The following is a 51,705-nucleotide window of genomic DNA, read 5'->3' as shown; positions in this document are numbered from 1 at the left end:
TATCAAGATCAAAAACTTGATGTTGGCCGACTCTGCCCATGAGGCGTAACCACGCAGGCGATCAGGAAGCTTCTTAAGAAGGTTTGACTTGCCCTGGAAATCGCGTAGTTCGAAATCTTGTCCACGAACTAATCCGGGCTGAATAATAGGCATGAGGATGTCTAGAGCAACTTCAGCGCTAGGCTCCTCTAGGAGGATTTCCAGCACGTGATCGCCTACCTAATCGGCGGAATAGAGGGGCCACCTAGACCGAAGTAGCCTTCCATCCACAAATCACCCAAAAGCGCTCCGTTGGCCGTTAGGGGATGCACTTGCGGAATTTCGGAAGCTTGTATTGCCTGACTATAGCCATCAAGCCCTCGATAAAGGATCCGAAGTTCAGTGGAGCGTACGCCGTTAACAAAAAAAGGTGAATGCGTTGACACGAATAGCTGACTCCGACCGGATGCATTCCTGCACTCCTCGGCCAACTCGATAAGTAGTCTTGGGTGTAGCTGGTTTTCGGGCTCTTCGATACCGATCAAGGCAGGTGGTTCGGGATCATACAACACTGTGAGATAGGCAAGCATCTTCAACGTGCCATCAGAGACCCATCGGGCCTGAACCGGATCGTTGAATGGGGAGTCTTTTAGTCGCAGCAAAAGCCGACCATCATCCAATGGTCTAGCCTCGACTTTTTCGAGATGCGGCACCCGCGTAGCGAGGACTTTGAGTATTTGGTCGAGCCTATTCTCGTGCTGCTCGCCGAGATACTGCATAACATTAGGAAGGTTATCCCCTGTCTTCGACAGCCTCTCTTGAGGACCTGCTTCAGGGATTCCCCTACTATCCTCAACTGATATATATGAGAGATACCAACCAGTGATAAACCTGCGCAATGCACTCACGCGAGGATGCTTTGCAAGCTGGCCGAGAGTATTTACGGCAAGCAGATCGGGTGACTCTAGACGCTCCGTAATCCGGGTATCGCGCTCATCTGGTAGTTCGCCTGAAATAACACTGCCTTCGCCATTGTGAAAGTCTAGAAACGCGAAAGGTCGTCCATGCTGGCCGCGGCGCCATTTTAAGGACTCCGCTACTACAATTGGCCCTCGCGGTCCCTCGTCGATCGTTAGATGATAGGTAACAAGACTAAGGCCTGGCTCACGGTACTTAAGCTCAATCTCGATAGGGCCATCAGATCCGCGCGACCGCAACTCTTTGCCGCGCCCCCGCCTGTCCCAGGCACGTCTTAGGCCATCAACAAAACATTCAGAAAGAAATGCGAAAACGTCGAATAATGTCGACTTTCCGCTTCCGTTTGGACCCAAAAGAACCGTCAATGGTGTTATGTCGTGAAGGGCGAAGTCACGCAAAACGCGATAGTTCTTGACGTGCAAACTCTCGATGCGAGGCAGTTTACGCCCGGGCTGCTCACGGCTCATGAAATCACCCTATCGACTTACCCATAACTTACAGTGACCCGGTAAGTAGGACTCTACGGCAGTTGCCTAGTTGTCCGCCATGCTAGCGGCGAAGCGAACACCAGAGGATGATCAGCGGTGACGACACGAACCTTGCCGGATTCTCAGCGTTGCCAGGAGGGGGTGAGGGCGTGCCGGGGGTTCGCCCCGAAGTATGGGCACCGGTCATCATGCAGCAAGCAGCACCTTATCGATGGTTTGCTGCTCGTATTCGATCGGGCTGAGGTAACCGAGAGCGGAATGCCTCCTGCGGGTGTTGTAGCGGGTGATCCATTTGAAGACGGTCAGGCGGGCCTCACCTGTCGAGGACCAGCGCTTGACGCCCTGCAGCGTCTCGCGTTCGAGACTGGCGTTGAAGGTCTCCGCGGCGGCGTTGTCGGCGCTGAACCCGACGGCTCCCATGGACTGGCGCACGCCCAGCTCGGCGCAGACGGCGGTGGACTCAGCCAAAATGTCTGCCTGGGTTCAAGTGGTCGTCGCACCGCCACGCTGCTCAGGGAGCCGTCTTCGGCCCGGTGCGGCCGATCAGCCGGGTCCTTCCTGTGAAGGGTGAGGTGGCTTCGAGACTCGCGGTGGTCGGCCTTGGGGCAGGCCGGCTGTGGGGTGAGTCCCGGGGCCACAGGAAGTGGCGGACCTGGATGATCGGCCGCTCGGGGTGTGACCGACCGGTCGCCGTGGGGCTGGGTCCGCCACAGGTCGAGGTTCACCTGTTGCATCAGGTCCCACAGTTCGCCGGCGCTGTCGGCGTGGATGATGCGGCAGCGGGTCGGGTCGGTACACTCCCACGCCTCGAAGCGCTGGTGGCGTGGGCTCCAGATGACCAGCCAGGTCGGCGCGTGCCGCTGTAGTTGCTCGGCGGCTCGGGCCGTGAGGGCGTCATCGCGGGACGACATGGTCGGCCATCAGGACGTCGGCCAGTAGCGGTAGCTCACAGCCCAGCACGTCGGTGAGCGGGCGGGCGCGCAGGATCCGGTAGTCGTGGACGAGCCGCTCGGCGGCGGCGGCCGTCGTCGTCTCCGTGGCGGGTGCCGGCCTGCCCCGGCGCGAAGGCTTGGGGGAGGTCCAGTGGATCTCCTGGCCGTCGGTGTAGGCGATCAGTCCGTAGTAGATCGATATCGCGGCGCGGCCGGAGGCGAGCTCGTGGACGTCGGTCGGGATGTCGTGACGGGCCAGCGCGGCGGCCAGCTCCTCGGCGCGGCGTAGGGCGGCGGGGCGGTGCGCCGCTTCCTGCGTGGTGGCGGTGGTCGACGGCGCGGCGGCGTGCGCATGGGAAGGAAGTCCGTCGCCGCGCCTGCTTATGGGGGTCTCGCCTTGCGGCGGGGCCGCTTTCATGCCGCGACCTCCTGCCACCGGGAGAGCTCATACCGTCGGGGCAGGGTGGTGTCCGGGGGGTGGTTGCGGCCGAGGGCGACGGCGAGCCCCGGCCGGAGGGTCTGATGCCACTGCTCGGGTGAGAGCGGAGACGAGGGTGGGGATGGCAGGGTGAGCGGTGGCCGGTCGAGTGTCTCCCCGGGGCGCGGGGGCGGGATGCTGGCGCCGGCCGGGTGGAGGGCGTGGGCCGCGGCGCGGGCTCGTCGCCGGGTGAGGGGGTCGCGGGCGAGGGCCAGGCGGAGCGCGCGGTCGGCGCGCGTCTCGACCTGCCGATGCGGGCGGGCGCCGCCGGGCGCCGCCGGCCGCCGGAGGTCGGTGCGTCCGGCGGGCCGGGTACGCGACGGCGTCGGCTCGGCCTGGCGGGGCGCGGGTACGGGCGTCGGCCACGTGGTGACCGGGCGGGCGGGTTCGAACGTCGGCAGGGTCTGGCCGAGACCGAGCCGGTGGCGCACGTCGAGGCGCTGGGCCACCAGCTCGGCGGACGGCTGGAGGTACTCGTGGTCAGCTGCCTGGCCGGGGCAGCCGTGCGCGTAGGGAGCGTGCCCGCAGGCGGCACACCCCATCGGCAGGGGTGGGACGTCGGCGAAGCAGTGGCAACCGGCCACGGTGGGCCGGTCGAGAACCGGAGCACTAGGGTTGTTCACAGGTCAGGAGAGCCTTCCTGATCAAGGGGCCCGTCCCGGTGTCAGCTACCGGTGGCGGGCTCCGTCTTTTCATGGAGCTTCCATGAGAACGCTGCGTAACCGCTTTGCAACAGGGGATACTTTGGATGGGGCGGATATCCCCCCGTATCCCTGTGCCTTTGAGGTGCGCGCATGAATGATCTCCCCGGGTGGGCTGCCAGGTTGCGCGAAGAGCGGCAGTCACATGAATGGTCCGTGAGGGACGTAGCCAGGCAGTTGATCGATACGGCGAGTGGTCGCACGCGGGCACACATGCCGACCCACGAGTCGTTGACCCGCATGGTCCGCACGTGGGAGGCCGGTCAACACCAGCCGAGCGAGCCCTACCCGCAGTTGCTTGCGCAGATCTTCGACGTCGCCGAGGGGGAGCTGTTCGCCGATCCATCGGACGGCACCGAATTGGCGAAATCGTCTGAGGGTAGTCTCATCCGCAAGGCGCCAGATGGAGACGACGACATGGAACGCCGACGACTTTTGCAGCTTGCCGCCGCCAGTGCCGGGATTGGGATGGTCGGCGTTTCTGGCGAGCCGGTTCGCCAACTCCTCGACCTGTTCCTCGATCAGGACTTCCGAAGCGGCGAGGAGTGGGAGATGTCCGCCGCCGACCACTTGTACGCGCTTCGTACTCGGCCTCCTGCGCAGGTGGCGGCCGATCTCGTCGTTGACCTGCTCACGGTACGGCGGCAGATGGAGGCGTCGTCTCCCGCCGAGGTGACAGAGCTGCAGCGGACCCTGGCGATGTTGGCTAGTATTCACGCCAACGCGTTGACCCGCCTGGGAGACCACGGGGCCGCCGTCCGCTGGTGGCGTACCGGCCGGAGTGCGGCCGACGCCTCCGGGGACCGGGAGGTGCGCCTTATGGTCCGCTCCGAGGAGGCGGGGCACGGGCTCTACGGGCAGCGTGCCCCGGAGACGGTCATGCGCCTCGTCGGCAACGCGGAACAGATCGCCGGCCCTTCCGTCGACTTGCTGACCACCCGGGCGAAGGCCCTCTCTCTGCTCGGCAAACATGCCGAGGCGTGTGAGACGTTGGATGCCCTTGTCGAGCTGACGGAGAAGGGAGCTCACGGGGATTCGCTCGGTTTCTGGAAGGAAAACCAGATCTACTTCGCGCAGAGCTGGGTGTACGCGGGTGCGGGTGACGAGGTCAGGGCGGGGACAGCCCGGGAGAACGTGCTCAGGCAGACCGGTGACTACCAGTACCGGGCCAATGTCGCCCTCCATGAGGCGCTCTGCACGGTTGTCCAGGGTGCCGTCGACGAGGGGGTCCGCCAGGCGGCGGCGGTGATAGATCCTCTCCCCGCCGCTTACCGCAGCAACCACATCATCGAGACCGGGCGTATGCTGCTGCGCAGCGTCCCGCTCGATCAGCAGGAACGCCCGGCCATCGGCGAGTTTCGTGAAGTGCTGGCGATCGGGGCGTGATCCCGGCCCACAGGAGTGCAACGTGCCGTCCACCAACTGGTGGACGGGCCGTTGTTTCTTCCGGCGGATACGATCACGCAATGGAGCCGGTCCTCTCGTCGTCACGGTGTCGTCGCGCTGTTGCCGTCCACCCGGGAACGGGTGACGGCGAGCGGGCGGTGACGCCCATCCTGGACTGGAAGCACCCCCGGGTGTTGAGGTTGGCGAGTGAGGCCCGGAGTGAGAACACCGGGACGGACCGGGGTCTTCTGGTCACCGCTCACCGGCTCATCGCCGCACGGGTGCGTCCGGTGTACGCCATGAACGACACGCAGCCGGTCTCCAGGACGCTTCTCCTGGGACGCGGATCGTGCAGCCAGCGGCTGGCGGTCCTGGAAGCGGCGGGGCGGGCCGGCGGGATCGCCGACCGGGTCAGGGGACTGCTGGTGGACGGGCGTTTCTGGCATCCGCGATTTCCCCGGTTGCGGCCGTTGATCCCGCGTCGGGTAGTGCTCGCCTGGCCGGAGTTCCTGCTCGACGACCGGTGGGTGACCGTCTCCGAGCTCTACGGTGATCTCGGTACGTTGCGGGAGGGGGGCGGGTTCACCAACACCAGTGGTGAGACGCTCTTCGACGCGGTGGCCCGTACCGCCGTGGACTGGGACGGGGTGACCTGCTCGTCGTGCGACCTGTCCGGCCACGTCCTGTCCGATCTGGGGTATTTCAGCTCCCGTGACGCGCTGTTCCGGACGCATGGTCAGACGTTGTGCATGCCGGTTCGTCTCGTCGCGGACCCCGTCATGAGTCGCCGGGCGGCCTGAGTACCGCCTGCACCGGCAGGATCACTGAAGGGACCTCGTTATCGCTCGGGGTCCCTTCGTCTCCGCTTACGCCGCCAACGCATCCTCCACTGGTCGACCGGTGACCGGAGGGCGACCGTCCGGTGGCTCCCGGAAAGGCGCTCAGTGGTCAGGGCCGCCGCTCATGCCGTAGCGGGCGTGGCGCGTACCCGTGGTGAACGCCCAGTAGCGGTCGCCGTAGGACCAGTGCCACCACTCGGTGGGATAGTTGACGAACCCGGCGGACGCCATGGCGGCCCCGAGGATGTCGCGGTTGCTCCGGGCCTCGGGAGAGAGATCGGGAAAAGCGGTGTGACAGGCCTCGTCGCTCTCCGGCGGGGTGGCGTTGACTCGCGTGCCCATCGGGATCTCCACGCCGGAGACGGTGCACAGGGTCAGGTCCACCGCGCCTCCGGTGACGTGCGGGGCCACCTCGGGCGGGGAGACGTACCTGCTGGCCTCGACGTGGGCCCGCCGCTCGTCCCAGCCGGGGTTGGCCTCCCGGTGGGCGGCCACGGACTCGGCGAAGTAGCGGTGCTGCAGCGCCGCCGGGCGGAACCCCTCCACGACCAGCAGGCGCAGCCTGCGGGGCAACCGGGTCTGTGCGGCGATCAGGCGGTCGGCCACGCTCAACCGCACGTGCGCGTACGCGCCCTCGGGGTCGGCGAGGTGCCCGTCGATCCGGATGGCCTCCACGGTGCGGAGGTCCGTCAACGGCTCGCCGCACTCCCTCACCGGCACCTCGGCGATCCGGGGATCCGACAGAAGCACGATCTCCCGCATGCAAGCCTCCATGATGTCTCACCTTCAACGGCGCTCCGCATGGGACGCCGACGCAGATGATGCACCACGACACTTCAAGAACGCTGTAATCACCCCCGCGAGGCCCTCAGCCGACGAGCTCGTGCGACTCGCGGGCCTCGTGCAACCGGAAGATCTCCACCGCCTCGGCCAGGGCGGTCCCGGCGGAGACGTCGTCGCCGAGCGCGTCGTACACCTGGGCCAGGTCGCGCAGGGTACGGGCCCGGAACAGGGTGGCGCGCAGCGTCTCCCACAGGGCCAGCGACTCCTCCAGGCGGCTCCTGGCCTGGTAGAGCCGCCCCTCGGCCAGGTCGAGCTCGCCGAGCGTGCGCAGGGTGCACGCCTCGCCCCAGCGGTCGTTGAGGGTACGGGTCGTGGCGAGTGCCTCCTCCACGGTCCGGCGCGCCGGGTCGAACCGGCCGAGCCGCATCCAGGTCTTGGCCAGGGAACGCATGCAGTACGCCTCCATCAGCCGGTCGCCCAGCTCACGGAAGATCGGCAACGCCTCCTCGCACAGTCTCTCCGACCGCTCCAGCTCGCCCCGGGCACGGTGGTACAGGGACATGCTCCGCAAGGTCAGGCCCTCACCGCGGCGGTTGCCCGCCTCCCGGTACAGGGACAGGGCGGCGGTGAGGTCGTCCCAGGTCGCCGGGTAGTCCCCGCGCTCCAGGTGCACGCTGCCGGACAGCCGTTTGACGTGTGCCAGTGCCGAGGGGTCGGCGAGGCCGCTCCACTGCCGGCTCGCCCGGTCCAGGAAGTGCAGCGCCTCGGGCAGGTAGCCCTGTTCGCGGCAGGCGGCGCCGAGGGCGGCGAGCGTGGCGGCCTCGCCCCGGGCGTCGCCCGTGGTGCGGAACAGGGAGAGGGCCTGGCTGAGATACTCGCGGGACTCGGCGTAGTGGTCGCGCTCGTAGTACAGGTGGCCGAGGCCGGCGAGCAGGGTCGCCTCGCCCAGGGCGTTGTCCGTCCGCCGCGCCACCGCCAGCGCGGCCTCGTGCGTGCGGTGCCAGGCCGCGAACGGGTTGTCGAAGACGTACTGGCTGCCCTCGAAGGCCACCGAGGACAGCGCGGAGGCCAGTTGCACGGCGATGTCGTCGAGGTCCATCGCCGCCGCCAGCTCCACCGCGAGGATCAGCGCCTCCTCCTCGCCGCGGAACCAGCCGTGCGGGTCGGCGAGCGCCGTGCGCGCCACCTCCGGATCCACCGGCCGCGCCAGGCCGAGGGCCGCGCGCATCGGGATCGCGCCGGTGGGTACGGCCTCGCTGAGCTGTTCGACCAGCCACAGCCACCCGCCGAGCACCCTGCGCACCACCGCGACGCGCTGGGGCTCTGATTCCTCTGTATACGCCCGTTCCCGGGCGAACAGCCGGACCAGGTCGTGCAGCCGGTAGCGGGCCCGGCCGGTCGCGTCGGTGTCTGTCACGTTCGCCAGGGAGGTGTCCACCAGGTGATCCAGCACCCGCTCCGCCTCGTCCAGGCCGGTGCCCATGGCCGCCGCCACCACCCACACCGGGAAGTACGGCAGGCCCAGCAGGCCCAGGCGGCGCAGCGCCGTCCTGGCCTCGGAGGGCAGCAGGGCGTAGCTGAGGGCGATGCCGGCCCGTACCTCCTGGTCCCCGACGGCCAGCTCGTCCAGCCTGCGCTGCTCGTCGGCGAGCCGGTCGGCCAGCCGGGCCACCGACCATTGACGGCGCGAGGCCAGCCTCGCCCCGGCGATCCGCAGCGCGAGGGGCAGACCACCGCACTGTCGTACGATGCGCTCCGCGGCTTCTGGATCCGAGGCGATGCGCTCCGTGCCGGCGACCTGCCCGAGGAAGCGCAGGGCGGCCTGGTCGGGCAACAGGCCCAGGTCGAGCACGGTCGCGCCGGCCAGACCGGCCAGGCGGTTGCGGGAGGTGACGACGGCCCCGCAGCCAGGGGCGCCGGGCAGCAGCGGCCGGACCTGTCGCTCGGTGGCGGCGTCCTCCAGCATGATGAGCTTGCGTTTGTCGGCCAGCAGCGTGCGGTATCGGGCGGCGCGCTCCTCCAGCGTGTCGGGTGGCGACGTCCCCGGTTCCAGATCGCGCAGCAGCCGGCCGAGGAGCTCCTGCGGGGTGGCGGGCGCCTCCGAGGTGCCGCGCAACTCGACGTGCAGCTGGCCGTCGGGGTAGAGGTGCGCGATCTCGTGCGCGGCGCGCAGCGCCAGGGTCGACTTGCCCACACCGCCCGGCCCGAAGATCACACAGATCGGCATGGCGTCCGGCCTGGTGAGGCGGTCGCGTAACTCCTCGATCTCCTCCTCGCGCGCGGTGAAGTCGGACGGCGGGGAGGGCAGCTGCCGGGGCGGGGCGGCCTTCGCCGCGCCCAGCAGCGCGGGATCGGAACGCAGGACGGATTCGTGCGCCTGCCGCAACTCCGGCCCGGGCTCGATGCCCAGTTCCTCGTTCAGCACCCGTCTGCCGTGCCGGTAGACGTCGAGCGCGTCCGCCTGCCGGCCGATCCGGTAGAGCGCCACCATGAGGTCGCGGCGCAGCCGCTCGCGCACCGGATGCGTCGCGACGAGTTCGTTGAGCTCGTCGATCAGGCCGTCCTCCCGGCCCGCCGCCAGGTCGGCCGCGACCCGCTCCTCGATCGCCGTCAGCCGCAGTTCCTCCAGCCTGGCCGCCTCCGCGCGCAGGTGGGTGTCGCCGATCCCGCTCAGGGCCGGGCCCCGCCACAGCGCCAGGGCCGTCCGGAACAGGTCCGCCGCCTCCGGGTGGCTTCCGTCGCGCGCCGCCTGCCGCCCCTGGCCGGTGAGCCGCTCGAAGACGGTCTTGTCCAGGCTGTCCGGCGGGATCTCGGCGGAGTAGCCCACCCGGTGCGAGACGATGACCTCCGGCAGGCCGGCGTCGGTGAACGCCCGGCGCAGCGAGGCGACATAGGTCTGCAGGACCCCCCGCGCGCTCTGCGGCGGCCTGTCCTGCCAGATCGCCTCCATCAGCCGTTCGACGGTGACCACCCGGCCGGAGGCCAGAAGCAGGGTGGCGAGCAGAACCCGCGGCTTGCCTCCCCCCAGAGGAACCTGCCGCCCGCCGTTCAGCACCTCGACCGGACCCAAAAGCCGTAATTCCACTTGAACCTCCCCAAGGCTCAATTAACCATCCCAAACCTAAACGTCCGTCGACGCTTTCGGTCTCCAGGAGGGCAGGAGAATCCAGCGGGGATCCTGCGGGACGCGCCACGAAGGACCCCGGACACATCCGGGGTCCTTCGTGGTACGTCGTGCTGTCCGTCGGTGTCAGTTGACGGTGCCGGGCTGGGCGGAGAGGAGGGTTTGGGTCCAGCCGCCGGTGCTGATGGTGCCGTGGTTGGTGAGGTCGTCGGCGTTGCCGTCGTGGGGGTCGGTGTCGGTGTAGCGGTAGAGGTTGTCGTTGGTGTGGTGGGCGAGGTAGACGCCGCCTCCGGGGGAGATGAGGTGGTCGAAGACCTGCCAGGTGCTGTCGCGCAGGGGGTAGCGGGTGTAGTCGCTGCCGTCGCCGGTGATGCGGTAGGAGATGAGGGCGCCGCTGTCGGTGGTGCCGAGGATCCAGTTGGAGGCGGTGGCGGTGAGGGTTTTGAGGGTGAAGCCGGTGCCTTGGTTGGGGCCGATCTTGGTGCCGGTGGAGATGTTGGCGGCGGTGGGTTTGGTGGCGTTGATGGTGTAGCGCTGCAGGACGCCGTTGGCGATGCCGAACAGGTGGGTGTTGCCGTCGTAGGCGAGGAGGTTGTGGGTGTAGCCGGTGGCGAGGTGGATGGGGGGGTTGAAGGCGAGGTTGCCGTTGTTGTCTTGGACGTCGATGCGGTAGAGCTTGCCGTCGGGGCCGTCTTCGGTGATCAGGAGGGTGTTGAAGTTGAGGGTGGCCATGGCTTTGGGGGTGAAGCCGAGGGTGGCGGTGGAGGTGACGACGGTGAAGGCTCCGGTGGCGGCGTCGATGGTGTTGTAGGTGAGGCGTCCATCGGCCAGCACCCCGTACACCGAAGCCTTACCGACAGGACCGCTGACGTGGGGCAGGATGGTGTTGACCATGATCTGCGCGTCTCCGGCCTCGACCTGGTAGCGGTCCGGGTACGCCGACACCTGCACCTTCTGGCACACCTGGCCGATGGGTGCGGTCTTCCAGCTGTTGTTGGGATAGACGCTGACCATCTTGTTGAGGAAGGCGTTGGTGGCCCAGGTCGGGTTGAGGCGCTGGGCGCTGCTTCCCCAGGAGGCGCGCTGCTGGAACAGTCCGAGGCTGTCGTGGTCGACCTCCTCGCTGATGTTCTGGACGCTGGTCTCCACGATGACCGTGGCTATGGCGATCGTGGCCGCCCGCGCGTCCAGCCCGCGGTCGTGGACGGCTTTGATCACCATTCGCGCGCAGGACACGCGGTAGGCGTTCATGTAGCCGCGCATCTTGGACGTGAGGGTGCTGTTGAGCTGGGTGGCCAGGGCCGCGTCGGCCGACGTGGTGCCGTTGGGGTCGCAGGCGGCGAGCTGGTAGGCGGCCCTGATGTCCGAGGCCGCGGTGGGCCCGGAGGTGGGCGTCGGGGCGGGCAGCGGCTCGGCCAGCGCGGGGTACGCGGTGGCCGACACACCCATGGCGGTGACAACGGCTGCCGTCACGACGAGGGCACGGTGAACGAGAGGTTTGAGCATGGGGGAGTCCTTCACGGAGCCCGGTCGCTGCGGTGACCGGGCTCAGGTTCGTGGGTGTCAGTTGACGGTGCCGGGCTGGGCGGAGAGGAGGGTTTGGGTCCAGCCGCCGGTGCTGATGGTGCCGTGGTTGGTGAGGTCGTCGGCGTTGCCGTCGTGGGGGTCGGTGTCGGTGTAGCGGTAGAGGTTGTCGTTGGTGTGGTGGGCGAGGTAGACGCCGCCTCCGGGGGAGATGAGGTGGTCGAAGACCTGCCAGGTGCTGTCGCGCAGGGGGTAGCGGGTGTAGTCGCTGCCGTCGCCGGTGATGCGGTAGGAGATGAGGGCGCCGCTGTCGGTGGTGCCGAGGATCCAGTTGGAGGCGGTGGCGGTGAGGGTTTTGAGGGTGAAGCCGGTGCCTTGGTTGGGGCCGATCTTGGTGCCGGTGGAGATGTTGGCGGCGGTGGGTTTGGTGGCGTTGATGGTGTAGCGCTGCAGGACGCCGTTGGCGATGCCGAACAGGTGGGTGTTGCCGTCGTAGGCGAGGAGGTTGTGGGTGTAGCCGGTGGCGAGGTGGATGGGGGGGTTGAAGGCGAGGTTGCCGTTGTTGTCTTGGACGTCGATGCGGTAGAGCTTGCCGTCGGGGCCGTCTTCGGTGATCAGGAGGGTGTTGAAGTTGAGGGTGGCCATGGCTTTGGGGGTGAAGCCGAGGGTGGCGGTGGAGGTGACGACGGTGAAGGCTCCGGTGGCGGCGTCGATGGTGTTGTAGGTGAGGCGTCCATCGGCCAGCACCCCGTACACCGAAGCCTTACCACCGACCTGTGCCGCTCCGACCGGAGCGGAGTAGCCGACGATGTCGACGTTGGAGCGGGCGTAGGAATTGGCCTTGATCCGGTCGCCGCTGTTGCCCTCGATCGTGTAGACCGTGCCGGCGTTCGACGAGCTCACGATGCCGACGTGGTCGATGTCACCGCTCTGGTCCCAGTCGAAGACGACGGCGTCACCGGGCTGAGGCGTGTAGCCGCTGGCGCGGGTGTGCCACGTGCCGTGCTGGACGCCGTAGTCCTTGAAGGACGAGGCCCAGCCGGTGAGAATGCCACCGCTGGTCTCCGGCACGTCGGCGTGCGGAACGCCGGCGTTCCGCCAGACGTACTTGGAGAAGTCGGCGCACCAGTCGCTGTCGCGCCACTGGACGCCGTCCTTGGACGGGCACCCCGCGGAGGGTTTCCAACTGCGGAAGTGTCCGGTGTAGTAGTTGCAACCGCTGCCCAGCGGGGACTCGGCGTTACGCGCCGCGTTGTCGAGCTGGCCCTGGGCCACGGAGACGATGGTCGAACGACTGACCGCCGTCGCCGTTGTTGCTGTCGCGGGTGTCGTGGAGATCATCGCGCTGCCCAGAGCGGCGATGGTCACCGCGAGGACGGGGCGCAGGAAGCGGGACAGGTGCGAGGCGGAGCCCTTGAGAAGTTCCATGGCCGAAAGTGTCCGCCGGGCCTCTCCAAAACCCCTTCAAAACCGCTCCAACCTCCGGACCGGGCATCTCGTACGTGGTGGGCGGCCGGGCGACAGGAATTCTCGCCGCGTCGCCATGGTTTCCGCCTACCGCCCCCGCCGCCGGGAAACGGCCGGGAGGCGCTGGAAGATCGTTGGGAAAGAGGGGAAACGATGTCCGTATCGCCGGAGTTCGCGATCGACACGTTCGGGGACGTCAACGTCGACGCGGACGGGAACCGGCTGTCGTACGCGCAGGTGATCCGTAACGTCGTCGAAGAGGCTGTGCTCGCCGACAGCGTGGGGATCGACGCGATCGGCATCGGGGAGCACCATCGGGACGACTTCGCCGTCTCGGCACCGGAGATCGTGCTGGCGGCGATCGCCGGCCGTACCGAGCGCATCCGTCTCGGCACCGCGGTGACCGTGCTCAGCTCGGACGACCCGGTGCGCGTGTTCGAGAAGTTCGCCACCCTGGACGCTGTGTCCCAGGGGCGCGCGGAGATCATTCTCGGTCGCGGCTCGTTCACGGAGTCGTTTCCGCTGTTCGGTTTCGACCTGGGGCAGTACGAGGAACTGTTCGAGGAGAAACTCGACCTGCTCTCCCACCTCCTGGAGGAGGGGCCGGTCACCTGGCAGGGCCGTCTTCGTCCCGGGCTGAAGGACCAGCACGTGTATCCGAAGACGGAGTCCGGCCGGCTGCGCACCTGGATCGGCGTCGGCGGCAGTCCCGAGTCCGTGGTGCGCGCGGCGCGCTACCGGATGCCGCTCATGCTCGCGATCATCGGTGGTCCGCCGGAGCGTTTCGCGCCGTACGTCGACCTTTACCGTCGTGCCCTCGAACAGTTGAAGGTCGAGCGGTTGCCGGTCGGCGTGCACTCGCCGGGTCACATCGCCGAGACCGACAGCCAGGCCCGTGAAGAACTCTGGCCGCACTATCGGGCGATGCACGACCGCATCGGCCGCGAGCGCGGCTGGGGCCCCACGACCCGCGGCCGCTTCGAGTCGGAGGCCGACGAGGGTTCGCTCTATGTCGGGTCGCCGGAGACGGTGGCCACGAAGATCGCGAGCACCGTCGGTACGCTCGGCGTCGACCGCTTCGAGCTCAAGTACAGCTCCGGGACGCTCGCGCACGAGAAGCTGATGAACACGATCCGCCTCTACGGAGAGGAGGTCGTGCCGCGGGTGAGGGGGCTGCTGGCCCGGACCTCGGCCGCGGCGCCGGCCGGATGATCCGCTTCACACGGTGAGTGCGGAGAGGTGGCGCGGACAGGTTCGGGTGCGATGTTCCATCGAGCAGGACCGTGCGGCGCCGGCCCGGCTGATCGAGTACGACCACGATCCGTTCGGGACCGAGCTGTGGGAAAGCGCCTCCAGTCCTCGGAACCGGTTGATCGGCAGAGCCGAGAGGTCATGGCCGGCCAGTACGACCGTCGCCTACGCCGGCTGCCGGTCGCGGTCCTGGTCCGGTCGCGTCGGCCGGTCGATCCGGTACACGTAGTGGGCGCGGTCGTCGATCGGGTTGTCGGGTTTCAGCTCGCCTTCCGCGACGCGGCGCAGCCCGGCCTTCTCCAGGGCTCTCCAGGACGCGCGGTTGGCGGCCGACACGGGAACCAGAACGCAGGTGGAGGCCGGAACCTCCGCCCAGGTCCGCTCGACGACGGTGGCGATCATTCTCGGCCCGAGGCCGCGACCGACCTGCTGCGGGTCGCCGATCAGGTAGTCGACGGTCATCGCGCCCTCGGGAACGGCGACGATGGGTGTCAGCTCGGCCACGTACTCGGGGTAGTCGGCCAGCATCGTCCGCTGGACCAGGCCGAGCGGCCGGCCGTCGAGAAAGACGAGCAGATCCTCGGACGGCTCCTCCCCCCTGACGACGGGGCCGAAGTCGCGCTCGATCGCCTCCGCCGAGGTCTCGTGGTTCCACCACCGGGCCACGTGCGGCTGCTCCAGCCACTCCGTCAGCAGCGGGAAGTCCCGCTCGTCGAGCCGACGCCATGTGATCATCAGGACGCTCCAGCGGTGAGGTGACGACGGTAGTACCGGGCCTGCCGATCCCTGTGGCCACACGAGGGGTGGCACCAGCGGCGGCGCGGGTGACTCTTCACGAAGAACATCGAGCAGCCGGGGCCCTGGCATCGCCGCACTCTCCCCGCTTCGGGCCCGGCCAGCAGCTCGATGCAGCAGGTGGCGATCCGGCCGAGCACGGCGGTGCTGCCGGTGGTGGTGTCGCGCCACCGCGAGACCGGGCCCTGGGCGCCGGTCCAGTCCAGTCGCAGATGTGTCGGCGCCGAAGCCGCGAAGTCGTTGACCCGTTCGACCGACGCCTCGTCGGGTGTCCGCCCGTCGACGGCCGCGGAGAGCAGGGAGTGCACGCAGTCGCGCAGCGTCCGGACGCGCCCGGCGTCACGTCCCATCGCGGCCGGGGCCGTCACCCCGTGCTCCGTGGAGACCGACGCGAACCACTCGTCGATCCACCGAGCGGTCCGCAGGAAGTCGATCCGTTCGTTCCCGCTGCCGTAGAGCGTGTTGGCCAGCTCCACCGCGAGGGGTTCCGTCCCGAGAATCGGGAAATCCGGGTTGGACATGAGGCTGACGGTAACACTGCCCTGTATCCGTCAGCATCTGATTTTCACGGGCATCTCGGCACCTGCTCATGCCGCGTGGCGGCGGTTCCCGTCCTGAGCCGGGAGAAGGAAGGCACGACTCGCCGGGCCGGTGCGGGGAACGGCGCCGATGTCGTGCGGCACGGCGGTCACCTCGGTGTGACCGGCTTCGTTGAGGGTGAGACCACCCTCCATGACGCTCGGCGGCTTGACCGCCCTGACAGGTCTGAACATGAGCTCGATGTGGAGAACCGTGTGGTCGTAACACGCTCGAAGAACGAGTTCGCTGTGCGAGACCGGGTAACTCCAGATCTGAAAGCGGCGCCCTGGCCCTGGGACGGCGAGAGCAGCGAGAACGCACTGATCGTGCCAGGCGCCGGCCCTGGCCGCCTCGATCGGTTCCAGGCCGTCGTACGCGGGAGGGGCGGACGATCTCCCGGCCCCGCCCTGCTCGGCACGCAGGACCATCACGAGGCCGGGCGCCGGTGATGCCGGGTGCCGACGGGGGGCACGGTGCTCGCCGCCGGGGACCGCGGTGCCCGCCGTCAGGGGGCGTGGGGCAGGTCCAGCACCCCGACCGTCTCGCCGTCGCTCTTCTCCCCGGTGAGCCGGAACCCGAGCCTGCGGTAGAAGCCCTCGGGGCCGTCCTCCGCCGGCTCCCAGGTGACGTACATCCGCGTGCCGCCGCGCCGCTCGATCTCGGCGGCCACCGACTCGACGGCGAAGCGGCCGACGCCGCGCCCCTGCGCGTCGGACGCCACGTTGAGGCGCCACAGACCGGAGCGGAAGTCCACCCCCTTGCCGTCCCAGTCGATGTCCAGGAAGGCCATGAGGAAGCCCACGGGGCGGTCGCCGTCGAGGATGAGGCGCGGCCAGGCCGTCGTGGGGTGGACGTAGGCCTCCGCCAGCGACTTCACCACCGGCGCGACGAAGCGCTCCTGGCCGGGGTGGACCCTCACCGCGACGGCCGCCTCGATGGTGTCGGGGGTGACGGGGGCCAGCCGGAGATTCTGCGTCATGCCAGAACCCTAGGAGCCGCCCGCGGCCTGCGCGATCGACTTTTCCGCCCTCCGACGCGAGCGGCGTCTCACGGCAGGGGCGCAGAGGTGGCCCGTCCACTCGGTCGTGCTCCGGCCCGTCCGGAACTTTGTGTCCGTCATGATCGTCGTTCCGTGAAAAGGGGGAACAGACGGTGCCGATCGATCATGTGCCGGCTTCGTACCGGCTGAAGCGTGGCGTGTTTTGATCGACCTGGCCCCGCGCGTCCGGGCACTCGCCGGACGGGCCACGACGCTCGTCTCCTACGGCCACCCGGCGGGGGAGAACAGGACGGCGTACGGCGTGGCCGTCCTGGATCGGGATGAGCTGGTCCTGTTCCAGTCCCCGGGGGCCAGACCCTGGCACGAGCTGGAGGAGTTCGCCGCCGACCACGGGCTGGGCGTCGAGTTCCGGCGGTACGGCACCGCCGCGGAGGCGAGGGTCGCCCTGGCCCGTCGCGCCTCGGGCTGGCACGGACTCCCGCCCACCGGCCCGCCGGCTCCCCGGGAGAGTCCGCGCCTTCACCCGGTCGAGGTGGCGAACGAGCTCCGCTACCTCGAAATGATCGCCAGAACATGGCGTGACATGCGGGCCGGCCGTGCCCATGCCCGGTTGAACCGGCCCCGGAGATCGGGCGGCCGCGAGCTCGCGCGCCTGGACGGCCGGGCCTGCCGCCTCCTTTCCGGGCGCGGCCGCACGGAACTGGAGTCGGAGGACGGCCCACGCCCGGTCCCCGAGGCCGATCTCCTGCTGTGCTACGCGACCGAGCCGGACATCCGCGGCCTGATCGTGTTCGGCACGCCCGGCCGGCCCGTGGTCCACCTGCCCGGCCGGTGGGACCCGGAGGACGCGCGGCGCTTCGCCGAGCGGAACGTCCTGGGCTTCGAGGCGCGGGGGGTGCCGTACGAGGAGTACGTGACCCTGACGGGCCGAGTCCGGGACGCGGTTCCGTGACGATCAGCCGTTCGTGGTCGCCGGGACGTTCACCTCGCGAGAACGCCGGACGGCGACTACCCGAGCGGCCAGGATCACCGCACCGACGAGCAGGGTCACCAGTCCCGAAAGCCCGGCGAAAGCCGCCATCACGCGCTCGCCGTCCAGATCACCGGCTCCGGAGAGCCACCCTCCGAACCGGCGTGACAGGGTCATCGCCTGGGTCAGGACCACGGCGCCGAACGCGAAGGTGATCCCTCCCAGGACGAGGCCGGGAGGCGCCGGCCGAGGCCGCCTGCTCCAGAAGCTGACCCTCCAGGCCCCGGCCGCCAGCATGATCGCGATCATGACGAACTGGACGGAGATCAGGCCCATGAGCGCGACCAGGCGCAGGTACTCGGACTCGTCGCCTCGCTGGAACCACAGGAAGGGAAGCATCACGGCTCCGCTGAGAAGCCCCATGGCGAGAAAACGGAGGAACACCATGGCGGACATGGTCCCGGTTGACGGGGGGAGAAGGTCAAGAGCCGGTGCCGCCGACGGGAACGGGCGGCCTCGGCGTTACCCCCGCCCGGGCTTCGCGTTCGGCGAGTGGTCTCCCGTGTGCGGTGCGCGATCCTTCCGTGCGGCGGTTCTGTGTTCGATGAACGCGGCCACGCCGTCGAGGTACAGGTTCAGTGCGAACGCCATCTCTGCCTCCTCGTCGTAGAGGACCTCGCCCTCGAAGACGCCGGCGTCGATCGCCCTGCTCAGCGCGGGGAACCGCCGCGCGTCCACCACCTGGGAGAGCGTCGTGCCGTACTGGCGGCCGAAGGCCTCGGGGTTCTCCGCGTAGCCCGCGGACAGGTCCAGGCTCAGCCGGAGTTCGCCGTGCACGAAGGTCAGCAGGCCCATCACGACCCCGACCTTGTCCTCCTCCTCGAGGTCGGTGCCGGCGAGCGCGTGCAGCGCGCGGTCGAACCACCAGAGGTTGTTGGGGCCCATCGGCGGTCCGCTGATCGGGATCTGCGCGGTCCAGGGGTGCCGTCGCAGCACCGTCAGCACGCCCTGGACCCACACCGCCAGCCCGGTCCGCCAGTCCACGTCGTCCGGCAGGTCTGCCGGCCCGTCCAGGGCCGCGTCCGCCATCAGCACGAGCAGCTCGTCCTTGCTCTTCACGTAGCGGTACAGGGCCATCGTGGCGTTGCCGAGCTCGGCGGCGATCCTGGACATCGACACCGCGGCCAGCCCTTCCGCGTCCGCCACCTCGACCGCGGCCCGGGTGATGTCGGCGACCGTGAGGGACGGCTTGCGTCCTCGCCGCACCGTCTCGCGCAACCCCCAGAGCAGGGTCACCTCGGCGGGCAACTGGTTCTCGTCGGTCATCCGGTCCCTCTCGTCACGAGCACGAGGACAGTCTAGGAACACCCTTCCGCTCTCCGATGCGTATCAGATACGCTTTTAGGCGTATCACCTACGCATCAATGTGGCCGTACGCGAGGGCGAAGGAGCAAGAGTGATCGTCGAGGTGACCGGCCTGTACAAGGCCTTCGGATCCACCAGGGTTCTGGAGGGGGTGGACCTGCACGTCGAGGAGGGCACGGTCCTCGCGCTGCTGGGCCCGAACGGCGCGGGGAAGACCACCGCCGTCCGCATCCTGACCACCCTGTCGCGGCCCGATCGCGGCAGCGTGCGGATCGCCGGGTACGACGTCGTGCGCGAGCCGGCCAGGGTACGCGGCGTCATCAGCCTGACCGGCCAGTCCGTCGCGGTCGACGACCAGCAGACCGGCCGGGAGAACCTGGTCATGATCGGCCGTCTGATGCACCTGGGCATCCCCGCGGCCCGCCGCCGCGCCACGGAGCTCCTGGAGCGGTTCGGCCTGGTGGACGCCATGAACCGGCGGGTGAGGACCTACTCGGGAGGCATGCGCCGGAGGCTGGACCTGGCGATGAGCCTGGTCTCGCAGCCGAGGGTGATCTTCCTGGACGAGCCGACCACGGGTCTCGACCCGGCCAGCCGGACGACGATGTGGGACGCCGTCAGGGACCTGGTCTCGGCGGGGACGACGATCGTCCTCACCACGCAGTACCTGGAGGAGGCCGACCGGCTGGCCGACCGGATCGTGCTGATCGACGGCGGCAGGGTCGCCGCCTCCGGTACGGCCGACGCGCTGAAGTCCCAGGTGGGCGGGGACCGCCTCGTCCTGCGGTTCGCGGCCGAGGCCGACACGGCCCGCGCCGCCGCGCTGTTCGGCGTGCCGCGCGGCACCGACCCGCTCGCGCTGGGCGTCCCGTCCGACGGCGGCGCCGGGCACCTGCACCGGGTGCTGGACGACCTGCGGGCCGCGGGCGTGCCGCCCGTCACGGTGTCGTCGCACCGGCCGACGCTGGACGACGTGTTCCTCTCCCTGACCGCCACCACCGCCGACGCGACCACCGCGACCACCGACGCGGGCCGTAGTCCGGCCCAGGTCTGACCGGCTCCCGAAAGGACCACCACCATGACCTCCCTCGCCGTGCACGGCGGCGTCCGCGACGCCGTGAGCGACTCCCTGACCATGATCGGCCGCAGCGTCCGGCTCAGCCGCCGCAACGCCGACACGCTGGTCATGTCCATCGTCCTGCCACTGCTGATGATGACGCTGTTCGTCAACGTCTTCGGCGGGGCCATCGAGACCGGCACCGAGTACATCACCTACGTCGTGCCCGGCATCATCCTGCTGTGCACCGGCTACGGTGCCGCCTCCACCGCGATGTCCGTCGCGCACGACATGACCAGCGGCATGATCGACCGACTGCGCTCGCTGCCGATCCACGGCTTCGCCGTCCTGAACGGCCACGTCGTCGCCAGCGTCGCCCGGAACCTGCTGTCCACCACCGTCGTCGTCGGCGCCGCCGTCGCGATGGGCTTCCGTCCCGACGCGACGGTCACCGACTGGGCACTGGCGGCCGGACTGCTCCTGCTGTACGTGCTCGCGCTGTCCTGGCTGGCGGCGGGGCTCGGCGTGATCGCCAAGTCCGTCGAGTCGGCCAGCACGCTGAGCTTTCTCATGCTGTTCCTGCCCTACCTCAGCAGCGCGTTCGTGCCGACGCACACCATGCCGTCGTTCCTGCACGCGGTGAGCGAGAACCAGCCGATCACCCCGGTGATCGAGACCGTCAGGGGCCTGCTGACCGGGACCCCGATCGACGGCGCGGGCCGGCTCGCGCTCGCCTGGTGCGCCGGCCTGCTGGTCCTCTCGTTCACCCTGGCCTCCTGGCTGTTCCGCCGCCGTGCCCGCGGCTGAGGAGGAACGGCTGACCCGACGTCACGAGAATTTCACAGGCAAGTCATGGCTTGCCTCTTGTTAGGCAAGTGGTGACTTGCCTATGCTCGGGGTGTGGCGGAAGACCTCTTCAAGGCACTGTCCGACCCGACCCGCCGGCGCATCCTCGACGAGCTGGTGGAACGGGACGGGCAGACCCTCTTCGAGCTCTGCACGCGGCTGATGACCAAGCACGACCTGGGCCTGTCCCGCCAGGCGATCAGTCAGCATCTGGCCGTGCTGGAATCGGCGGGTCTCGTCCGTTCGCGGCGCCAGGGCCGCTACAAGTTCCACGATCTGAACACCGAACCGCTTGAGCACATCGTGAACCGGTGGCTCAGGCCCGGTACACCGGAGGACACCCCATGAGGATCCACCTTTCCAGCGTCTTCGTCGACGACCAGGAGAAGGCGCTGCGCTTCTACACCGACGTGCTGGGCTTCGTGAAGAAGACCGAGGTCCCGCTGGGCGAGCACCGGTGGCTGACCGTCGTCTCACCGGACGACCTCGACGGGACCGAGCTGGTGCTGGAGCCCGACGAGCACCCGGCGGTGAAGCCGTACAAGACGGCACTGGTCGAGGACGGCATCCCGGCCACGGCCTTCGCCGTGGACGACGTGCACGCGGAGTTCAAGCGGCTGCGCGGGCTCGGGGTGCATTTCACCCAGGAGCCGTTGGAGATGGGCCCGGTCACCACCGCGGTCCTGGACGACACCTGCGGCAACCTCATCCAGATCGCGCACTACACGTAGGAACCGCTCCCGGGTCGTCCTGCCACCGGTGCGGGCGGAGGGGCGCGGCCTCGCGCGCGGTGGGGTGAGGCGGTACGGACCGGCGGGCCGGTCAAGGGATTCGTCGCGGCCCCGCGCGGTGGGGCTCGCGCGGTGGGGTGAGCGGACAAGCCGGGCATCGGGACCGGCCGCGGGAAAAAGGTTGGGCTCCAGGTCTTCCGGCCGGTGGGAGGAGATGGGGGCTACCGGCACCGGCGGCCGGATCGCCCGTACCCTCCGAGGCCGGGCCGGTTCCTCCCCGGCGAGGCGGCCCGAACGGGGACGCGTGTTCGATACATAGCGGAAGCCCTCTCCCCTCCCGGCTCACGCCGGACAGGTGCGGGAGTGTCCGAACTCCGGCGGCTGTCCAGATGTGACCTCGAGTTGAACAGTGTCGCTCCAGGTAGTCGGATGAGTGCCCACAGCAAGGGGAAGCGGTCCGCAGTGGGCGGGCCGCCCTCGTCCAAGGAGAAGACCGCGATGAACCGCACCACGATCGCCGCCGGGCTGATCACTCTCGGCGCCGTCCTGGCCGCGCCTGTACTGGCCGCCGGTCCGGCTCACGCAACGGCCACCCCCTCCGACCCCTGGGACGGGCTCGGGATCGGACTCGGGAACGGAACCGGGAGCGGGATGTTCCTCGACTACGGCAACATCGGCATTTTCTAGGAGACACCACACAGGTCTGTACACGCGGGCGGCCCCGCCTCCCTCCAGGGCGAGGCCGCCACCGCGAGACGGGATCGTGAGACGGCGCCGTGGGGCGGCACCGCCGCACGCACGCCTACGGCGTCTCGCCCGCGTCCGGCGACGCGGCGTCCGGCACGGCCGATCGAGCGGCCGAGGACGGCGACGGCCGCTGGGCCATCCCGCGAGGCAGCAGCAGGAACACCTTGGGCGACAGGCGGTCCATGTCCCCGCCCCTGCCGAACACCAGGCCGGCGGCGAAGTCGACGAACTGCGTGGCCTCACCGTCCGGTAGCCCGGTGAGGTCCATCACCACGGGCGTGCCGGTGCGGAAGTAGTGCCCGACGTGGAGCACCTCGTTGTAGTCCCGGGGACACAGCGTCTTGAACACCGCATCAGTCTCCACCGTCCACGCCGTTCGTCAAGACCTCCTCGCCGCGACGTCCTCCGCGTGTCCCCAAACCCCCGCGCCTCTCCCGAGACGGGGCCGTACGAGTTCCGTCCCCTTCGCGAAGACCCGTGGCCGTCGGGGTTTCCGCGCCCTACAGTGATCGTGGGGAAGGGGTGAGGGACCTGGAGACCTCGCGAGGGCGGCGAGCCGGTGTCGTGGTCGATCCCGCGCTCCCCGCGGAGGTCGCCGACATCCTCCGCGTGAACCCGACGGTGCTCGCGCACGTGCGAGCCGGTCACGGTCCACCGGAGAGCCCGGAAAAAGAACACGCCCCCGTCGGCCTCCTGGTCTTCGGCGGCGTACTCGCCGCTGTGAGCCTGCTGATCGTGCTCTGGCTCGGGGGAGGCCTTCCGGCCGCGATCGTGCCGGCCGGCGCGCTCGGCTGGTTCCTGATCGCCGCGATCAGGGCGGCGGGGGACGCGGACGAGGAAACGACCCCGGAGTGGGAGCTGTACGACCTCGCGTACCGGTACCGGGACCACTGCCTTCTCCCCGAGGAGCTCGACGACCTCGACGGCGGTGCGCGACGCCTGCTCGACCGGACGCGACAGGCCGTCGGCTCGGTTCTGCGGTCGCGCGTCAACACCGACGGACTGCTCGACGACGTACGGAACACCGTCATGCTGCCCCACCAGGAGTGGGAGATCGCGCGCCTGCTCGCCAAGCTGTCCACCCTGCGGAAGGAACACCGCCATCTCGTGCACGACGGGGTCACGCCGGAGGTGGCGGCCGTTGTGAGACCGCTGGAGCGGGCGCTCGCCGGCAGCCAGAGCGCCGTCACCGCACGGGTGGAGGCACTCGAACGCTACGCGGCCCACGTCGCCGACGCCGAACGCGCCTACCGGGCCCGTACGCAGATCGAGGCGTTCGTGGAGCGGCTGCCCCGCTACGAGGAACTGCTCGCGGAGTCGGGCGCCGACGCCCTGTCGATCCCCGAGCTCGGGCATCTGGCGGGCGAGGCGGACGAACTGGAGCGCGCGCTGCGCGCCAGTATCGGATCGGCGCACGAGATCTTCGGCCACCTCGACGGCCCGGAGGCGCCGGACGGCCCACAGGATCCCGGCGGTCAGCCGAGCAGGCAGTAGGCGGCCGTCGCGTCGTCGTGGATCTTCGTCCGGGGCCAGCGGGACCCCTGGGGGTCGGTGCGCTCCGCCTCGCGGACGCGGCGGACCAGCTCAACGGGACCGGCGCCCTCCATGATGTCGAGGACCTCGCGCCAGGTGGCCAGGCCGAACCGGTCCGCCAGCCGGGAGGCGCCGTCGCTCAGCAGGGCGATCGCGCGTACCCGGTCGGCGGGGAACGTGCCGGTGAGCGATCGTTCGGCGGTGAGCGGGTCGACGGCGGCGACCCAGAAGCCGCCCTCGCGGTTGCGGTGGCCCCGCATGGTCTCCACGTACTCGCGGTGCGCGGCGTGGTGCTCGGGACTTCCGTTGGCGAGCGTGTCCATGACCGAGCGGTGCGTCCTGCCGACCAGCGCCTCCCGGTCGTCGCAGACGACCGTCGGCTCGCTCTCGCCGACCAGGTCCAGGAGGAGGACGGAATCGGCCAGGACGAGGAACTCCAGGTCGTCGGTGGTACGGCGGACCATGACCACCGTGGCGGACGGTGAGCCGGGATGGGTGAGGTCGCAGACGAAGTCGTGGAGGGAGGCGACGGCCTTGATGCCGTTCCCCAGGACCTCCGTGAGCGTCCCGTCGTCCTGGACCATGTTCGCCAGAAGGGTCGAGCCGAGGGAGCGGACGTACCAGTCGACACCGTGGATGCACCCCGACCCCGACCCGTCCGGGGTGCCGGCACCGTCGAGAAGGACGAGCACCTCCGGGGTGGCGCCGACGAAGTCCTCGTTCCGCCTGCCTGGGGCGGCCTCGGTGGCGAAGGTGATGCGCATCGGGTGGTGCTCCTCGTGCTGGGCGGGCCGCGTTCCGGGGAGGTGGGGGTGATCGCGGGTCTCTCCCCCAGATTCCCCCGCTGGAGCGGCGTACTCCCGGCGTGCTCCCACGTGCTCCGGGTGCGCTCGGGTGCACTCCTGTTCGGCGGGCTCGCGCCCATCCGGCCGGGGGCGTGGCGGGACGCGCCCGGTGCCGGTCCGGCGTGACGGGGACGTGCGCTCAGTACGAGGGGTCGGAGATGGCCTCGGCCCGGTAGACGTCCATCGGCTCGTCGCCTTCCTCGTCCACCCCTGCCTTTCTGAGCCGCAGGGTCCGGCTGCCGATCTTCAATGAGCGTTCGCCGTTGATCTCCGTGGACGTGAAGACGGTGACGATATGGCCGTGCATATCGCGTACCTGGTCGTATTCCGGCCCATCGGGAATGTCTAGCTTGATCCGTATCGTCTGGAAAGTCACTCTTCCAGTGTGAAAGCCGCGAGGCCGAAAATCGATCGCCCGGGCGATGCTGTTCGGCGTCGTTTCCCGGGGGGCGTCGCGATCACCGCCCCGGGACGCGGGGAGCGGCGGCCGGGCACGGCCGGCGGCCGGGGCGTCGGGGGGGCGGACGGGACGTCAGGGCAGCGGGTCGATCTCGATGTGCCGGTCGTACTGGAGGAGTTCCTCCCCGCGGTCGGTGAGGATGGGCCATCGGGTGGTCCGGGCGCACCAGACCACGTGTCCGGCCGTGACGTCGCGCGATCCGTCGAGGATCTCCGCGATGTCCCCGACCTTCCCGTGGGTGAAGTCGTCGATCGTCACGCCGGGGGTGGTGACGAGTTCGAACAGCTCGACCTGGGTCGAGATGGGGGAGATGGACAGCACGGCCGCGAGGCCGGTCGCCGGAACGCATATCCCGCCGCCGCGGAAGAGACACATGGCGGCGACGCTCCTGGAGTACTCGGTCTTCGCCACCGCGATGTCGACCAGCGCGCTCACGTCGAGCACTCGACCGGGAAGCATGGTTCAGCGCCTCCGCAGGCCGCGGATGCCGATCTGGCCCCACTCCCTCTCGGAGAGGGGGTCGACCCCGAGGGAGCCGGCCGCCCTGTCGAGATCCTCGCGGTGCAGGTTCCATCGGTGCATCAGGGTGATCACGTGGGGTTTGTTGCCGATCTCCCGCTGGACGGCCGCGTGGATCAGGTCGGAGACCCGGTTTCCGGTCAGCCGTGCCGTGCGGGACAGCGCCTCATAATCGGCTTTGTCCAGCTCAATGGTGATAGAGGTGTCGGAGGCCGTCGGGCCGCTCGCCTTCTGTTCCTCCCCGAACCGAAGGTGGGCCAGCCAGAGCGGAACCGGGCCGGGCTCCTGCCCGCTCGTCGCGCGGTCGTCCGCCGGTGGTCTTTCCGGTCCTGCGTCGTCTCGCCAGGCCGGTACGGAGTGGGCCATGCGTTCGACAGTAGCCGCCAATCGCCGATCATGACAGCGCTTCCGCACGACTCCGGCGGCGTGTGCGGGAGGGTTCTCCGCCATTCCGCGCCGGCCTTTCCGGAGCCGGTACGCCACCGCGACACCCGCCTTTTCCCTGCCCGGCCCGTGGCCCGATTCCGGCGTCGGCCGCGCGCGACCGGGAACCGGCACCGCGCTTCCCATGATCCTCCCTGTGCTTCACGGATATTTGTACTCGTATATCAACTCACATATGGGTGAAACCGGTATTCCATGAACTCCGGAGGACTGCCGGGAACGCCGGGGCCCGGGTCGAGCGGGGGCGGGGACGTGGCCGGGTCCGTGGAACCCGGAGGCGCGTTCGGGTCCGTGGAGGCCGGGGACGGGGGCGCGTTCGGGTCCGTGGAGCCCGGAGGCGGCGCGTTCGGGTCGGTGGAGCCCGGGGGCGGGGATGCGTTCGGGTCGGTGGGACCCGGGGCGGCCGTTCCGCAGAATCCGGCGGCCCGCCGCTCGGTGGCGAGCTGGTCGACCGGTTTCCCGTACTCCGCGCGTTCCTCCAGCGACGGTTCGTACGACCACGCCTCCTTCTGGAAGACGAAGCCGAACTCCGTGGTGGCGCCCGCCCTGTCGGCCCGCACCACGGCGGTGTCACCGCTGATCGCCACGGACGCGATGGTGAACGGGGAGTCGGCCACGATCGGCGGGCAGAGTGTGAACAGCCTCACGTACTCCTCGCGGGAGATCAGTTCCTGTGCCCCGGTGGTCCACAGGTCCCAGAAGTCGCCGTAGGAGCCGCTGCCGTAGGCGTCGAGCGCGGGCTGCACGGCCTGGCGGACCGAGGTCTCCGAGTGTTCGGCGTCCCGCGCCGAGGCCGGGGCCGAGGCCGGGGGGTTGAGCACCATGACCATGGTGACGACGGCCCCGATGGCCACGCCGACGGCGAGAACGAGTATCACGGCCAGCCCTCGCCTCGTCTCGCCCCGGGAGGGCTTGCCGTACTGCGGCGAATAGCCCACGTGCGGTCTCCGGGGGCCGGTAAGAGCGGATAGCGGATATAAGTGATCATAACGCCCGAGGTTCGGAAGTGGCGCGGTGCCAACCGGTCACGAGGCACGATACCCGGACCCCGGGCCGGGGCGGCCGGTCACCGGCTCGGGGGACATAATGCGCCCGTGATCCAAACGATCGGCACGGCCGTCGCCGTCTTCGCGGGTACCAACGTGGACGACCTCGTCATCCTGACGGTGCTCTTCCTGGCGTACCGGGCGGGCGGCGTCCCCCGCCCCGGGCAGATCGTCGCCGGTCAGTACGCGGGCATCGCGACCCTGGTGGCCGTCTCGGCCGCGGTCGCGCTCGGGCTTGCCGCCGTGCCGGACCGCTGGGTGGGACTGCTCGGCCTGGTGCCGTTCGGCCTGGGGCTGCGCGGGCTGGTCGGGGCCGCGCGGAGCGACACCGGCGAGGCGCCTCCGGTCGCCTCCGGGGTGATCTCGATCGCGGGGGTGACCATCGCCAACGGGGCCGACAACATCTCCGTCTACACCCCGCTGTTCCGCACGATCGGCGCCGTGCCGAGCGGTGTCACGATCGCCGTGTTCGCGGTGCTCGTCGCGGTCTGGTGCGCGGCGGCCTCCTGGCTCGGGTCGCACCGGAAGGTCATCGCGCTGGTGGAGAGGTGGGGCAGGTGGCTGGTGCCCGTGGTGTTCATGGTCATCGGCGCGGTCATCGTCCTGGAGTCGATATTTAGATAAACATGGACAATTCACCCGAATCAGGGATATATGGATCGGGGAATTACCCCTCATGCGAGAGCATTTACGCTTCTACCGTCATCGATGGTTCACGGCGTGGATCGCCATGATCGCTCTCTCCTTCTCGCTCATCGCCGTGATGCAGGCGGCCGGGAACGAGGCGTTGCTGCCCGCGGCGTTCTTCTACGGGGCGGCGGCCGGGCCCATCGCCCTCCTGCTCGCCACCCACGACCGCACCGGGATCGGCGTCAGCGTGCCCGCCATGACCCTGATGGGGATGTTCCTGTTCGGCGGTGGCGTCGCCCTCCTGCTGGGCGGCTGCCTGGACTCCCTCCTCGTCTCGCCCAAGGACGACATCTCGATCCTGAGGGTCGGGTGGATCGAGGAGTCCGCCAAGTTCGTCCCGCCCCTGGCGGTCGCCCTCACCGGCCGCCACCTGACCAAGGCCGCCGGGGTCGCCCTCGGGCTGTCCTGCGCGACCGGATTCGCGATCATGGAGTCGATGGCGTACGCCTGGAAGAACGTCGCGGGCGAGGGCGGCGTGGTCGGCGCGGGCACGATCCTCTTCCTGCGGGGCCTCACCACCCCGTTCAGCCACCTCGTCTGGACCGGCCTGATCTGCGCGGTGGCGTTCGACGCCTGGCAGATCCGCGGGCGCGTCGCGGTGACCCTCCCCATCGTCACCGCGTTCGTGACGGCGGCGGTGCTGCACTCGCTCAGCGACGGCCTGCTCGTCCTGGACATCCCCCGCCCCGCCCGGCTGCTCTTCCTCGCCGTCGCCGCGGTGAGCTACTGGCTCTTCCACCTGGCCACCCGCGACCTGAGACCGCGGGAGGCCGCCGACCGGCTCCCCTCCCTCGCCTGACCGCCCGTACGTTCCGGGACCGCCTCGCTACACCGCCCGCACGTTCCGGGACCGCCCGGCGCGTGGCCGCGCGGGACGACCCGGACGATCTACTCGTACGGCTCGTCGGGGGCCTTCACCACGGCGAGGCTCTCCCCGGTCATCTGCGGGTACACGACACCGTTGGGCATCTTCCCGAACGTCTGCGGGATCCAGGTGCCCGTGACCTCGACCCAGGTGTCGGCCGGTGGCGCGTCCAGCCCCTTGACCGCGACCTTCAGCGGGAAGGCGTCCGCGGCGCAGCAGGCGATCTGCATCCGGGTGACGTACCACTGCCCCTTCTTCCTGGCAGGGGAGACGAAGCCGGTCAGCCTGACCGTGCGGCCGGTGAGGGACTTCTTGTCGTCGTCCCAGGCCCGGCCGATGAACTCCCCGACGGTCATGGTCACGGCGCCGGTGCCGGTCAGCGGGGTGAAGGAGCTCAGGCTCTGGTCGCGGGGCGGCGGCGTGTCGTCGCGGGAGGCGGCGAACGAGCCGAGCGCGGGCGGGGCGATCAGGAAGATCGCGAACACGGGCAGGCACATCAGCCAGGCGACGCGAGGCCCGCCCCCCGCGTGATCGTGCCCCCCGTGCGAGCCGTCCTGGCCGTGCGGGACATCCAGGTCGTCCGGGCCGTGTGAGCCGTCCGAGCCGGGAACGTGGCCGTGTCCGGACGACGTGCCCGGCGTCTCGTCGTGATCGCGCGGGGAACGGCCGTGCCCGCCGGTCGCGGCCCTTCCGGCGGACAGGTCTCCCGCCCGGGACACCTGGAGCAGCCCGACGACCCCGAGGATCACCAGCACCGCTCCGGCACCGATGAGAAACGGCTGGAAGCCCGGCTTGACGTAGTTGAGGTAGGTGGGGGAGAACGCCGAGATTCGCAGGACGGCGCAGCCCAGCAGGGTCAGGACCAGGTTCTGTGTCACACGGTTCATCGGAAGCCGCGGGCTCCTTCCGCCCCGGCGGGCGTGGTCGGCGAGGGGGACAGGGGGGACGCGGCCGGTCCGCGGAGGACCCGTACGGGCCGAAGGGACCGCGTGAGCCATCGCGACCGGGAAAGCGTCCGGGACCGTCGGAGCCGAGGAAGCCGCCGCGACCGGGAAGGCCGTCTCACAGGAGCCACCAGCCGAACAGCACGCTCACCGCGACGGCGAGGCAGAAGGTCAGCGGGACGAACCTGACCACGAAGGCCCTGCCGAACGTTCCCGCCTGCAGCGCGATCAGCTTGAGGTCGACCATCGGCCCGACCACCAGGAAGGCCAGCTTCGCGGTCGGGGAGAAGGCGGTCATCGAGGCCGCCACGAACGCGTCCGCCTCCGAGCAGATCGACAACAGCACCGCCAGCAGCGCCATCACCAGGACGGCCAGCCACGGCACCCCGGCGATCGTGGTCAGCCACTCGCGGGGGACGACGACGTTCAGCGTGGCCGCGGCCAGCCCGCCGACGATGAGGAAACCGCCCGCGTGCAGCAGGTCGTGCCGCATCGCCTCGGCGAACTGCGCCAGCCGAGGACCGTCCCCGGGCGGGCGGGAGGGGATCCGCAGCCACTCGCTGCGGCCGAACCTCAGCCAGAGCCAGCCGACCAGCACCGCCACGACGAGCGACGCCCCGAACCTGGCGGCCACCATCAGCGGCTGCCCGGGGAAGGCGACGGCGGTCGCGACCAGCACGATCGGGTTGATCGCGGGCGAGGCGAGCAGGAAAGCCAGCGCCGCGGCCGGGGCCACCCCGCGCGACATCAGCCCCGAGGCGACCGGGACGGACGCGCACTCGCACCCCGGCAGCACCGCCCCGGCCATCCCGGCGACCGGTACGGCGGCGGCCGGATTCCTCGGCAGCGCCCTGGTCCAGAACGACGCCGGGACGAACGCCGTGATCGCCGCCGACAGGGCCACGCCGAAGACCAGGAACGGCAGTGCCTGCACGCAGATCGCGACGAAGATCGTGGCCCAGGTCTGCAGGGCCGGTGCCGTCAGGTGCGGAGTGAGCAGGAAGCGGCCTGCCACCAGCGCGACGATGACGAGCGCGAACCCCCACGGCAGGGCCCCGCCGGAGTCCCGCCGTCCCCAGGAGTCGGGGGGGACCGGGAGTTCGTCCCGGTCCTCGGTGTCCCAGGTGTTCCGCGGACCGGTTCGAAGCTCGGACATGCGTTTATCGTGCCAGACATCCCGGGTGTCCCTCGCGGGACGTCACAGTTGTGACAGCAGCCACCGGGGGCCGGCGACCTCGGCGCCCAGTTCCGCGACCCGCCCGCGCAGCCCGCGGTCGGCGGTGACGACCAGGACCCGCTCCCACGGCCGGGCGTCCCGTACGGCCCGGACGACGGCGTCGTCCCCGTCCGCCGGCGCGCAGATCACCGTGACGCCGGGCACCGGGGCGCCGTCGCGGACGGCGTCGCGGGCGGCGCCCTCGACGACCGCGCACACCCGGGGGAACCAGCGCTCCAGCGCGGGAACCTCCCCCGGTACGGTCCGCAGGCCGCCCGCGGCGCGGGCCCCGATCTCGGCGAGCAGCCTGGCCGTGGCTCCGGCGCGGTCGTTCCACCAGCCGTGCTCGGCGCGGGCGCCCACCAGGTTGGCGATGTCGAGAACGACGAGCCACGGGGAGAGCGCGAGGCCGATCGCCGGCCAGGTCTCGGCGAATCCGGGGTGCAGGTTCCTGGCGGTGACCTCCTTCGCCGGGAGCCAGCGCAGGTCCACGCTCTCGTCGTTGGCGGGAACAGCGCGCAGCAGTGCCGCGGCCTCGGCGATGACGGTCTCGAAGGACCAGCCGCCGTGGTCGTCGAGGTAGACGCTCTGCACCCGCAGCCCGGCGCCGTCCATCGCGGCCTCCTCGGACGCCTCGCGCAGGGCGGCCTCGACGCCGTTCTCGTGGCTGTCACGGGCTCCGCCCGGCAGGCCCCAGGTGCCGCCGTGGTGACTCCAGAGCGCGCGTTTCTGCATCAGGACGTGGGGGGTTCCCGCGTCGTCGTGGTGAACGGCCAGCAGGCCGGCCGCGCCGTACACGCCCCAGTGCCGATGGCCGCGATCACACCGGGCCCAGCCGTCCCCGTCCCTGGCCGCCATACGACCCATGATGCACCAGGCCCCGCGCGCTCCCGGAACACCACCCGCGCCCGCGGGCCCGTCCGGAGGTCGCGGGCCGGCGCCCCCGGGAGACGGGAGATCTCCTCACGCCCCGGAGGACGCACGGTTCGTGAGCCCGCCGTCCGCCGACGGCGGGAAAGGCCGTGGTAGGGAGGGAACGGCCGAATATGACCGCCGATATACCTGAAGCGCGTTTCCCGTGACCGTGTCATGATCTGGCGTACATGATCCCGCGGACCGGTGCGGATCGTCCCCCGCCGGAGGAATGTCATGAGCACGAGGGCGTTCTCCGTGCCCGATCGTGGCCTGTACCCGATCCGCCAGTTCGCGACGACCGCCGTCGTCCTGATCGTGGTCGCCTCCGTCGCGTCCGCCGGCGTGCGGGTGTGGCAGCTCCTCGCCGGTGAGAAGTGGCCGTGGCCCGAGGCCTTCACGGTGTACGCCGCGATCGGCGTCCTGCACATTCCCGCGGGAATCGCGTTCGTGTGCTGGCTGTTCCGCGCGCGTTTCAATTCCTACGCGATCTCCCCGGGGGTTTTCCACACCAGTTCAACGTCGTCGCTGATCCTCGGCTGGATCCCCCCGCTCTCCCTGTTCGTCCCCAAGGGGATCGTCGACGACATCTGGGCCACCTCGCGGCCCGGTGGCCTGTGGCCGGGCACCGATCTGCTCAGGGTCCGCCGTTCCGCCCTGATCTGGGCGTGGTGGCTGACCTGGTTGCTGTCGGGGTTCATGACCGTGGTGACCGGGGAGTTCGCGGGGGGAAGGCCGCACCCGCTGGAGACCCTCGCTCTCGTCGCCTGCGCCGTGTCGTCGCTCGCCGCCGGGCTGCTGGCCGTCCGGGTGATCATGATGATCACCGGCCTCCAGGAGGCGGCCCGCGCCGGGAACCGGTGGCGGCCCGGGCAGGCCGGTGCATTCGAGGGCGGCGCCCACGGGCCGCACCTCGGGCTCGTCACGCTCTTCGTGCGTGACCACGACGAGGCCGTCGCCTTCTATGTCGACACCCTCGGGCTCGAACTCCTGGAGAACAGGAGCATGGACGACGGAGGGCGCTGGGTGACCGTACGGCCGCGAGGCGCGAGGGAGACGGCGCTCCTTCTCGTCCGGGCGGGCACCCCCGAGCAGGAGGCGCGCGTCGGCGACCAGAGCGGCCTGGTCTTCTGCACCGACGACATCGTCCGCGACTACGAATGGATGGCCGCGGCGGGCATCGCCTTCGACGAGGCTCCGCGCCGCGAGCTCCACGGTACGACGGTCGCCTTCAGGGACCCGTACGGCAACCGCTGGGAGCTGCTCCAGCCCAACGTCTCACCGGCGTACGGCTGACCCCTCGTACGACCCGTCCCCTCGTACGGCCGAACGCGTCGCGCGGCCGGGTCCTTCGCGCGGCCGGGTCTTCATACGGCCGGGTCCTTCGCGGGGACGGGTTCTCGTGCGGTGGAGCTCTTCGCACGGCCGGCCGGGCCGAGGCTCAGCCGCCGCCCATGGAGAAGTGCTGGTAGTCCTTGATGCCCGACCAGTCGCCGCCCCACTCCCAGCCCTCACGCTCGAACGCCCTGACCACCCGGTCGCCCGGGTTGATGACGCCCTTGCCGCGCAGCGGGCGTTCGGCGAACCGGCGGGCGTTCGCGTGCGCCACCGATCCGCCTGCGTACACGTACGGGTTCTCGCGCGGGTTGATGTCGACGGCCCGGCCGTAGGCGTGCCGTGACCAGCTGCTCGACCCGGTGGCCGGGCGGCAGTTGAAGGCCGAGGTGTTGTCGGCGTCGATCGAGTCGAAGTCGTCGCCCCGGTAGACGTCGACCAGTCGCATCCTGCGGATCGGCCAGCGCCAGTCGTACAGGCGCTCGAAGACCGAGACGATGTCGTCGGCCGCGGCCCTGTGCACGACCAGTTCGCCGGTGTGGGCCCTGTCGTCGAAGCCCCAGTGGGTCATCGTGATCAGCCGCAGGTCGCCGACGGGGACGGGGCATCCGGGCCGCCAGGAGTACCTGAGCCGGTCGCGGGTGACGCGGGAGACCTTCGCGGAGAACGGCGGCGGGCCGGTCGGGGCCGGTGTCGCCTCGGTGGGTCCGGGAGCCGTCGGCGTGGCGCCGGTCGGCTCCGGGGCGGGCGGCGTGGTGGGGGTGACCGGGCCCGCCGTGGGAGTCGGGGGCGCCGGGGGAGTCGGCGATGCCGCCGAGACGGGCGCCGAGGTGGCGGGCGGCTCCTGGCCGGACGGGGAGGCGGCGGTATTGCAGGCGGCGGCCGTGAGGCAGCCGACGGTGGCCGCGAGCACCGCCCGCGCGCGGATCGTGAATCTGAGCCCTGCCACGTGCTGCCCCCTCAGCGAAACGGACAAAAGCGACAATGCATCATTGTAGTTGATCGGTCACCCGAGGTGGTGGACGGCCGCGACGGCGATTCTCCCGCGGGCGGCCGGGAGGGGCGTCCGGGGACGGTCCTCCGGGGGCGAGCCATGGCTCCATGATCCATGTTCTTTGGAGTGCTTTTCATCGAAACGTATCGCGCCTGTGTTCGAACCCGCGCTACAGTCGTGGGCACGGGCTCGAACACGGGTTCGGTCTGACGTCCGCCCAGGTGAAGGGGGGTGCACGGCGATGCTCGCGTTGTCGCCCGCCGCACCCGCCCCGCCCGCCCCCGGACCGGCGGCGGGCCCGGCGACACGCCGTAGGTCTTTCTACGGAAATCTAGGCCGACCGCTATATCCCGTCATAAAGTCCGAGAGCGTGGATCCCGTTCGCAATCCCTACGCGCCCGGTGCCGGGCAGCGCCCCCCGGAGCTCGCCGGACGCGACCGTGAGCTCCAGCAGTTCGAGATCGTGCTGGAGCGGGTGGCCCGCGGCCGTCCCGAGCGCAGCATGGTGGTCACCGGCCTGCGCGGTGTCGGCAAGACCGTCCTGCTCAACACCTTCAAGTCGATGGCCATGCAGCGGCTCTGGGGCACCGGGAAGATCGAGGCCCGGCCGGACCAGTCGATCCGCCGCCCGGTGGCCGCCGCCCTGCACATGGCCGTCCGGGAGCTGGCCCCGCGCCATCGGGCGCCCGAGCGCATCGAGGAGTTCCTCGGGGTGCTCAAGGCGTTCGCGATGCGCGACCCGTCCGCGGCCAAGGGCACCTCCCACTGGTCGCCCGCCATCGACGTGCCCGCCGGGCGCGGGCGCGCCGACTCCGGCGACCTGGAGATCGACCTCACCGAGCTGTTCGTCGACGCCGCCGCGGTCGCCACCGACCTCGGGGTCGGCATCGCGCTCTTCATCGACGAGATGCAGGACGTCCCGGCCACCGACGTGTCGGCGCTGTGCGCGGCCTGCCACGAGCTCTCCCAGAGCGGTGGCCCGCTGATCGTGGTCGGCGCGGGCCTGCCGCACCTGCCCAGCGTGCTCTCGGCCAGCAAGAGCTACTCCGAGCGGCTCTTCCGCTACGCCCGGATCGACCGTCTCGACCGTGAGGCGGCCGACCTGGCGCTCATCGCCCCGGCCGAGAGCGAGGGGGTGGAGTTCACCCAGGACGCCCTCGACGCCCTCTACGTGGCGGCCGACGGCTACCCCTACTTCGTCCAGGCGTACGGCAAGGTGGCCTGGGACCTGGCGCTGCGCAGCCCGATCACCGCGGAGGACATCAGGGTGTCCGCGCCGGAGGCCGAGGAGGAGCTGGCGGTCGGGTTCTTCGGCAGCCGCTACGAGCGGGCCACCCCCGCCGAGCGCGACTACATGCACGCCATGGCCGCCATCGGCGACGAGCCCGTCGCGACCTCCGAGGTGGCCGAGGGGCTGGGGCGCAAGCCCTCCAGTCTCTCCCCGGCGCGTGACAGCCTGATCAAGAAGGGCCTGATCTACAGCGCCGAGCGCGGGCTGATCGCCTTCACCGTGCCACATTTTGGAAAGTTTCTACGGTCACAACCCGTCTGATTGAACAGATGTTCGATACGCTGTGGGAGTGGAGGTAGCCCTCTATACGGCTCTCTAGTGGGGAAGCTAGAGAGCCGTATAGAGCCCCATCGTCATGCCCTAGAAGAATCTAGGGCTCTCTAGCGTCCCGCCGATATCGGCAAAGATTCACCGAGCGGCTCGCTCTTCACCGGACGCCCGTCGGAGCCGACCATGGCCACCCGCACCGCCGGGTGACGCCCGCTCAGGTAGATCGCGAAGACCACGTCGACGGGATCGCCCGTGTGGCTCCGTCCCGGATACACGAAGAACCGCCAGCACAGCTCGCGCCAGCTGTCGACCGGATCCGTGCTCGACAGCAGCTCCACGTGGGAGCGCCAGATCGTGCTCGACCGCAACCGGCCGAGCGCGGTCGCCGGATCGAAACGGCGCTGCTCGCAGGGCGCCCGGTGACGGATCCTGGCGACGGCCTCCTCGATCTCCGGGGAGAGCGCGGCCAGCAGCAGCAGACCACCGATCACGGCTGGGGCGTACGCCCACGTCATCGCGGTCATCAGGTCCCAGCCGGACACCGGCGGGGCCCAGACCAGCCCCGCCGACATGGCCGTCAGCACCACGGTCCGGCCCAGCGACCGCCGCCCCACCGGAATGGCGCTGACCTCGCCGAAGCAGCCACAGCCCGCGTCCGGCCGCCTGCGGCGCAGCTCCCACAGGACGTAGGTGGAGATCGCGAAGAACGCGGCGGTCCCCCACCGGAAGAACGGATGGCCGGTCACCAGCAGGCCGGCCGTCAGGAACAGCTCGCCGGCCGCGCACCCCAGCATCGCGGGAGGGCGCCAGCGCTCGGCCACCAGCACGGCGGGTCCCAGCCTGCTCAGCGTGCCCGGCTCCGCCGCCTTCGTGACCGTCCAGATCTTCGCGACCGTACCGGCGGCCAGCAGCAGGACCACGACAGGCAGCTGCCCGATGGCGATCGTCGTCAGCATCCGTGTCACCCCATTCCGAGCCGGGCGTTGAAGCACCCGGTGGTCAGGTCTCCGCCGAGCTCCACGAAGGAGTGCGGTGACAGTTCCAGAATCCGGCCGCGCGGCGAGGTGCCGCACTCCAGGCAGCGGTCGCAGAACCGGCCGGCCAGGCAGCCGCACCCCACGATCGGCAGCAGGGAGGTGCGCCCCGCGCAGACGTTGCGCACGTTGAGCATCGACCCCAGCGCCAGGTACGGCAACCCGGTGCACGACACCCCGGCGTCGTCGCACGCCGTGTCCGACCGCTCCAGCATGGGATAGGCCACCCCCTGCTCGTCGCAGTCGAAGGTGTCCGACCAGGTCGCCGTGCCCGAGATGCGCGACTGCACGCCGCCGTAGTTGTGGGAGGGGGCGGGAACCGCCGTCCACCGGTAGGGCGGCTGGGAGGTCGCGGGCAGCCGGGCCTGCGCCACGCCGCCCTCCCGTACGCCGATGGCGTCGAACAGGTAGCCGGGCTCGAACTGCGGGTGCCTCACCCGGAGCCGTCCCGACGAGCGGTAGGGGATGACGATGGTGCGCCGCCCTCGGTGGGGCCCGCAGTACAGCTCCACCGTGCGGTCCCTGCCCTCGGAGCCGATCGACTGGATCACCCCGGTGATCCTGGTGATGTCCGCCCAGATCCGGCCCACGACCCGGCCGGCCTGCAGCGCCTTGACGATCACGTTGGAACCCACCGGAAGGTCGGCCGGGCTGAGGGACTCGCCGCGCCAGGCGGTCGCCCACGGCGCGATGACGAGCCGCTCCTCGTTGCCGTCCGGGGTGTCGATGACGATCAGGTGCGGGCTGACGTCCAGGATCGTGCCGCTGATCGAGCGCAGGAGCTCGCCTTCGAAGGGGAGGGGGCCCGGCTCCTGGACGGTCCGGCCGAGCGCGGCCGCCGCCAGCACGCGGCGGCGATCGGCGCTGTGATAGGGCATCGTCGCTCCCCTGGTTCTGCGAGGTGTGGCAGCCAGCGTCACATGCTTCGCGGAATCGCGCTGTCCGCTCCACCAATAATCGGGGCAGGTGTCCACCCCGGTACTAAAGTTCCCCTTCCTGGTGGAACGCATTGGTGTCTGTCCGATGACAAAACGTGCTCATCGCCGCATGCGTTCCATAGTTCATCAAAACCGATCTTTGCCTTTGATAGATGAAATATAGGTTCCGGTTCAGCCGCAGTATGGGTTCCGGCTGCGATCGTGGCCATCATGAGCACCCGGAGCGCAGGGTGGTGATCACGGTGGCCGGCGGGATCGACGAGGAGTTCCGCGAGTACGTCGTCGCCCGTGGCCCGACACTGCTCCGTGCCGCCCACCGCCTCACCGGCAGCGCGAACGACGCCGAGGACCTGTTGCAGTCCGCTCTGGTCAGGACCTACCTCGCCTGGGACCGCATCCACGACCGCGCCGCGCTGGACGGCTACGTGCGGCGGGCGATGGTCAACATCAACATCTCCTGGTGGCGGCGCCGGAGGCTGGAGGAGTATCCCTCCGAGCACCTTCCCGAGCCCGCCCTTCCGGGTGGCCGGTCCCTGCCCGAACGGGTCGAACAGGCCCTGGAACGGTTGCCCACGCGGATGCGGGCCGCCGTCGTCCTGCGCTACTACGAGGACATGACCGAGGTCGAGGTCGCCAGGACGCTGGGCATCAGCGTCGGGACGGTCAAGAGCACGGTCTCCCGGGGGATGGCCAAGCTCCGTGGCGACCTGACACCGCCGGAGGCGCGGCGAGTGGAGTCGCAGGTCTGAGGCCCCGTTCTCCGGCGTTCCCTCCGGGCCCCGTTCCCCGGTGTCCCCTCGAAGGTCGCTTTCCCCGACGTCCCCGCGCCGGGATTGTGACCACGTCCTCCCCCGTTCACCGGTCGTCGTCGCTCGTACGTCATTCCGTCCCGGCGAGTTCGGCCTCGGCACACGGTGCCGCCGCCCCCGCCGCTCCCTCCGCCCCCGCGGTCGCGCAGGGCCGTACGGCGTCGCGGAGGGTGCGGAGCGTGTCCAGGAAGGCGCCGAGCTGCTCGGGGGAGAGCAGGCCGGTGAACCAGGTCTCGATGTCGGCGAGATGCTGGGGCAGGACGCCGCCGAGCCGCTCGGACCCGGCATCGGTGAGGGTCGCGTAGGAGGTCCGCCGGTCGGTGGAGCACGCCTGCCTGGCGACCAGCCCCTCGCGCTCCAGGCGGTCGACGACCCGGGTCACCCCGCTCGTGGACAGGCTGGTCTGCGCCGCCAGGTCGCTCATGCGCAGCCGCTGGCCGGGCGAGCGCGCCAGCCGGATCAGCGTCTCGAAGTCGATCACCGAGAGCCCCGCGGTCGCGAAGAGCGCGCTCGTCTTCGCCGATATGCCGCTGTGCACCTCGGTGAGCAGGCCCATCGCCGTCAGGCGGGAGTCGTCAAAGGGGATCACGTTCACACTCTATCCGAAGATAGTTGACGAGAGGAATATTTCTCGTGTAGAAATCTGTTAACGCAATCATCCACGCAGCAACGATCTCATCGGGAGCACAGCATGACCACTCGGACCTGGGAGAACCTTCAGATCCCCGCCGCGGGTACCTACGTTCTCGACGCCGCCCACACCCGGGTCGGCTTCCTCGTCAAGCACATGATGGTGAGCAAGGTCCGCGGTCACTTCGGTGAGTTCGCCGGCACCGTCACCGTCGCCGAGAACCCCCTCGACTCCTCCGCGGAGATCACGATCAAGGCGGAGAGCATCACCACCGGCGCCCCCGACCGCGACAACCACCTGCGCGGCGACGACTTCCTGGCCGCCGAGAAGTTCCCCGACCTGACCTTCCGCAGCACCCGCGTGCTCGGCCACTCCGGCGACGAGTTCACCCTCGTCGGCGACCTCACCATCCGCGAGGTCACCAAGCCGGTCGAACTGACCGTCGAGTACGGCGGCGCCGGCACCAACCCGTGGGGACAGGCCCTCTGGGGCTTCTCGATCACCGCCGAGATCGACCGCGAGGAGTTCGGCCTGACCTGGAACCAGGCGCTGGAGACCGGTGGCGTCCTGGTCGGCAAGAAGATCAAGATCGAGATCGAGGGCGAGGCCAACCCGGCCGCCTGACCATCGACCACCCGGAGACCGGGCCTCTCGGGGCTCTCGGGCTTCCTGGATCTCCCCGGCCTCCTGGGCTTCGGCCCCTCCGGACTTCGGCCCTTCCGGGCATCCCGGTTCTCCCTGGGACGATGGAACCGGTATGCCGATCTTCGCGGACGCGAAGGACCCGGGTCGCCCGAACGCTGCGGGCGCCCTGATCCGGGTCGCCCGGGAGGCGGCGAGAACCCGCGGAAACCATCCACTGCTTGAGATGTAGCGTCCCAAATTCTGGGAATCCACAGTGTTTCCGCTCTCCCCATCTGCGGACTCCCGGACTTGTCCACAGGGCAGGGAAGAGTTATCCACCATCTGTGGATAACTCTTCCCCAACTCTTGCCCGGGACGCGATCGACAACCGCTTTGCCGCCTCGCCGGATGGCCGGTACTCTGTGCTGAGCCGAACGGCAACCAGGAGGCTTCGCCTAGTCAGGTCTATGGCGCCGCACTGCTAATGCGGTTTGGGTTTACCGCCCATCCGGGGTTCAAATCCCCGAGCCTCCGCAGATCAGAGGCCCTCTCCCCGCGATTTGGGAGAGGGCCTCTTTCGCGTCCGGACCCCTGAAATGCGAGATGGGGGTCACCAGGGGGTCACCGAGGCCCGTGGTCACGCTCTCCGGGCACGCCTGGGGGACGTCGACGCACGTCGTGGGACGATCGCCGTGGTCGCCTCAGCCGCGGCGGTGGCCACCTCCGGCACGACGGACACGTACACATCAGCCGTGAAGGAATGCCGCGCGTGCCCGAGGGTGGCGCTGATGACCTTGATGTCCACCCCGGCCGCCAGCGCGAGCGTCGCGGCGCAGTGCCGCAGATCGTGAAAGCGGATAGGCGGCAGCCGGCTGATGTGGACGAGCTCGCCGAACCGCTGACTCAGCCGGTCGGGATTGAGCGGACTCCCGTCCGGCCGCGTGAAGATCCGGCCCGAGTCCACCCAGGCCTCGCCGACCGCCAGGCGCTCACGCCGCTGCTGCCGGCGCCAGGCCTTGAGCAGCTCGACGTTCACCGCGTCCAGCGCGACCGTCCGCCATGACGCCTCGCTCTTGAGCGTGCCGCCCTCCTCCTCGTCACTCTCCAGCAGGCTCAGCGTCCCCGCCTCCCAGTCGACGTTCACCCACTCCGCGCCGACCACCTCGCCGCGGCGCAGGCCGCGGGTGCCGGCGAGGTGGAACACCGTACGCAGGCGCTCTCCCCACTCCTCGATGAAGTCGAAGAAGGCACCGACCTGCGCCGGGGTCCAGACCATGACCGGCCCGGGAACCCGGCCTGTGTCCTTCCACTGGGCGACCCGCGCCGCTGTCCACACCAGGGGGCGCACCCGCCGAACCTTGGGCAGCTCGACGTGCACGGCAGGGTTGTGCGCGATCCGCTTCTGCCGGTGCGCCGTCCCCAACGCGGAGGACAGCACGCGATGGATCCGCTGGATACGAGCCGCGCTCAGCGGCCGCTGTTGAGCCCGGCCGCGCTTCTCGCCCTTCGCCAGCTCCCGCTTGGTGGACGGGGCCCGGGCCGCCAGCAGCCGGCGCAGCAGCTCGCCCGGGACCTCACCCTCAGGCAGGTTGTTGATCTGCCCGATCGCCTCGTACAGCCGTTCCAGGTGCTGCTCGCGGACGTCGGCCAGCCGCATGTGCCCAAGGCCCGGCTTGCCGTACAAGTCGATCGTCTCGCGGTACGACTCGCGCGTGGATTCTGCGAGCGCCTTTTTGCCTCTCAGCCACAGGTCAAGCCACTGGCCGAACTTGATGTTCCTGTCAACGGGGGCCACCCCGTCATCGAGGTCGGCGAGTGCTCGGCGCAGCGCCTTCTTCGCGTCTGCCTCACTGGTGAACGGGCCGAGCCGGGGCTGGGGTCGCTTGCCGTCCGACTGGCGCGGGGCAGAGTAGCGGGCCCACCAGGCGCCATGGAGCGGGTCGGCGAGCAGCGGGCAGTTTGGGCCGGCGTCTTTCCGGGTCCCCGGGACCCGGCATCGGCAGCGCCGAAAGGTCGTGCCATCGGTCATGGCATCTCCGTGTTAGATATGTGGGGATTCGCCCGAATTGTGTGGGGGGACATATTCGGGTATTTCGGATACAGGCGAGAGGGATCTACTCCGACTTGTCCCGCTTCATGCGGCTCACCGTCTCCAGCGAGCCGTAGGCAACCCCTCGGTTGAACAGGAGCTGGCCGTCTTTTTCGGCCTCTCGCGTGCCGTACTTATGGCCGTGCCGCCAGGCCCATGCGGCAATGCTGACCGAGCCGATGGCGCCGATCATGAAAACGGACGCTTCTTTGAGGGGCATGGAGAATCCTCCGTGGTTCTAATCGCGGCCCTGCTATGTAGCCGTGAAAGTGAGGACGCCTCGCATGCGGTTATGGGTTACATGTCTGGTGTATTAGTGACTGTCAGATTCCAGAATCAGATCGATGATCTCTCGTAACTGCTCGCTGCGTCGCTGCAGCAGCTCGGCCGTCTCCCTGAGTTCACGATCAATGATTCTCTCGACCCGATCGCGCTGTTTCGGATCCTCGATCGCGCCGGCGGCCTCTCGTGCCTGCCGTAGCTCCTCCTCCCACTCGGACTGAGGGGTCGGGGGCACGTACTCCTTATCGCCGTACCCTGCCGCACTCAGGAGCCTGGTGGGCAGGTCTCCGAGGTGGGTGTAGCGCACCACCAGACCGTTCGCGAGCTGCTGAAGCGCCTTGTACTGCGGCTGGTTCTCAGCGCGGATCCAACGGCTGATCGTGGCCTGAGACGTTCCGGAGAGCTTCACGAGATCGCTCTGCCCCAAGTCGGCCTGCACCATGACCCGGTGCAGGAGCCCACGGAAGAGCTCAGGGTTCCACCCGCCAGCGTCTTGCATGCATGCAAGTTAACACGCCGTGCTACACCCTTGACGGCCAGGTCACAAGATTGATTGACCAAAATATTCATGCATGCGTGGAAGGATGCGCCCGCCCCTCTTGTATCTCACCTGGCGGGAGTCTTGGCAACAGAGCAATATTCCACGCATGACCGAATTGCATCCATGCATGGATGAGCGTAGCTTGCATCCATGCATGGATCCATACAGCAGGCCATACGCCCTCGCGTTCGCCTCCGCGTAGCCGAGTGGGAGAAGGCGACCCGAGCCAGGAACCTGCCGAACAACGCGGCCTGTGCCTCGCTGCTCGGTACCAGCGAGAGCACCATCTCTCGCGTCACCAGCGGTGCCGTCGAGCCCAGTCAGAAGTTCATCGCCGCCTCGCTCTGGCACTTCGATGCACTGACCTTCGAACAGCTGTACGAGATTGTCGTCGCGAGGGCTGACCAGTGACCGCCACGACAGCCACCGCACCGGCCCGGTTCACGGTGGCTGATCGTCAGGGCGACCGGCTGCTGAACCTCCCCGAGGTAGCCGAGCTCACCCGCAGGACGGAAAACCAGCTCCGGTGGCTCCGACACAAGGGGGAGTGCTCGGCGCTCTTCAAGACCGGCGGCCGCCTCTTCGCCTGGGAGAGCGACGTCGTCAGCTGGCTGGAGGACGAGCGAGCCGCTGATGCAGTAAACAGCTCCCTCGCACTGTGAAAAGGAGCAGGTCAGCATGCCCGACATCCCCGTTTATTACCGGCTGATTGACCCCGCCGGTCAGGAGATCCTCGTCCAACTCAAGGACGAGGTGCCGGCCTACCGCATCTACACCAGCGAGCAGGGCGCCGCGCGAATCGGCGGCGACGTCATCAGCGCCTGGACCCTGTACCGCCTCGCCCGTGAGGACCGCGTGCCGTGCACCCGTAACGGGCGCAAGGTCGGGTGGACCGACGAGCAGCTGGCCGGCGCCGTGGCCTACATGCAGAGCCGGGGCGCGCAGAAGACGGCCAAGCCCACGAACAAGCGGACGTCTTCCTCCCCGCAGGAGGCCCGGCCTCGAGGACGCGCCGAGATCGCGCCGCTGGTCTCCCGGCCCGCCCGCCGCTACAGCACCGCGACCCCATGATCTTCAAGGAGCGCCGCATGTCCGAGGTCGACGCCCGTTACTACCGCCAGACCACCCCGGCCGGACGCACCGCGACCGTCCGGATCACCCCCAGCTCGGTGACCCTGAGCCTGCTCGACCACCGCCCGATCGTCCTGACCCACCCCGACGCCTGGGCGGCCTGGGCCGCGCTGTCCGACGCCCTCGGGTTCCCCGAGGCGATCCCGGACTGGGTCGGCCCGCCGATCGAGCCCACCGACATCGACGGCCGCCCGCTGCCCGCGGCCGCGCCCGCCTCCCGGAGCTGAGATGCGCATCCGCCTGGCCCTGGCCGGCCCGCGCGCGATGGTCGAGGCCGAGCTCGACCGGCTCGGCTACCTGTACGAGGTGACCGCCCTCCCCGGCGGCTCCTCCATGGACCGCTCCGACCAGTACGTGGCCCGGGTCACGCTCACCCCTCGCTGCGGTGAGGGCGGCGAGGCCCTGGTGCCGGTGCGCATCGGCGACGCGCTCCTGGCCGCCGACGCGCTGCGCGTCATGGCCGAGGTCGGCGCCGACGTCGACCCCCAGCGCTCGGCCGTCCTCGCGGCGGCCGCGGCCCGCGTCACCCCGGACCGTACGACCCCTGAAACGACGACTCTCCCGGCGCCACCCACGCGCCGGGAGAGCTCACCGCACATCCCCGAAGGGATAACCCAGTGACGACCGTACAGCCCGACCCCGACAACCCCCGGCGTCGGCCTCAGATCTCCAACACCACGGTGATCCGCCACCCTGACGCGGCGGGCATGCGCCTGGAGGAGGGCGGCCGCCCCGGTACCTACTGGCTGAACCTCACAGACGGCATCGACGTCTACTTCTCGCTGGGCGGCCTGTCCGCCGAGGCCGACGCGGCGGCGATGGACCGCCTCGCCGAGCTCGCCACCGAGGCCGCCGCGAAGCTCCGCGCCCCGCGCCCCGCCGAGCAGTCCGCGGGCGGTGCCTGATGCGACCCGACCCCCGGCTGACGATCATCACCGAGGCTCTGCGCCAGCCGCTGCCCGAGGTCACGCAGGCGGACATGATCTACGGGTACAGCGCCACCTACTTCGCCCCGGACGCAGCCCAGCGGCCCACGCCGTGGGGGATGCAGGTGGACATGCTCGCTCACCTCATCCACACCCGCCTGTACGGCCGCCCCAGTTCCACCGAGCAGGCCAGCCCGCTGGCCCAGGCCGAGGACGCCAAGCGCCGCCGTGACCTCGGCGGTGAACTCGACGCGCTGGCGGCGGGTCAGGCATCGCTGCAGAACGCGCCCTGGTATCCGCTCCAGCCGGGCGACGTCGTGCATGTCTCCTACGCCGCGATCAACGACGTCGTCTCGGCCTTCGGCGAGACGTACCTGATCGAGGCCGGGTCGTGCGACGGCTTCCTCAACATGCGGCTGCTGGCCCGCTCTGGGGACTTCGACCCCGGCGCCGATCTCACCGTGGCCGATGACCCCGACCCGCTGTTCGACGTGTGGTTCGAGGCCGGACCGCACACCCTGACGATCGTCCGCCACGGCCACGTCGTGCATCCCGCTGGCGGTGAGGGTCGATGACCCCTGAGCAGATCACCGAGCTGGCGGATCAGATCCAGCACGCCGAGGTCCTGCGGATCGTCGGCGACCTCGACAAGGCACGGGCCGCGCTCGCTGAGGAGCGCGCGGCGGCCAGCGACCTGCTGACGGCGATCTGCGCCGAGCTCGACGTGCCCCAGGCCATGGATCACGAGGGCTACGTCGCCCGCGCCGTCTGGCTGGCCGAGCGGGGGCCGTACGTCCACGGCGTGCTGAGCACTCCCCTCCCGACCGCCCCCGCCGTGCGCTACCGCATCGCGGCGGAGGTGCTCGGCATCTTCACCGCGGCGCGTCGGCCCCCGTACCGGGTGTACGTCGACGCACCTGCGGGCGGTGAGGGCTGATGCGAGAGCACTACCGCGTCGCCCTGCTGCTCGCCGACGGCGCCCGGATCCGCCCGGCGTGCCGGGTCTCCGGCTGCGACTGGGAGGGCCAGGCCCACGTCTACAAGCCCGCCGCCGAGTACGAGCGCACGATCCACCAGCGCTGGCACGCCGCCCGCACCGCCAAGACCATCCCGTCCCGCACCGCCACCTCCTGACCCCGGAGATCCCTATGAGCCACATCGATGAGATCACCACCAGCCGTCTGGGCTGGCCCACCATCGGACCGATCCAGCAGGAGGGCGATCGACGCCGCGCCGCGATCTGCTTCGGGGAGCGCTCCGACCGGCACGACCGCAGCTCGCTGTGGCTGGAGAGCCGCGAGGAGCTCATCGCGCTGATCAACGCCGCGTCGCACCAGCTGTCGTGCTGGGAGGCGATGGACCGGCAGCGCGCCACGGCCGCGCACCCCTCCCACCTCGACCCGGCGCCCCTGCCGCCCCGGACCCCGACCCCGGCCCCCGCCCCGGCGCCGGCCCCGGAGCCCGCCCCGAGCCTGTCGGACCTGCTCGCCCCGCCCCTGTCCACCCCCTTCCACCACGCCCCCGCCCCGATGGTGCGCGGGCCCTTCGACTCGGCCACGCCGCCGCTGCCGTCGGTGGAGAGCGCGGTGCCGGTCCCGCCGAGCGTCACCGCGATGGCCGCCCCGGACGCCGAGCCGCCCCGCGGCGTGCGCCCGTACCTCATGGCCGACCCCCAGGAGGCCGGCCGCCAGCAGGAGGCGGTGATGCCGGACCCTTCCCTGTGGTCGCGTCAGCAGTGACCGGCCGCCACCGCCACCCCCGCCCGGCCGCCCCCGCCCAGACCCGCTCCCGGGCCCGGCAGGTGGCCGCCTGGGCGCGGGAGTTCACCCGCCCCCGCCGCGTCGACTCCTCCGAGAGCGGCTGGCCCGCCCACTGGGCGTGCTGGTGACCGGCGCCCTCCCACTCCTCTCGCCGCCCCTCCTCCCCGGGGCGGCGGGAGGCCGCGCGCCGCGGCGGGCCCTCCCCGCCGCGGCGCCGTCCGCATGTCCCCGCCGCACCACCCCGGGAACGCCCATGACGCACCTGCCCGCCGACCCCTCCGACGTCGCCGACCTGACCCGGGCGACCTTCCATCTCGCGTTCTCCGCCAACCAGCTGCACCACGCCTACGAGTGCGTCACGGTCTACGCGGGCACCGAGCGCTGCGGTCTGCTGGTCATGCCCCGGCACCTGGCCTGGGAGATGGCCGCCCGCCTGGTCGACCCGCCCGCCCGCATCGCCGACATCACCCCCGAGATCATCCGCCACGTCCGCTATGTCCTCGATGAGGACTACGCCCTCGACGTCGACGAGCAGCCCACCGAGCACCTGCGCCGGGTGATCCGGCTGATGGCCAACGCCACCGAGGACGAGCTGCGCGTGATGGGCCGCGCCTACCCGGCCTACGCCATGGCGGTCGCGATCGCCACCGGCGCCCCGACGGGCCTGGAGGCGCTGCGCCTGCTGTACCTCACCGTGAGCTCCGCGGCGGCCGGCTGATGAGGTGGCAAGCCGGTCTCGTCGCCGTCGCGTTCACGGCCGGGGCTCTGTGGCTGGCGCGTATCGGCCGCCGCCTGTGGCGCGGCGGCGACGAGACCGGCGCCCTGGTGGCCGCCGCGGCCAGCAGCGGCCTGACGGGCCTGGCGATCTTCTGCCTGGCGCTGGGCGCCTGAGATGACCCAGAAAGAGATGTGGGCCGCGGTCAAGCAGATCCGGTACGGCCACATCCCTCGCACCTACCTGTGGCAGGTGGCGGTCCAGGCCGACGTCACCGACAGCTCTCTGCGTCGGCTGTCCTACGGCACCGCCGACGAGCGCACCGTCCAGCGGGTCGCCGCCTGGCTGGCCCGACATACCGCCCCGCCCCGATGACCCCCTCAGCACGACCAGGAAGGCACGCAGTCACATGTCTGCGGACGACGCACCGAAGATCTTCTGGGACTGGATCCGGCTCATCCGGCGTATCGAGCTGGGGTTCAACCCCTCGCCGACCGGCGACCCGAAGAAGCGCATCAGCACCACCACCGTGCAGCACGTGGCCATGACCGCCGCCACGTACGCCAACCCCGACGGCACCCGGATCCGGCCCGGCATCCCGCGCCTGGCCCGGGTGTGCCGCCTCGACACCACCGTGGTCGGCAACTGCCTCCGGCGGCTGCGCGACCTCGGCCTGCTGCTGCGGGTCTTCGCCGGGTCCGGCGCCGGGCGCAACGCCCGCGCCGACGAGTACCGCATGGCGATCCCTGAGGGCCTGCACGAGCGGGTCGCGATGCTCGACCCCGATGAGGGCGAGCTGGTCGTCCCCGAGGGCGTCGAGGCGCCCCCGGCGCGCAAGCCGCGGGCGAAGAACAAGCCGGCCGAAGCGGCCGGATCACCCGGTGCTGCACCGGCTGATCAGCCTGTGGATAACCCCTCATCACCCGGTGCTGCACCGGCTGATCCGGGCCTCTCCGAGAAAGAACACCCGGTGCTGCACCCGGGAACACCCGGTGCTGCACCGTCGATCACCCGGTGCAGCACCGCCCCACCTACACATGACCTACCAATGACCCCCCATTACACATTGAGCTCGCCGTACGGGGCTGAGGTGGAAGTCGCTCCGGCGCGGCGCGAGGAGCCTCCGGCGGCGGATGTCACGCAGCCCTCGGCGAACCCCGCAACGAGCCCGGCGAGGGCGCTGGCCGCGCTCGACCAGACCGACCTCGACGCCGCCTACGCCGTGGCGTTCGCCGCCCTGAACCGCCTGCCGGACTTCGGCCACGACCTGATCGCCGCCGCCCGGATCGAGCTCGGTGCCGACGCGCCCCGGGCGCACCTGGTCATCCACGCCCACCACCTATCGATATTCGAACACCCGTCCGCATGCATCGCCTAGCGTTGATCATCTGGCAACTGATCTGCGATCACACCTGGGAGGAGACCAGCCGCCGGAACTGGATCTCGACCTACCGGTGCCGCCGGTGCCGCAAGACCACGACCCGCAGCCACTGACCCGCCCGCCGACCGCCAGGAGGTGCCCATGATCCCCACCAAGCACGATCTGGAGCCCTGCCCCTACGGCTGCCGCCGGACCGTCCTGGTGACGATCACCGGCCGCGGCCGCCGCCTGGCCGTCGACCCCATCCCCGACGAGCGCGGCAACACCGCGATCTGGCGCGACGGGCCCGGCACCTGGCGCTCGCGCTCCCTGGCCGGCACCGACGCGATGCCGCTCCTGTCCTACGAGGACCGGGTCATGCCGCACGTGGCCACCAGCCCCGCCTGCCACCCGGCGCCGCCCGCCCCGGCCCTGCCCGGCCTCCTCGCCTTCACCGCCCGCCCCCGCAGCACCCGCGGCCGCCTGCCGCACCCACGCCGCACCCGCTGACCCGAAGGAACACCCATGATCAACATCTCCGCCTGGTGGAAGCGCCAGCGCGACGCCCTGCGCGACCCCTTCGACATCTGGGACAAGCCCGCGGCCGCAGCCGCCGACCGTCCCGAGGACTGGCAGGCCCGCGCGCTGCGCGCCGAGTTCCTCCTGGCCTCCGCCGGCGGCGCCCTGGCTCAGCTCGGCCAGGTCTGGCTGACCCGGGCCGCGGTGGCCGAGACGGAACTGGGCGCCCCTACCCTCACTTTCAGCAGCGAGGTCGTCCTGCGCTGCCGCCTGCAGACGTACTCCATCGCCGCCCGCGAGCTGCGCGAGATGCTGGACCGCATCGACGCTACCGCCACGCCCTGGCGCGGGCCGCGCCCCTCGATGGAGCACCTGCGCGAAGTGGTGGCCCACCTGAGCGCCCCGGACGCCGACCGTGAATGACCTCACCCCGCACCCGCCCGCGCCCGACCCCGCCCGGCCGCTGATGGGCACGATCGCCGTCGGCATCGAGCAGGCCGACGGCACCGTGACCACCACCCTCTGGGACCTGCCCGCCGACGTCGCCCGCTGGGAGGTCGTCCGCCTGACCGGCCGGCACGGCGACCCCACCGGCGGGATGACCTCCTCGGCCGAGGTCGCCTCGGCCGCCGCGGCCTTCATGGCCGGCCTGCACGACGCGGCGGTGACGACCAGTGCCTGAGACCTCCCTCCCGGGCGAGGTGCTGCGTGACCGGCGCCGCGCGCTGCGCCTGACCGCCGCCCAGCTCGGACAGCGCGCGGGCATCAGCAAGACCGCGGTCGTCAAAGCCGAGCGCGGACTGTTCAGCTCCTCGGCCCCGAGCTACGTCGCCATCCGTGACGCGCTGGACGCCGCCGAGGCCCGGCACGCCGTCGGCGACGAGCAGCCCGACCGGCACAGCGGTCTCGGCGACCAGCTCCGCCGCGCCCGCACCGTGGCCGGCCTCACCCAGGACGACGTGGGCGACCTCCTCGGCCGCCGCGGCAACGCCTGGCTCACCGGCATCGAGGGCGGCTGGGGATCCATCACCCCTGACCGGCTCGACCAGCTCGCCGCTGCCCTCGGCTGCGAGATCCACATCGTCCCCATCGGGAAGGAGCCCCGACCAGATGCCTGACCGCCCGACGCCCCCGGCGCCCGCCCCGGCCACGCCCTGCGCCTACGGCACGGCGTGCGGCCCGTCGACCGGCTGGCGGTGGTCCGCCGCCGGGTGGGCGCGCGCCTGCGACGCTCACCGCGGCCGCCGCGGCCAGTTCGTGCCCGACGTCGTCAACACCACCCCGGCCAGCCGATGACCGGGCCCGCCCTGGTGGTCTTCCTGCTCATCTACGCCGTCATCGGCGCCGTCTGCGCGGCCGCCGCCTACCCCCGCGTGTGGAGCGACGTCATCGACCACGGCACTCCCGGCAGCCCTCGTGACGGAGGCCTGGGCACCGTCTACATCTGGGCCTGCTGCCTGATCCTGTGCCTACTCGTCGGCCTCACCTGGCCCGTCACCGTCCCCGCCTGGCTCATCCGTCAGAGGAGCTCATGAAGATCCCCATGCCCCCTGGCGCCGTCTACGACAAGGAGGCGCTGCTGGCCGGTGTCGACCTGATCGGCCGGACCGGCGCCCGGCAGTTCGAGGTCGGCTACCTGCACGAGGGCGTGCCCTCCGAGGAGGCCGGCTGGTACGCCCAGGCCCGGTGGAGCGGCACCCGCCTGATCGCCGAGAACCACACCGACCCCGTAGAGGCCGTCGAGGCGCTCGCCGCCCGGGTCCTGACCGGCGGCCAGTGCCAGCACTGCCGCGGCGTCACCAGCCTCACCGAGGAGCGCCCCGATCCCCGAGGCCGGTACATGGCTGACGGCACCGTGTGGACCACCAAGGAGCAGCAGGCGGCCCCGCTGTGCCAGTGGACCAGGCAGGGCCCGCGCTGGGTCCGCGGCTGCGAGCGGCCCGCGTCGCCGACGGCCGCCCCGGAGGGTCGGTGAGCGCTGCGCTCGACGTCGGCATTCTGGTCCAGGAGCTCCTCCCGCTCCTGGACCAGCTCCGCGCGCTCGTCCCCGAGGAGGTCCGCGACCCCTCCCGCGGCACCACCAGCCACCACAAGGCCGTCGGCAGCCCGGCGCCCTGGCACGCCGAGGCGGGCATGCTGCTGTACCTCATCAGCGAGGAGGTCCGGCGCCTGGAGGCCTCGCTGCGCCGCGACGTCGCCGGCCACCTCGGCCCCCGGCGCGGCGGCTCCGACGCGAACACCACCCTGGCGCTGGAGTCCATCGCCCGCCTGGCCCACGGCGTCCCCGAGGAGCGGGCCCGCGCCGCCGGCCGGATCCTGAACGGGTGGATTCGCCAGGTCCGCCAGGTGCCCGACATCGGGCTGGAGGAGCGCTGGGTGCCGGTGCCGACCCCGCCCGGCACCCTGCCCCCGCCGTGCCCGTACTGCCGCACGTACGGGCTGCGCGTCGCGGTTCGCGCCGGACAGGTCATGTGCATCAACCGCGTCTGCGAGGACTCCCAGGGGGAGCGTCCACGCGGCCGGATGGACCGCAGCACCCTCACCGGCGACCCCATGATCAGCTGGGCCGACGGACGAACGATCACCTACGGAAGGGACCGGGCATGAGCACGGGGTGGACCGTCGACGAGGCCGCCGAGCAGCTGCACCCGCCGCTCTCGGCCGCCGAGGTACGCGCCCTCATCCTCGTGTGCGCGATCCCCGCCCTCGGCAACCGCAGCGGCGGCCGGGGCCGGCCCGCGGTCGAGTACGACCAGGCCATCATCCTCCGCGCGCACGCTGCGGTGGTCACGATCCGGCCAGGCACCCGCCCTACCTTCACCGAAGACGAGAGGATCCCACCATGAGCAGACAGATCGACAGCAGAGCCGTCGCCGAGTCCTTTGCTACGCTCCAACGGCAGATGCGCGAGCAGGTGGCCCCGGCACTCCGATCACTCGCGAACTCCCTCAACGGCGTTTCC

At 70.2% G+C, this 51,705-nt stretch carries 72 protein-coding genes, 1 tRNA gene and 1 pseudogene (2 of these 74 running past the window's edge); 43 read left to right on the top strand and 31 right to left on the bottom strand.

Annotation, left to right across the window (positions count from 1 at the left end):
- The 5 genes and pseudogenes from ACLQ2R_RS03630 to ACLQ2R_RS03610 all read right to left on the bottom strand — a co-directional run.
- Positions 1-207 carry the 5' end (the start) of a DUF4276 family protein gene (locus ACLQ2R_RS03630; RefSeq protein WP_425957825.1) on the bottom strand. 414 nt of this gene lie to the left of the window's left edge, so the window shows 207 of its 621 coding nt (coding positions 1-207); it begins with the start codon at positions 205-207; the stop codon falls past the left edge of the window.
- An 8-nt stretch (positions 208-215) separates the two neighbouring features.
- A complete protein-coding gene (locus tag ACLQ2R_RS03625; RefSeq protein ID WP_425957824.1) occupies positions 216-1,424 on the bottom strand; it encodes an AAA family ATPase in 1,209 nt (402 codons plus the stop codon).
- Between the two features lie 207 nt (positions 1,425-1,631).
- Positions 1,632-1,910: pseudogene (locus ACLQ2R_RS03620) on the bottom strand (integrase core domain-containing protein); the annotation flags it as partial.
- A 429-nt stretch (positions 1,911-2,339) separates the two neighbouring features.
- Positions 2,340-2,795, bottom strand: coding sequence for a hypothetical protein (locus ACLQ2R_RS03615; RefSeq protein WP_425957823.1), 456 nt, complete (start codon positions 2,793-2,795; stop codon positions 2,340-2,342).
- Positions 2,792-3,478 carry a hypothetical protein gene (locus ACLQ2R_RS03610; protein WP_425957822.1) on the bottom strand — a complete coding sequence of 229 codons (687 nt, stop codon included), beginning with the start codon at positions 3,476-3,478 and terminating at the stop codon, positions 2,792-2,794. The genes ACLQ2R_RS03615 and ACLQ2R_RS03610 overlap by 4 nt, the downstream gene beginning before the upstream one ends.
- Before the next feature lie 291 nt (positions 3,479-3,769).
- Between ACLQ2R_RS03610 and ACLQ2R_RS03605 the strand changes: the two genes are divergently transcribed.
- Together ACLQ2R_RS03605 and ACLQ2R_RS03600 are read left to right on the top strand one after the other, a co-directional pair.
- Complete coding sequence (locus ACLQ2R_RS03605) at positions 3,770-4,942, top strand: hypothetical protein (RefSeq protein ID WP_425957821.1); 1,173 nt, start codon at positions 3,770-3,772, stop codon at positions 4,940-4,942.
- A 299-nt stretch (positions 4,943-5,241) separates the two neighbouring features.
- Positions 5,242-5,742: a hypothetical protein gene (locus ACLQ2R_RS03600; protein WP_425957820.1), complete on the top strand. Its 501-nt coding sequence runs from the start codon at positions 5,242-5,244 to the stop codon at positions 5,740-5,742.
- A 141-nt stretch (positions 5,743-5,883) separates the two neighbouring features.
- Here ACLQ2R_RS03600 and ACLQ2R_RS03595 read toward each other — a convergent pair whose 3' ends face one another.
- The 4 genes from ACLQ2R_RS03595 to ACLQ2R_RS03580 form a co-directional block, all read right to left on the bottom strand.
- Positions 5,884-6,543: a M15 family metallopeptidase gene (locus ACLQ2R_RS03595; protein WP_425957819.1), complete on the bottom strand. Its 660-nt coding sequence runs from the start codon at positions 6,541-6,543 to the stop codon at positions 5,884-5,886.
- Positions 6,544-6,649: 106 nt separating this feature from the next.
- Positions 6,650-9,649 carry a BTAD domain-containing putative transcriptional regulator gene (locus tag ACLQ2R_RS03590; protein ID WP_425957818.1) on the bottom strand — a complete coding sequence of 1,000 codons (3,000 nt, stop codon included), beginning with the start codon at positions 9,647-9,649 and terminating at the stop codon, positions 6,650-6,652.
- A gap of 165 nt (positions 9,650-9,814) precedes the next feature.
- Complete coding sequence (locus ACLQ2R_RS03585; RefSeq protein WP_425957817.1) at positions 9,815-11,194, bottom strand: hypothetical protein; 1,380 nt, start codon at positions 11,192-11,194, stop codon at positions 9,815-9,817.
- 57 nt (positions 11,195-11,251) lie between these two features.
- Positions 11,252-12,640: a CHAP domain-containing protein gene (locus ACLQ2R_RS03580; RefSeq protein ID WP_425957816.1), complete on the bottom strand. Its 1,389-nt coding sequence runs from the start codon at positions 12,638-12,640 to the stop codon at positions 11,252-11,254.
- Positions 12,641-12,832: 192 nt separating this feature from the next.
- Here ACLQ2R_RS03580 and ACLQ2R_RS03575 point away from each other — a divergent pair, with 192 nt between their 5' ends.
- Positions 12,833-13,891: an LLM class flavin-dependent oxidoreductase gene (locus ACLQ2R_RS03575; RefSeq protein WP_425957815.1), complete on the top strand. Its 1,059-nt coding sequence runs from the start codon at positions 12,833-12,835 to the stop codon at positions 13,889-13,891.
- Between the two features lie 204 nt (positions 13,892-14,095).
- On the opposite strand, the gene ACLQ2R_RS03570 is transcribed toward ACLQ2R_RS03575, so the two are convergent.
- The 4 genes from ACLQ2R_RS03570 to ACLQ2R_RS03555 form a co-directional block, all read right to left on the bottom strand.
- Positions 14,096-14,665 carry a GNAT family N-acetyltransferase gene (locus ACLQ2R_RS03570; protein WP_425957814.1) on the bottom strand — a complete coding sequence of 190 codons (570 nt, stop codon included), beginning with the start codon at positions 14,663-14,665 and terminating at the stop codon, positions 14,096-14,098.
- Positions 14,665-15,246, bottom strand: a complete 582-nt coding sequence (locus tag ACLQ2R_RS03565; protein WP_425957813.1) for a CGNR zinc finger domain-containing protein — start codon at positions 15,244-15,246, stop codon at positions 14,665-14,667. Before ACLQ2R_RS03565 ends, ACLQ2R_RS03570 begins: the two co-directional genes overlap by 1 nt.
- A gap of 66 nt (positions 15,247-15,312) precedes the next feature.
- Positions 15,313-15,498, bottom strand: coding sequence for a hypothetical protein (locus tag ACLQ2R_RS03560; RefSeq protein WP_425957812.1), 186 nt, complete (start codon positions 15,496-15,498; stop codon positions 15,313-15,315).
- Between the two features lie 311 nt (positions 15,499-15,809).
- Positions 15,810-16,283, bottom strand: a complete 474-nt coding sequence (locus ACLQ2R_RS03555; protein ID WP_425957811.1) for a GNAT family N-acetyltransferase — start codon at positions 16,281-16,283, stop codon at positions 15,810-15,812.
- 223 nt (positions 16,284-16,506) lie between these two features.
- On the opposite strand from ACLQ2R_RS03555, the gene ACLQ2R_RS03550 reads away from it, so the two are divergent.
- A complete protein-coding gene (locus ACLQ2R_RS03550) occupies positions 16,507-17,256 on the top strand; it encodes a hypothetical protein (protein WP_425957810.1) in 750 nt (249 codons plus the stop codon).
- A 3-nt stretch (positions 17,257-17,259) separates the two neighbouring features.
- On the opposite strand, the gene ACLQ2R_RS03545 is transcribed toward ACLQ2R_RS03550, so the two are convergent.
- Positions 17,260-17,721 (bottom strand): hypothetical protein, encoded by a 462-nt coding sequence (locus tag ACLQ2R_RS03545; protein ID WP_425957809.1) that lies wholly within the window; start codon positions 17,719-17,721, stop codon positions 17,260-17,262.
- A gap of 75 nt (positions 17,722-17,796) precedes the next feature.
- The gene (locus ACLQ2R_RS03540) at positions 17,797-18,600 is read right to left on the bottom strand and encodes a TetR/AcrR family transcriptional regulator (protein ID WP_425957808.1); all 804 of its coding nucleotides are present in this window, start codon (positions 18,598-18,600) and stop codon (positions 17,797-17,799) included.
- Between the two features lie 130 nt (positions 18,601-18,730).
- Here ACLQ2R_RS03540 and ACLQ2R_RS03535 point away from each other — a divergent pair, with 130 nt between their 5' ends.
- From ACLQ2R_RS03535 to ACLQ2R_RS03515, 5 genes are all read left to right on the top strand, one after another.
- Positions 18,731-19,693: an ATP-binding cassette domain-containing protein gene (locus ACLQ2R_RS03535; protein WP_425957807.1), complete on the top strand. Its 963-nt coding sequence runs from the start codon at positions 18,731-18,733 to the stop codon at positions 19,691-19,693.
- Between the two features lie 24 nt (positions 19,694-19,717).
- Complete coding sequence (locus ACLQ2R_RS03530) at positions 19,718-20,503, top strand: ABC transporter permease (RefSeq protein ID WP_425957806.1); 786 nt, start codon at positions 19,718-19,720, stop codon at positions 20,501-20,503.
- A gap of 93 nt (positions 20,504-20,596) precedes the next feature.
- Positions 20,597-20,890, top strand: coding sequence for an ArsR/SmtB family transcription factor (locus ACLQ2R_RS03525; RefSeq protein WP_425957805.1), 294 nt, complete (start codon positions 20,597-20,599; stop codon positions 20,888-20,890).
- Positions 20,887-21,273, top strand: coding sequence for a VOC family protein (locus ACLQ2R_RS03520; protein ID WP_425957804.1), 387 nt, complete (start codon positions 20,887-20,889; stop codon positions 21,271-21,273). Before ACLQ2R_RS03525 ends, ACLQ2R_RS03520 begins: the two co-directional genes overlap by 4 nt.
- 498 nt (positions 21,274-21,771) lie before the next feature.
- Positions 21,772-21,960, top strand: a complete 189-nt coding sequence (locus ACLQ2R_RS03515) for a hypothetical protein (protein WP_425957803.1) — start codon at positions 21,772-21,774, stop codon at positions 21,958-21,960.
- Between the two features lie 115 nt (positions 21,961-22,075).
- Here ACLQ2R_RS03515 and ACLQ2R_RS03510 read toward each other — a convergent pair whose 3' ends face one another.
- Positions 22,076-22,369, bottom strand: a complete 294-nt coding sequence (locus ACLQ2R_RS03510) for a cell division protein SepF (protein ID WP_425957802.1) — start codon at positions 22,367-22,369, stop codon at positions 22,076-22,078.
- Between the two features lie 173 nt (positions 22,370-22,542).
- On the opposite strand from ACLQ2R_RS03510, the gene ACLQ2R_RS03505 reads away from it, so the two are divergent.
- Entirely contained in the window at positions 22,543-23,514 is a 972-nt protein-coding gene (locus ACLQ2R_RS03505) for a hypothetical protein (RefSeq protein WP_425957801.1), read from the top strand.
- On the opposite strand, the gene ACLQ2R_RS03500 is transcribed toward ACLQ2R_RS03505, so the two are convergent.
- From ACLQ2R_RS03500 to ACLQ2R_RS03480, 5 genes are all read right to left on the bottom strand, one after another.
- A complete protein-coding gene (locus ACLQ2R_RS03500) occupies positions 23,496-24,317 on the bottom strand; it encodes a protein phosphatase 2C domain-containing protein (RefSeq protein ID WP_425957800.1) in 822 nt (273 codons plus the stop codon). The genes ACLQ2R_RS03505 and ACLQ2R_RS03500 overlap by 19 nt on opposite strands.
- A 220-nt stretch (positions 24,318-24,537) precedes the next feature.
- A complete protein-coding gene (locus ACLQ2R_RS03495) occupies positions 24,538-24,774 on the bottom strand; it encodes a hypothetical protein (RefSeq protein WP_425957799.1) in 237 nt (78 codons plus the stop codon).
- Positions 24,775-24,930: 156 nt separating this feature from the next.
- A complete protein-coding gene (locus ACLQ2R_RS03490; protein ID WP_425957798.1) occupies positions 24,931-25,317 on the bottom strand; it encodes a hypothetical protein in 387 nt (128 codons plus the stop codon).
- A 3-nt stretch (positions 25,318-25,320) separates the two neighbouring features.
- Positions 25,321-25,743, bottom strand: a complete 423-nt coding sequence (locus ACLQ2R_RS03485) for a hypothetical protein (protein ID WP_425957797.1) — start codon at positions 25,741-25,743, stop codon at positions 25,321-25,323.
- Positions 25,744-25,985: 242 nt separating this feature from the next.
- The gene (locus ACLQ2R_RS03480) at positions 25,986-26,759 is read right to left on the bottom strand and encodes a hypothetical protein (RefSeq protein WP_425957796.1); all 774 of its coding nucleotides are present in this window, start codon (positions 26,757-26,759) and stop codon (positions 25,986-25,988) included.
- A 156-nt stretch (positions 26,760-26,915) separates the two neighbouring features.
- On the opposite strand from ACLQ2R_RS03480, the gene ACLQ2R_RS03475 reads away from it, so the two are divergent.
- Both ACLQ2R_RS03475 and ACLQ2R_RS03470 read left to right on the top strand, forming a co-directional pair.
- Positions 26,916-27,491, top strand: coding sequence for a cadmium resistance transporter (locus tag ACLQ2R_RS03475; RefSeq protein WP_425957795.1), 576 nt, complete (start codon positions 26,916-26,918; stop codon positions 27,489-27,491).
- 52 nt (positions 27,492-27,543) lie between these two features.
- A complete protein-coding gene (locus ACLQ2R_RS03470) occupies positions 27,544-28,356 on the top strand; it encodes a PrsW family glutamic-type intramembrane protease (protein ID WP_425957794.1) in 813 nt (270 codons plus the stop codon).
- An 89-nt stretch (positions 28,357-28,445) separates the two neighbouring features.
- On the opposite strand, the gene ACLQ2R_RS03465 is transcribed toward ACLQ2R_RS03470, so the two are convergent.
- The 3 genes from ACLQ2R_RS03465 to ACLQ2R_RS03455 form a co-directional block, all read right to left on the bottom strand.
- On the bottom strand, positions 28,446-29,309 hold the full coding sequence (locus ACLQ2R_RS03465; protein WP_425957793.1) for a TIGR03943 family putative permease subunit: 864 nt from the start codon (positions 29,307-29,309) through the stop codon (positions 28,446-28,448).
- Between the two features lie 175 nt (positions 29,310-29,484).
- Positions 29,485-30,522 carry a permease gene (locus tag ACLQ2R_RS03460; protein WP_425957792.1) on the bottom strand — a complete coding sequence of 346 codons (1,038 nt, stop codon included), beginning with the start codon at positions 30,520-30,522 and terminating at the stop codon, positions 29,485-29,487.
- Positions 30,523-30,564: 42 nt separating this feature from the next.
- Positions 30,565-31,440, bottom strand: coding sequence for an NUDIX hydrolase (locus ACLQ2R_RS03455; RefSeq protein ID WP_425957791.1), 876 nt, complete (start codon positions 31,438-31,440; stop codon positions 30,565-30,567).
- Between the two features lie 291 nt (positions 31,441-31,731).
- On the opposite strand from ACLQ2R_RS03455, the gene ACLQ2R_RS03450 reads away from it, so the two are divergent.
- A complete protein-coding gene (locus ACLQ2R_RS03450) occupies positions 31,732-32,790 on the top strand; it encodes a DUF4328 domain-containing protein (RefSeq protein WP_425957790.1) in 1,059 nt (352 codons plus the stop codon).
- 145 nt (positions 32,791-32,935) lie between these two features.
- On the opposite strand, the gene ACLQ2R_RS03445 is transcribed toward ACLQ2R_RS03450, so the two are convergent.
- Positions 32,936-33,778 carry a M15 family metallopeptidase gene (locus tag ACLQ2R_RS03445; RefSeq protein WP_425957789.1) on the bottom strand — a complete coding sequence of 281 codons (843 nt, stop codon included), beginning with the start codon at positions 33,776-33,778 and terminating at the stop codon, positions 32,936-32,938.
- A 415-nt stretch (positions 33,779-34,193) separates the two neighbouring features.
- Here ACLQ2R_RS03445 and ACLQ2R_RS03440 point away from each other — a divergent pair, with 415 nt between their 5' ends.
- Positions 34,194-35,375, top strand: a complete 1,182-nt coding sequence (locus ACLQ2R_RS03440) for an AAA family ATPase (RefSeq protein WP_425957788.1) — start codon at positions 34,194-34,196, stop codon at positions 35,373-35,375.
- A 119-nt stretch (positions 35,376-35,494) separates the two neighbouring features.
- Here ACLQ2R_RS03440 and ACLQ2R_RS03435 read toward each other — a convergent pair whose 3' ends face one another.
- Positions 35,495-36,340, bottom strand: coding sequence for a MauE/DoxX family redox-associated membrane protein (locus ACLQ2R_RS03435; RefSeq protein WP_425957787.1), 846 nt, complete (start codon positions 36,338-36,340; stop codon positions 35,495-35,497).
- A gap of 5 nt (positions 36,341-36,345) precedes the next feature.
- Positions 36,346-37,296 carry a hypothetical protein gene (locus tag ACLQ2R_RS03430; RefSeq protein WP_425957786.1) on the bottom strand — a complete coding sequence of 317 codons (951 nt, stop codon included), beginning with the start codon at positions 37,294-37,296 and terminating at the stop codon, positions 36,346-36,348.
- A 293-nt stretch (positions 37,297-37,589) separates the two neighbouring features.
- Here ACLQ2R_RS03430 and ACLQ2R_RS03425 point away from each other — a divergent pair, with 293 nt between their 5' ends.
- Entirely contained in the window at positions 37,590-38,105 is a 516-nt protein-coding gene (locus ACLQ2R_RS03425; protein ID WP_425958160.1) for a SigE family RNA polymerase sigma factor, read from the top strand.
- A gap of 130 nt (positions 38,106-38,235) precedes the next feature.
- Here ACLQ2R_RS03425 and ACLQ2R_RS03420 read toward each other — a convergent pair whose 3' ends face one another.
- Entirely contained in the window at positions 38,236-38,754 is a 519-nt protein-coding gene (locus ACLQ2R_RS03420) for a MarR family winged helix-turn-helix transcriptional regulator (RefSeq protein ID WP_425957785.1), read from the bottom strand.
- A 102-nt stretch (positions 38,755-38,856) separates the two neighbouring features.
- On the opposite strand from ACLQ2R_RS03420, the gene ACLQ2R_RS03415 reads away from it, so the two are divergent.
- On the top strand, positions 38,857-39,420 hold the full coding sequence (locus ACLQ2R_RS03415) for a YceI family protein (RefSeq protein WP_425957784.1): 564 nt from the start codon (positions 38,857-38,859) through the stop codon (positions 39,418-39,420).
- 444 nt (positions 39,421-39,864) lie between these two features.
- Positions 39,865-39,954, top strand: a tRNA-Ser gene (locus ACLQ2R_RS03410).
- A gap of 103 nt (positions 39,955-40,057) precedes the next feature.
- On the opposite strand, the gene ACLQ2R_RS03405 is transcribed toward ACLQ2R_RS03410, so the two are convergent.
- From ACLQ2R_RS03405 to ACLQ2R_RS03395, 3 genes are all read right to left on the bottom strand, one after another.
- Positions 40,058-41,215 carry a tyrosine-type recombinase/integrase gene (locus ACLQ2R_RS03405; RefSeq protein ID WP_425957783.1) on the bottom strand — a complete coding sequence of 386 codons (1,158 nt, stop codon included), beginning with the start codon at positions 41,213-41,215 and terminating at the stop codon, positions 40,058-40,060.
- Between the two features lie 319 nt (positions 41,216-41,534).
- Positions 41,535-41,729, bottom strand: a complete 195-nt coding sequence (locus ACLQ2R_RS03400) for a hypothetical protein (protein ID WP_425957782.1) — start codon at positions 41,727-41,729, stop codon at positions 41,535-41,537.
- 93 nt (positions 41,730-41,822) lie between these two features.
- Complete coding sequence (locus tag ACLQ2R_RS03395; RefSeq protein ID WP_425957781.1) at positions 41,823-42,290, bottom strand: helix-turn-helix domain-containing protein; 468 nt, start codon at positions 42,288-42,290, stop codon at positions 41,823-41,825.
- 192 nt (positions 42,291-42,482) lie between these two features.
- Here ACLQ2R_RS03395 and ACLQ2R_RS03390 point away from each other — a divergent pair, with 192 nt between their 5' ends.
- The 26 genes from ACLQ2R_RS03390 to ACLQ2R_RS03265 form a co-directional block, all read left to right on the top strand.
- Positions 42,483-42,743: a hypothetical protein gene (locus ACLQ2R_RS03390; RefSeq protein ID WP_425957780.1), complete on the top strand. Its 261-nt coding sequence runs from the start codon at positions 42,483-42,485 to the stop codon at positions 42,741-42,743.
- Positions 42,744-42,778: 35 nt separating this feature from the next.
- The gene (locus ACLQ2R_RS03385) at positions 42,779-42,994 is read left to right on the top strand and encodes a helix-turn-helix transcriptional regulator (RefSeq protein ID WP_425957779.1); all 216 of its coding nucleotides are present in this window, start codon (positions 42,779-42,781) and stop codon (positions 42,992-42,994) included.
- Positions 42,995-43,010: 16 nt separating this feature from the next.
- On the top strand, positions 43,011-43,403 hold the full coding sequence (locus ACLQ2R_RS03380; protein WP_425957778.1) for a hypothetical protein: 393 nt from the start codon (positions 43,011-43,013) through the stop codon (positions 43,401-43,403).
- A gap of 17 nt (positions 43,404-43,420) precedes the next feature.
- Positions 43,421-43,690: a hypothetical protein gene (locus ACLQ2R_RS03375; protein WP_425957777.1), complete on the top strand. Its 270-nt coding sequence runs from the start codon at positions 43,421-43,423 to the stop codon at positions 43,688-43,690.
- A 1-nt stretch (position 43,691) separates the two neighbouring features.
- On the top strand, positions 43,692-44,084 hold the full coding sequence (locus ACLQ2R_RS03370) for a hypothetical protein (protein ID WP_425957776.1): 393 nt from the start codon (positions 43,692-43,694) through the stop codon (positions 44,082-44,084).
- Positions 44,081-44,368, top strand: coding sequence for a hypothetical protein (locus ACLQ2R_RS03365; protein ID WP_425957775.1), 288 nt, complete (start codon positions 44,081-44,083; stop codon positions 44,366-44,368). The genes ACLQ2R_RS03370 and ACLQ2R_RS03365 overlap by 4 nt, the downstream gene beginning before the upstream one ends.
- Positions 44,368-44,964, top strand: coding sequence for a hypothetical protein (locus ACLQ2R_RS03360; RefSeq protein ID WP_425957774.1), 597 nt, complete (start codon positions 44,368-44,370; stop codon positions 44,962-44,964). The genes ACLQ2R_RS03365 and ACLQ2R_RS03360 overlap by 1 nt, the downstream gene beginning before the upstream one ends.
- Positions 44,961-45,326, top strand: coding sequence for a hypothetical protein (locus tag ACLQ2R_RS03355; protein ID WP_425957773.1), 366 nt, complete (start codon positions 44,961-44,963; stop codon positions 45,324-45,326). Before ACLQ2R_RS03360 ends, ACLQ2R_RS03355 begins: the two co-directional genes overlap by 4 nt.
- Complete coding sequence (locus ACLQ2R_RS03350; protein WP_425957772.1) at positions 45,326-45,523, top strand: hypothetical protein; 198 nt, start codon at positions 45,326-45,328, stop codon at positions 45,521-45,523. Before ACLQ2R_RS03355 ends, ACLQ2R_RS03350 begins: the two co-directional genes overlap by 1 nt.
- A 14-nt stretch (positions 45,524-45,537) precedes the next feature.
- Positions 45,538-46,128, top strand: a complete 591-nt coding sequence (locus ACLQ2R_RS03345) for a hypothetical protein (protein WP_425957771.1) — start codon at positions 45,538-45,540, stop codon at positions 46,126-46,128.
- A complete protein-coding gene (locus tag ACLQ2R_RS03340) occupies positions 46,110-46,277 on the top strand; it encodes a hypothetical protein (RefSeq protein WP_425957770.1) in 168 nt (55 codons plus the stop codon). The genes ACLQ2R_RS03345 and ACLQ2R_RS03340 overlap by 19 nt, the downstream gene beginning before the upstream one ends.
- A 125-nt stretch (positions 46,278-46,402) precedes the next feature.
- The gene (locus tag ACLQ2R_RS03335) at positions 46,403-46,867 is read left to right on the top strand and encodes a hypothetical protein (protein ID WP_425957769.1); all 465 of its coding nucleotides are present in this window, start codon (positions 46,403-46,405) and stop codon (positions 46,865-46,867) included.
- Positions 46,867-47,040: a hypothetical protein gene (locus tag ACLQ2R_RS03330; protein WP_425957768.1), complete on the top strand. Its 174-nt coding sequence runs from the start codon at positions 46,867-46,869 to the stop codon at positions 47,038-47,040. Before ACLQ2R_RS03335 ends, ACLQ2R_RS03330 begins: the two co-directional genes overlap by 1 nt.
- A gap of 1 nt (position 47,041) precedes the next feature.
- On the top strand, positions 47,042-47,239 hold the full coding sequence (locus ACLQ2R_RS03325; protein WP_425957767.1) for a hypothetical protein: 198 nt from the start codon (positions 47,042-47,044) through the stop codon (positions 47,237-47,239).
- A 34-nt stretch (positions 47,240-47,273) separates the two neighbouring features.
- Positions 47,274-48,242 (top strand): hypothetical protein, encoded by a 969-nt coding sequence (locus ACLQ2R_RS03320; RefSeq protein WP_425957766.1) that lies wholly within the window; start codon positions 47,274-47,276, stop codon positions 48,240-48,242.
- A complete protein-coding gene (locus tag ACLQ2R_RS03315; protein ID WP_425957765.1) occupies positions 48,230-48,358 on the top strand; it encodes a hypothetical protein in 129 nt (42 codons plus the stop codon). The genes ACLQ2R_RS03320 and ACLQ2R_RS03315 overlap by 13 nt, the downstream gene beginning before the upstream one ends.
- A 28-nt stretch (positions 48,359-48,386) precedes the next feature.
- Positions 48,387-48,734 (top strand): hypothetical protein, encoded by a 348-nt coding sequence (locus ACLQ2R_RS03310; RefSeq protein ID WP_425957764.1) that lies wholly within the window; start codon positions 48,387-48,389, stop codon positions 48,732-48,734.
- Positions 48,735-48,749: 15 nt separating this feature from the next.
- Positions 48,750-49,166 carry a hypothetical protein gene (locus tag ACLQ2R_RS03305; protein WP_425957763.1) on the top strand — a complete coding sequence of 139 codons (417 nt, stop codon included), beginning with the start codon at positions 48,750-48,752 and terminating at the stop codon, positions 49,164-49,166.
- Entirely contained in the window at positions 49,159-49,425 is a 267-nt protein-coding gene (locus ACLQ2R_RS03300; protein WP_425957762.1) for a hypothetical protein, read from the top strand. The genes ACLQ2R_RS03305 and ACLQ2R_RS03300 overlap by 8 nt, the downstream gene beginning before the upstream one ends.
- The gene (locus ACLQ2R_RS03295) at positions 49,418-49,861 is read left to right on the top strand and encodes a helix-turn-helix domain-containing protein (protein WP_425957761.1); all 444 of its coding nucleotides are present in this window, start codon (positions 49,418-49,420) and stop codon (positions 49,859-49,861) included. Before ACLQ2R_RS03300 ends, ACLQ2R_RS03295 begins: the two co-directional genes overlap by 8 nt.
- Positions 49,854-50,039: a hypothetical protein gene (locus ACLQ2R_RS03290; protein WP_425957760.1), complete on the top strand. Its 186-nt coding sequence runs from the start codon at positions 49,854-49,856 to the stop codon at positions 50,037-50,039. Before ACLQ2R_RS03295 ends, ACLQ2R_RS03290 begins: the two co-directional genes overlap by 8 nt.
- Positions 50,036-50,278 (top strand): hypothetical protein, encoded by a 243-nt coding sequence (locus ACLQ2R_RS03285; protein ID WP_425957759.1) that lies wholly within the window; start codon positions 50,036-50,038, stop codon positions 50,276-50,278. Before ACLQ2R_RS03290 ends, ACLQ2R_RS03285 begins: the two co-directional genes overlap by 4 nt.
- Complete coding sequence (locus ACLQ2R_RS03280; RefSeq protein ID WP_425957758.1) at positions 50,275-50,718, top strand: hypothetical protein; 444 nt, start codon at positions 50,275-50,277, stop codon at positions 50,716-50,718. The genes ACLQ2R_RS03285 and ACLQ2R_RS03280 overlap by 4 nt, the downstream gene beginning before the upstream one ends.
- Complete coding sequence (locus tag ACLQ2R_RS03275; RefSeq protein ID WP_425957757.1) at positions 50,715-51,350, top strand: hypothetical protein; 636 nt, start codon at positions 50,715-50,717, stop codon at positions 51,348-51,350. The genes ACLQ2R_RS03280 and ACLQ2R_RS03275 overlap by 4 nt, the downstream gene beginning before the upstream one ends.
- The gene (locus tag ACLQ2R_RS03270) at positions 51,347-51,589 is read left to right on the top strand and encodes a hypothetical protein (RefSeq protein ID WP_425957756.1); all 243 of its coding nucleotides are present in this window, start codon (positions 51,347-51,349) and stop codon (positions 51,587-51,589) included. Before ACLQ2R_RS03275 ends, ACLQ2R_RS03270 begins: the two co-directional genes overlap by 4 nt.
- Positions 51,586-51,705, top strand: partial view of a hypothetical protein gene (locus ACLQ2R_RS03265; protein ID WP_425957755.1) — the 5' portion only. Its footprint extends 48 nt past the window's final position; the window shows 120 of its 168 coding nt (coding positions 1-120); the start codon lies at positions 51,586-51,588; the stop codon falls past the right edge of the window. The genes ACLQ2R_RS03270 and ACLQ2R_RS03265 overlap by 4 nt, the downstream gene beginning before the upstream one ends.

Source organism: Streptosporangium sp. DT93, from assembly GCF_049844535.1.
Lineage (GTDB): Bacteria > Actinomycetota > Actinomycetes > Streptosporangiales > Streptosporangiaceae > Streptosporangium.
The sequence above is the reverse complement of the archived record's forward strand: the minus strand, read 5'-3'. Positions and strand labels throughout refer to the sequence as shown.

Bases quoted from the DNA above. Each gene is read 5' to 3' on its own strand.
- ACLQ2R_RS03625 (WP_425957824.1), bottom strand. From the start codon at position 1,424: ATGAGCCGTGAGCAGCCCGGGCGTAAACTGCCTCGCATCGAGAGTTTG.
- ACLQ2R_RS03615 (WP_425957823.1), bottom strand. From the start codon at position 2,795: ATGAAAGCGGCCCCGCCGCAAGGCGAGACCCCCATAAGCAGGCGCGGC.
- ACLQ2R_RS03605 (WP_425957821.1), top strand. From the start codon at position 3,770: ATGCCGACCCACGAGTCGTTGACCCGCATGGTCCGCACGTGGGAGGCC.
- ACLQ2R_RS03600 (WP_425957820.1), top strand. From the start codon at position 5,242: ATGAACGACACGCAGCCGGTCTCCAGGACGCTTCTCCTGGGACGCGGA.
- ACLQ2R_RS03595 (WP_425957819.1), bottom strand. From the start codon at position 6,543: ATGCGGGAGATCGTGCTTCTGTCGGATCCCCGGATCGCCGAGGTGCCG.
- ACLQ2R_RS03585 (WP_425957817.1), bottom strand. From the start codon at position 11,194: ATGCTCAAACCTCTCGTTCACCGTGCCCTCGTCGTGACGGCAGCCGTT.
- ACLQ2R_RS03580 (WP_425957816.1), bottom strand. From the start codon at position 12,640: ATGGAACTTCTCAAGGGCTCCGCCTCGCACCTGTCCCGCTTCCTGCGC.
- ACLQ2R_RS03575 (WP_425957815.1), top strand. From the start codon at position 12,833: ATGTCCGTATCGCCGGAGTTCGCGATCGACACGTTCGGGGACGTCAAC.
- ACLQ2R_RS03570 (WP_425957814.1), bottom strand. From the start codon at position 14,665: ATGATCACATGGCGTCGGCTCGACGAGCGGGACTTCCCGCTGCTGACG.
- ACLQ2R_RS03565 (WP_425957813.1), bottom strand. From the start codon at position 15,246: ATGTCCAACCCGGATTTCCCGATTCTCGGGACGGAACCCCTCGCGGTG.
- ACLQ2R_RS03560 (WP_425957812.1), bottom strand. From the start codon at position 15,498: ATGTTCAGACCTGTCAGGGCGGTCAAGCCGCCGAGCGTCATGGAGGGT.
- ACLQ2R_RS03555 (WP_425957811.1), bottom strand. From the start codon at position 16,283: ATGACGCAGAATCTCCGGCTGGCCCCCGTCACCCCCGACACCATCGAG.
- ACLQ2R_RS03545 (WP_425957809.1), bottom strand. From the start codon at position 17,721: ATGGTGTTCCTCCGTTTTCTCGCCATGGGGCTTCTCAGCGGAGCCGTG.
- ACLQ2R_RS03540 (WP_425957808.1), bottom strand. From the start codon at position 18,600: ATGACCGACGAGAACCAGTTGCCCGCCGAGGTGACCCTGCTCTGGGGG.
- ACLQ2R_RS03530 (WP_425957806.1), top strand. From the start codon at position 19,718: ATGACCTCCCTCGCCGTGCACGGCGGCGTCCGCGACGCCGTGAGCGAC.
- ACLQ2R_RS03520 (WP_425957804.1), top strand. From the start codon at position 20,887: ATGAGGATCCACCTTTCCAGCGTCTTCGTCGACGACCAGGAGAAGGCG.
- ACLQ2R_RS03515 (WP_425957803.1), top strand. From the start codon at position 21,772: ATGAACCGCACCACGATCGCCGCCGGGCTGATCACTCTCGGCGCCGTC.
- ACLQ2R_RS03500 (WP_425957800.1), bottom strand. From the start codon at position 24,317: ATGCGCATCACCTTCGCCACCGAGGCCGCCCCAGGCAGGCGGAACGAG.
- ACLQ2R_RS03490 (WP_425957798.1), bottom strand. From the start codon at position 25,317: ATGCTTCCCGGTCGAGTGCTCGACGTGAGCGCGCTGGTCGACATCGCG.
- ACLQ2R_RS03485 (WP_425957797.1), bottom strand. From the start codon at position 25,743: ATGGCCCACTCCGTACCGGCCTGGCGAGACGACGCAGGACCGGAAAGA.
- ACLQ2R_RS03470 (WP_425957794.1), top strand. From the start codon at position 27,544: ATGCGAGAGCATTTACGCTTCTACCGTCATCGATGGTTCACGGCGTGG.
- ACLQ2R_RS03465 (WP_425957793.1), bottom strand. From the start codon at position 29,309: ATGAACCGTGTGACACAGAACCTGGTCCTGACCCTGCTGGGCTGCGCC.
- ACLQ2R_RS03460 (WP_425957792.1), bottom strand. From the start codon at position 30,522: ATGTCCGAGCTTCGAACCGGTCCGCGGAACACCTGGGACACCGAGGAC.
- ACLQ2R_RS03455 (WP_425957791.1), bottom strand. From the start codon at position 31,440: ATGGCGGCCAGGGACGGGGACGGCTGGGCCCGGTGTGATCGCGGCCAT.
- ACLQ2R_RS03450 (WP_425957790.1), top strand. From the start codon at position 31,732: ATGAGCACGAGGGCGTTCTCCGTGCCCGATCGTGGCCTGTACCCGATC.
- ACLQ2R_RS03435 (WP_425957787.1), bottom strand. From the start codon at position 36,340: ATGCTGACGACGATCGCCATCGGGCAGCTGCCTGTCGTGGTCCTGCTG.
- ACLQ2R_RS03430 (WP_425957786.1), bottom strand. From the start codon at position 37,296: ATGCCCTATCACAGCGCCGATCGCCGCCGCGTGCTGGCGGCGGCCGCG.
- ACLQ2R_RS03415 (WP_425957784.1), top strand. From the start codon at position 38,857: ATGACCACTCGGACCTGGGAGAACCTTCAGATCCCCGCCGCGGGTACC.
- ACLQ2R_RS03400 (WP_425957782.1), bottom strand. From the start codon at position 41,729: ATGCCCCTCAAAGAAGCGTCCGTTTTCATGATCGGCGCCATCGGCTCG.
- ACLQ2R_RS03395 (WP_425957781.1), bottom strand. From the start codon at position 42,290: ATGCAAGACGCTGGCGGGTGGAACCCTGAGCTCTTCCGTGGGCTCCTG.
- ACLQ2R_RS03390 (WP_425957780.1), top strand. From the start codon at position 42,483: ATGCATGGATCCATACAGCAGGCCATACGCCCTCGCGTTCGCCTCCGC.
- ACLQ2R_RS03380 (WP_425957778.1), top strand. From the start codon at position 43,011: ATGCCCGACATCCCCGTTTATTACCGGCTGATTGACCCCGCCGGTCAG.
- ACLQ2R_RS03375 (WP_425957777.1), top strand. From the start codon at position 43,421: ATGTCCGAGGTCGACGCCCGTTACTACCGCCAGACCACCCCGGCCGGA.
- ACLQ2R_RS03370 (WP_425957776.1), top strand. From the start codon at position 43,692: ATGCGCATCCGCCTGGCCCTGGCCGGCCCGCGCGCGATGGTCGAGGCC.
- ACLQ2R_RS03360 (WP_425957774.1), top strand. From the start codon at position 44,368: ATGCGACCCGACCCCCGGCTGACGATCATCACCGAGGCTCTGCGCCAG.
- ACLQ2R_RS03355 (WP_425957773.1), top strand. From the start codon at position 44,961: ATGACCCCTGAGCAGATCACCGAGCTGGCGGATCAGATCCAGCACGCC.
- ACLQ2R_RS03350 (WP_425957772.1), top strand. From the start codon at position 45,326: ATGCGAGAGCACTACCGCGTCGCCCTGCTGCTCGCCGACGGCGCCCGG.
- ACLQ2R_RS03345 (WP_425957771.1), top strand. From the start codon at position 45,538: ATGAGCCACATCGATGAGATCACCACCAGCCGTCTGGGCTGGCCCACC.
- ACLQ2R_RS03335 (WP_425957769.1), top strand. From the start codon at position 46,403: ATGACGCACCTGCCCGCCGACCCCTCCGACGTCGCCGACCTGACCCGG.
- ACLQ2R_RS03330 (WP_425957768.1), top strand. From the start codon at position 46,867: ATGAGGTGGCAAGCCGGTCTCGTCGCCGTCGCGTTCACGGCCGGGGCT.
- ACLQ2R_RS03325 (WP_425957767.1), top strand. From the start codon at position 47,042: ATGACCCAGAAAGAGATGTGGGCCGCGGTCAAGCAGATCCGGTACGGC.
- ACLQ2R_RS03320 (WP_425957766.1), top strand. From the start codon at position 47,274: ATGTCTGCGGACGACGCACCGAAGATCTTCTGGGACTGGATCCGGCTC.
- ACLQ2R_RS03315 (WP_425957765.1), top strand. From the start codon at position 48,230: ATGCATCGCCTAGCGTTGATCATCTGGCAACTGATCTGCGATCACACC.
- ACLQ2R_RS03310 (WP_425957764.1), top strand. From the start codon at position 48,387: ATGATCCCCACCAAGCACGATCTGGAGCCCTGCCCCTACGGCTGCCGC.
- ACLQ2R_RS03305 (WP_425957763.1), top strand. From the start codon at position 48,750: ATGATCAACATCTCCGCCTGGTGGAAGCGCCAGCGCGACGCCCTGCGC.
- ACLQ2R_RS03290 (WP_425957760.1), top strand. From the start codon at position 49,854: ATGCCTGACCGCCCGACGCCCCCGGCGCCCGCCCCGGCCACGCCCTGC.
- ACLQ2R_RS03285 (WP_425957759.1), top strand. From the start codon at position 50,036: ATGACCGGGCCCGCCCTGGTGGTCTTCCTGCTCATCTACGCCGTCATC.
- ACLQ2R_RS03280 (WP_425957758.1), top strand. From the start codon at position 50,275: ATGAAGATCCCCATGCCCCCTGGCGCCGTCTACGACAAGGAGGCGCTG.
- ACLQ2R_RS03270 (WP_425957756.1), top strand. From the start codon at position 51,347: ATGAGCACGGGGTGGACCGTCGACGAGGCCGCCGAGCAGCTGCACCCG.